The sequence below is a fragment of the Neobacillus niacini NBRC 15566 genome (assembly GCF_001591505.1).
In the GTDB taxonomy this organism is placed as follows: Bacteria; Bacillota; Bacilli; order Bacillales; family Cytobacillaceae; genus Neobacillus; species Neobacillus niacini.
Genome location: NZ_BCVA01000029.1, coordinates 1 through 57,671, shown reverse-complemented (window position 1 = coordinate 57,671; position 57,671 = coordinate 1). Strand labels below are relative to the sequence as shown.

Below are 57,671 nucleotides of genomic sequence, written 5' to 3'. Positions count from 1 at the left end.
TCTTTATCGTTCTTGGCCATTGCTGCAGAAACCGTAGATAGTAATAAAACGAGAACCAATAAACCTGTAAGCCACTTTTTCAAAACTATCCCTCCTCTTTATTTATTCCCTGCCTAGTATCCTAACCCGTGGTCAAAACTGTATAATACACTACCATCATGGTTATAAAGTGTAACTGGAAGTTTTCCAGTTGGATTGTTCTTTCCAAAAATGGTGTTTGCTGCTGCTTCAAAGCTTGCTGGTCTGAAACCATATTGAACCAGGTAGGCGTCTACATTTGTGTAGGACATAATGTCATATGGATTTCTTGCCCCAACAGCGATAACAGGTACTCCAGTCTCTATGAGTTGTCTTGTCATCACCATTTGACTAGCGTTTTGTGCTCTGCCACTAACACTAGAAGTGTAGGTACCTGCAATGATATATTTCGCACCTTGTACTTGTGCTAACTGCGCTTCAGTAAGTTTATCAGAAGCATTGATATAAACGGCGCCAGCATGGTGCTTTTTAACCTCATTTGCAAGCAAATTAATCGAGAATCCAGAACCTCCAACTACGACAATCTTATCTTCAGGAGAAACGGAAAGCGGAAGAACGGAATCATTTTTTACAAGAGTAATGGACTTTTCTGCTGTTTCTTTTTCAACTGCTTTATGTTCAGCTGACCCTACTACTCTAAGTGCATTCGCTACCTTATCGTCGAGGCTCCTTTCCATTTCAGCCTTAACGATTCCTCTATTTAACTTCAGTGTTAAGATTCTCTCAACTGATTGCTCTAATCTATCTTCTGAAATATCGCCTGAAGCAACAGCCTCATAAATGCCATTAGCTACAGCTTCTATTCCAACCGGCATTAAGAGAATGTCTGTACCTGCTTTAACCGCACGAATTGCTGCGTCAACAGGACCAAAATGATCTGCTATTGCACCCATATTCATGGCATCCGTTACAATAACCCCTTTAAAACCCATTTCTTCGCGCATTAGACCTGTTAATATCTTGTGGGAAAGCGTACCTGGAACAGAGACTTCTGTTCCGTCCTTTTTAGAAATAGCTTTTGTATCGTCTATTTTCGGAAATGTCACGTGTGCAGACATAATCGCATCAATTCCCGCATCCATTGCCTGCTGGAAAGGATATAATTCTACCTTCTTCAAACGATCAATATCATGTGGTACTGATGGAAGTCCTACATGGGAATCAACCGCAGTATCTCCATGGCCAGGAAAATGCTTAGCAGTCGCCGCAGTCCCTGTTTCATGTAGTCCTTTAATATACGCATTTCCTAGGTTAGCAACTAGCTCAGGATCCTCACCAAAAGATCGAACGCCTATAACTGGATTATCTGGATTGTTGTTTACATCCAACACCGGTCCAAAATTCATGTTAATACCCAGTGCATGAAGCTCCTTACCAATTGTCCGTCCAACTTTTTCGGCAAGCTCTTCAGATCTAGCCGCACCTAACGCCATATTCCCAGGCATGTCGGTACCAGTTTGCAGACGTGTAACGATTCCACCTTCCTGATCAATCGAAATCAACAGTCCGTACTTTTCAGCAGCTTCTTGATAGGCACTGACTAACTTTGTTGTTTGATCAGCTGACACCGTATTCTCACGGAATAAAATCACACCGCCAAGATGATAATCCTTTACGAGCTTGGCAATTTCCGGATTCATTTCCGTTACATTTTTCCCCTTCCAGGTTCTAAAATCAGGCATTAGCATTTGTCCGACCTTTTCTTCCATGCTCATCTGCTTGATGGCATTACCGATAAGATCGTAGCGTGCGCCTTCTTCTTTTTCTATAATGACCTTTTCTTGGTTTCCTTTGAATTGAATCGATATTCTATCGTTATAGCTGCCATCGCTGACAGATATAAAGGTTTTACCATTGTGACCAGATAATGTTACCTCTCCATTTTTAGAGACAGAGGCAACATTCTTATTGGACGACTTCCATTTTAAATTTTCAGAGGCCAACAGAAATCGGCCATCATCATAAATATGAAGCGCGTTTAAAGCAAGTTTGTTATCCGTCACTTCCCGTGTAACTTGTGGCACATTTAGGTCTATCACTAAATCTTTAATGTCCGAAGCAGCTACTGCACCTGAAATTGGAATTCCTGTTAACAAAAGTGCGATTGCTAGAAACGAGGTGAATACTGTCTTTACTAATTTTCGCATGTTTCTCCTCCTCAATTGGTTCTTTATTTAATAATCTCTTAGTTCCCATTCGTTTTTAGAAAAGGCAAGAGTGTTTCCTGAATCTAGTTTTGGATTCTGAATATACCATCCACGTGAATTTGTAGATCCATCCGTTCGATAGACAAATCGTAATTTTGTTGCATCACTAGGGATTGGCAATTCTTTCTTTTCCCAGCCATTACTTGTGCCTGTTAAGAGAGCAAGTTGCTGCCAACTGCCATCTCTAAAAATCTCTACAGACCCACTATCCCAAACATTCTCAATCCTATGCCATGTCGAAAAGGTGAGTTTGCTATCCTCAGATAAACTAAGATCAGTTTCCATAACTCGATTAAGCTTGTCACCGTACCCGGCAAACCAAGCTTCACCTTTATCAGGAATAGATACAGGAATGGAGTCGGCAACATTCCTAGCAAATAGACGACGGGTTTGATTCATTGATCCCATGTTTCTTGATGGATGGACTCGGTTGGTTAGTAAAATCGCTACTGTTTTATTATTAGGGCTTACTACAATCGATGTCCCGGTATACCCTGTATGTCCAAATGAGTATGTACCTTCTGATAAAGCATCCATATACCAGCCCTGACCGAGTTCCCAACCTAGTCCATGGTCATTACCAGGGAACGCTGCATTCTGATTTTCCAGCAGCAACTGTACGGTTTCTGGTTTTAAGATTCTATTACTTCCATACTCGCCTCCATTTATAAAAATATGGGCAAGTTTAGCAAGATCATTTGCTGTAGAGAACACGCCGGCATGGCCGGCAACCCCATCCAATGACCAAGCATTCTCATCATGAACTTCTCCCCATACAAGACCGCGATTAGGAATTGCCTGGTATTCTGTCGCAGCAATGCGGTGTTTTAAGGAAGCCGGCGGGTTATACATGGTATCCTTCATTCCTAAAGGCTCTGTTATATATTCGTAGATGAATTCATCCTGGCGCTGATTAGACCAGTGCTCTACTAACATCCCTAATGTAATCATGTTTAGATCACTATATTCGTATTTCGTACCGGGTGTATTTTTCAATGGTTGGTTTAAGACGGCTTTCAACCTATCATCTCTAGAATTCCCTTGTGAATATAAAGGAATCCAAGCAGTGAACCCAGAAGTATGAGTTAACAGCTGGCGAATTGTTACGTTTTCTTTTCCGTTTGCTGCAAAGTCAGGAATATGTTTTGCAACTGGATCATCAAGATTGAAGTATCCCTTTTCAAAAAGAATCATGACAGCAGTAGCGGTAAAAATCTTGCTAATGGACGCCAAATCAAAGATTGTGTCAGTTTCCATTGGAATTGGATTTTTCATTTCAGTGAACTTACCATCGGTGTACTTTGCTGAATAGCCGTAAGCGTCAGTCTTAACAATTTTTCCAGCTCTTGCTACAAATGTGACTGCACCCGGCATTAATTTTTGTGAAATAGCTTGGTTCATAATTTGATCAATTTGCTGGAGTGGAGCCTTCATCATTCCTGCCCCTCGTGCAGAGCTTGGATGAAGTACGCTCGAAACAGGGATGATAGTTGAGTTCCATGTAAAGGCTGGGTGCGGGTTCTTAGATGGGATTGTGAGTTTCTCTTCCTTTTCAATCGTGGGTCCATAAGGCAGTTCAGTGTTGGCAAATACAGTTGATGTCCCCAGCAGCATAGTACAAGCAGCAGTTATTATAAGAGTTTTTCTTTTCATATGCCCTCCTTGACTGAATTGTAGGCGGGATTTCCCCGTGTTCACCAAAATACTGGTAACGTTTACAACTTATAGTAAAAGCATATAGGTAATCATATACAGTCGTCTATACCACTTAAGTCACATAACAGCCGCTTTTACAGGCCAAAAGGATTACGTCGTTAGCATTATTTTTTAAAATAACGAGTAAAATTTTAAAATTTCATTTCAAAGAAGATTAGAATAGATACAATCCTTTAAAAAGATACCTGTTTCAACCTGCTAAAGCAAGTTGTCTAAAACTATTGAATGAGCGGATAGATCTCTTCTTGAGATTTGTCTGTGATTTCTATTCTTAAGGACAAAACTTCCGGCTCTTACTTGAGGTTTGTCCTTCAACCTTCTTGTTGGGGACATATCCTCCAATGCCTTCCTGAGATTTGTCCTTCATCCACCCTATTAAGGACATATCCTCTGCTACCCCTTTGAGACTTATCTTTCATCCCCCCTATTAAGGACAAATCCTCTGCTACCCCTTTGAGATTTGTCTTTCATCCACCCTATGAAGGACATATCTTCTGCTGGCTCCTTGAGATTTGTCCTTCATCCATCCTATTAAGGACATATCTTCCGCTGGTTCCTTGAGATTTGTCCTTCATCCACCCTATTAAGGACATATCCTCTGCTACCCCTTTGAGATTTGTCCTTCATCCATCCTATAAAGGACAAATCTTCCGCTGGTTCCTTGAGGTTTGTCCTTCATCCGCCCTATTAAGGACATATCCTCTGCTAGCCCTTTGAGATTTGTCTTTCATCCGCCCTATTAAGGACATATCCTCCAATGCCTTCCTGAGATTTGTCCTTCATCCTTCCCCATAAAATGAAAAAGTGGACAAAAAAAAGACTCCCAACCAAATTTGGTTGAGAGCCTTTGAGTGTTTGAAAATTAACGTTTTGAGAACTGAGGTGCACGACGTGCGCCTTTAAGTCCGTATTTCTTACGTTCTTTCATACGTGGGTCACGAGTTAGTAGACCTGCACGCTTTAATGTTGGACGATATTCAGGGTCAACTGTAAGTAATGCGCGAGCAATACCATGACGGATTGCGCCCGCTTGACCTGTATATCCACCGCCGCTTACGTTTACAAGAACATCGTAGCTACCTGTTGTTTCAGTAGCAACTAATGGTTGGTTTACAACCATACGTAAAGCTGCAAATGGGATATATTCTTCGATGTCACGTCCGTTAATTGTAATTTTACCTGTACCTGGAACTAAGCGCACACGTGCGACAGAGCTCTTACGACGACCAGTACCAATATATTGAACTTGTGCCAAGTTAATTCCCTCCCTCTTTATTAACCGCGAAGTTCGTAAACTTCAGGTTGTTGTGCTTGGTGCGGATGTTCTGCGCCAGCATATACGTGTAATTTTTTGAATGTTTGACGGCCAAGAGAATTCTTTGGAAGCATACCTTTAACAGCAAGCTCGATCATTTTCTCAGCATAGTTTGTACGCATTTCAAGAGCAGTTCTAGTTTTTAAACCACCTGGGTGCATAGTGTGACGATAGTAGATTTTGTCAGTTAATTTTTTACCAGTTAATTCAACTTTAGAAGCGTTGATAATGATAACATGGTCACCAGTGTCAACATGTGGTGTAAAAGTTGGTTTATTTTTACCGCGTAAGATTGCTGCTACTTCAGAAGCAAGACGACCAAGAGTTTTGCCTTCAGCATCAATCACGTACCATTTACGCTCGATATTGTTGGCGTTAGCCATAAACGTTGTACGCATGAATTTCCCTCCTAATTTAAATCCAAAAAGATTATTTTTTCGCACCATCATAAGCCGTTATCGTTCATTCTGTTCCGGGAATAAACGGCAACGCCATTGTGCGTCATTTTTTAAGTTCATATATTTTCAATCACGATGAAGACTTTCCGGGGCTTTATCGTGGGATTAAAAACACAACCATATAATATAATAAATTCTTTATAGCAAAAAGTCAAGAAAATGTTACACCAGGTTGTGTTGTTATTAAAAATTCATTTAATAATGTACCTTCCAAAGATACAAACCTTGTCCCGGAGCGGTTTTTCCAGCATAACGGCGATCCCTTCTTTCAAGTATCTCCGCTATCTCCTCTGGCTGCCGCTTTCCAGAACCAACCTCAATTAATGTTCCTACTAAAATTCGAACCATATTATATAAAAAGCCATTTCCTACAAAACGAAAACAGAGACTTTCATCTTCTTCTAAAATTTCAATCGTCTCAATCGTTCTAACCTTATCTTCCACTTCCGTCCTTGCGGAACAAAAACTAGAAAAGTCATGTGTACCAAGCAAATAGGTGCACGCGTCTCTCATGGCGGCTAAATTTAAATCATAAGGGTAATGAAAAGCATAATTTCTTTGAAATGGATCCCTTTTTGCCGATTGATATAGAAAATAACGGTATTCTTTTCCACTAGCATCAAATCGGGCATGAAAGGATGGATCTACTTTTTCCACAGAAAGAACAGATATATCCTCCGGCAGCATTGAGTTTATGGCTAATTCCCATTTTTCCGCAGGAAGGGACAAAGGCGAATCAAAATGAATCACCTGGCCTTTAGCATGAACTCCAGCGTCCGTTCTTCCGGAAGCAGCAATTCTCACATGGCTGCTTTTATGAATTTTAGCCAAGACGTTTTCTATTTGACTTTGAACGGTTCGTTTATTTGGTTGAACCTGATATCCTGAAAATCCAGAACCATCGTAGGAAATAATGCATTTATAGCGATTCATTATATACTCCATTATGATCGTAATAAGATTAATAATATCGTTAAAACAGCAAGAATTATAAGCTGCAGTGTATCCGCGAATTTCCAGCTCAATAGACGGTATTTTGTCCTTCCTTCACCGCCACGGTACCCTCGTGCTTCCATGGCAATGGCAAGCTCCTCAGCACGCTTAAACGAGCTGACAAAAAGAGGAATCAGTAATGGAATGACTGCTTTAATTCTTTCTTTCACTGGACCGCTGGAAAAATCTACTCCACGGGCGATTTGTGCCTTCATGATCTTGTCGGTTTCTTGCATAAGGGTTGGAATAAACCGTAGTGAAATGGACATCATCAGGGCCATTTCATGTACAGGAAAGCGAACTTTTTTCAATGGGTTTAATAGTGTTTCCAATCCATCTGTTATTTCTATGGGTGTTGTCGTTAATGTAAGCAGACTGGTCATTAAAATTAAGAAAAAGAATCTCATAGAAATAAAAATACCTTGTCTGACCCCTTCTTCATAAATCTTAATGGGGCCAAGCTCATACAGTAAACTTCCTTCTTTTGTGAAGAAAACTTGTAAGAGTAAAGTAAATAACACTAACCAGAGAACTGGCTTTAGTCCTGCATATAAAAATCGAACAGGTATTCGAGATAGTCCTAGCATTAAAAACGTATAAATTCCAATTAAAACATAGGTTAGAAAGTTGTTTGCTAGAAAAATAACACATACGAATAAGAAAATGATAATAAGCTTTGATCGCGGGTCCAATCGATGAACAAGACTCTCCGCGGGAACGTATCTCCCAATAATCATTTTTTCCATCATACCGGTGCACCTCTTAACAATTCTGCAACAGCGGATGATAGCTCCTCAATGGATAGATAAGTTGCTCCTAACTTAATCCCAAGCTTAACTTCCAGACTTCGTTGAAAACGGACAACTTCTGGTACATCTAGTCCCATATCGACCAGCTCTGAAACGGACGAAAAGATTTCTAAAGGTGTTCCTTGTTTTACAACGCGTCCTTGCTGCATAATGACAATTTGGTCTGCATACTTAGCTGCATCTTCCATACTATGTGTTACCAGTATAGTTGACAGGTTTCTCTCTTTATGAAGTGAATAAAACATATCCATGATCTCTTTACGACCACGAGGATCAAGACCTGCTGTCGGTTCATCTAAAACGAGACAATCGGGTTCCATCGCCAAAACACCAGCGATTGCTACACGTCGCATTTGCCCTCCAGACAAATCAAATGGAGACTTCTCTAATATCTCTTCGGTAAGTCCAACTTGTTTTAAAGCGCGCCGTGCCCTCTCTTTTGCTTCTCTCTCTGAGACACCAAAATTCATAGGGCCGAAAATAATATCCTTTTCAACCGTTTCCTCAAATAATTGATGCTCTGGAAATTGAAAAACAATCCCTACCTTTTGTCTAATCTGTTTTAAATTCTTATTCTTCTGCTTCGCTTTGACCTCATGGTTCCCAATCACTACAGTTCCTTCAGTCGGCAGCAGCAAGGCATTTAAATGCTGTAAAACAGTAGACTTTCCTGAACCAGTATGGCCAATTAACGCTACATATGTTCCCGTAGGGATGTCAATAGACACATCTTTAATAGCTAAACGTTCAAAAGGAGTGTTTGCTTGATAACGGTACTCTATATTTTGGAGTGATATGTCCATAGCTCATTCACCAACTCTTCTTCCGATAAATAGTGCTTTGATAGGTTGATTCCTTTTGCACGAAATGCATTACTCATTTTAATAGAGAAAGGAATATCCAGCCCAAGATGAACCAATTCATCATCCATTGAAAATATTTCCTCAGGACTGCCCTCGCGATATACCTCACCTTGATTCATCACAATAATCCGATCAGCTTTAGCAGCTTCTTCTAAATCATGTGTAATGGAAATGACCGTGAGGCCCTTCTCTTCCTTTAAGGCCCTTACAGTTTCTAAAACTTCCCCACGGCCTTTCGGATCGAGCATGGAAGTCGCTTCATCCAGGATAATGATTGACGGTCTCAATGCAAGAACACCAGCTATCGCAACACGCTGCTTTTGCCCGCCAGATAGATGGTGCGGCTCTTGATTAAGAAAATGATCCATTTTGACTTTTTTTAAAGAATCTTCAACCCTAAAGATCATATCATCCCTTGGGATTCCATGGTTTTCTAAACCAAAAGCCACATCATCCTGTACAGTAGTACCTACAAACTGATTATCTGGATTTTGAAAGACCATTCCTAACTTCTTTCTTATCTCCCAAATAGATTCTTCATCCAATTTAATTCCACAAACCATAATTTCACCCTGCTGCGGAAATTGTAATCCATTTAAAAGTTTTGCCGTCGTCGATTTACCAGAACCATTATGACCTACAATAGCTAACCATTCACCCTTATAGATATCAAAGTTAACATTTTGAAGAGCGTACCTATTTTGGTCTTCATATTGAAAAGACACATTCTTTAAGGAAACAACTGATTCCCTCATCAAAACCTTCTCCTCTCATCTCACCTATTCCTACCTATCTATGCATAGCTCGAAGAATACAAAAAAAGCCTGCACCTCCCCCTGGGCAGAAGAACGAGTAAATTCTGCCGCTAAACGGGTTTTCTCTAAAGAAATAGGAGGAGGTGCATGAGCTAGACGAGACGTGAAAAAGATAATTAAAAGGCTTACATTCATCTTTCCAAGGAGAAATACATTCTCCTTCAAGTGCCCTTCTAAAGAAGGGTCACGCTCATCATAACACTCTTTTTGGCTTGGTTCGTGTTTGATATAAAGTTTATCTTACAGAAAAAGGGCTCAAGAACAAGTTTGTAACTAAACTGTCCAGCGCCCTTGTTGTCTGTTAAAGGTATTAAACTAACTCGATAATTACCATTGGTGCACCATCGCCGCGGCGTGGTCCAAGTTTCATAATACGAGTGTATCCACCTTGGCGCTCTTGATAACGAGGAGCGATATCAGTGAAAAGTTTTTGTAATGCATCAGTACCTTTTTCAACATCAGCAACTTCATTACGAACGTAAGAAGCAGCTTGACGGCGAGCATGTAAATCACCACGTTTACCTAAAGTGATCATTTTCTCAACAGTACCGCGAATTTCTTTTGCACGTGTTTCTGTAGTTTCAATGCGCTCATTGATGATTAAGTCTGTAGTTAAATCACGAAGCATAGCTTTACGCTGTGCGCTTGTGCGTCCTAACTTTCTGTATGCCATGAAGGGTTCCCTCCTTTGTTGAAGTCATTAAACGGATTAGTTTTAAACTGAGAAATGACCTAATCAGTCATCCTTACGTAAGCCTAATCCAAGCTCTTCTAGTTTCGCCTTCACTTCTTCGAGTGATTTGCGGCCTAAGTTACGTACTTTCATCATATCTTCTTCAGTTTTATTAGCTAATTCCTGAACAGTGTTGATTCCTGCACGCTTTAAGCAGTTATATGAACGAACGGATAAATCAAGTTCTTCGATCGTCATTTCAAGGACTTTTTCTTTTTGATCCTCTTCTTTTTCGATCATAATCTCAGCATTTTGTGCTTCATCAGTTAATCCAACAAAGATATTTAAATGCTCAGTTAAAATCTTTGACCCAAGAGCAATTGCTTCTTTTGGCCCTGTGCTTCCATCTGTCCAAACATCAAGCGTTAGCTTATCATAGTTTGTCATTTGACCCACACGAGTATTTTCTATCTGATAAGACACACGAGAAACTGGAGTGAAAATAGAATCAATTGGAATCACACCAATCGGCTGATCTTCACGCTTATTTTGCTCAGCTGGTGTATAACCACGGCCTCGCTTAGCTGTTAAACGCATGCGTAGATGTCCGCTTGAAGCCAATGTTGCGATATGAAGATCTGGATTTAAGATTTCTACATCACTATCATGAGTAATGTTTGCTGCCTTAACAGGACCTTCACCTTGAACATCAATTTCAAGAGTTTTCTCTTCATCAGAGTAGATTTTTAAAGCTAATTTTTTAATGTTTAATATGATGGATGTTACATCCTCTACGACGCCTTCAATTGTTGAGAACTCATGAAGTACCCCATCGACCTGAATCGATGTAACAGCGGCACCTGGGAGTGAAGATAATAGGATACGACGTAAGGAGTTACCCAAAGTGGTACCATATCCACGCTCAAGTGGCTCTACGACGAACTTCCCGTACTTGGCATCATCGTTGATCTCAACCGTTTCGATTTTTGGTTTTTCTATTTCGATCATCAAATAACCCTCCTTCAAAACGTCGAAACCTCGACCAGTATTTTTACTAATCGAAATTCCCCCATGTATACGTTCCCGTTTTGTGCACAACAACTGGAATAATTTTTCAGTATAAATTACTAAAAATTAGTATCATATCCATTATAGACGCAGGATACAAATTCTATACAGAAAAATTAAACACGACGGCGTTTTGGTGGACGGCATCCGTTATGAGGAACTGGAGTAACGTCTTTAATAGCTGTTACTTCAAGACCTGCAGCTTGTAATGCACGAATAGCAGCCTCACGACCTGCACCAGGTCCTTTAACTGTAACTTCAAGAGTCTTCATACCGTGTTCAATAGATGTCTTAGCTGCAGTTTCAGCAGCCATTTGAGCAGCGAATGGAGTAGATTTACGAGAACCTCTAAATCCAAGCGCACCAGCACTAGACCAAGAAATTGCATTACCATGTACATCTGTAATTGTTACGATTGTATTGTTAAATGTTGAACGGATATGTGCAATACCTGATTCAATATTCTTTTTAACACGACGTTTACGTGTATTAGTTTTACGTGCCATTTAAATAACCTCCTTTGCCGATTACTTCTTCTTGTTCGCAACAGTCTTACGAGGACCTTTGCGTGTACGAGCGTTGTTTTTCGTGTTTTGTCCACGAACCGGTAAACCACGACGATGACGTAATCCGCGGTAGCAGCCAATCTCCATTAAACGCTTAATGTTAAGAGAAATTTCACGGCGAAGGTCACCTTCAACTTTTAATTTGTCGATGATATCACGGATTTTGTTTAATTCGTCTTCTGTTAAATCACGCACTCGAGTATCTTCAGAAACACCAGCTTCTGCTAATACCTTTTGTGCAGTATTTTTACCAATACCATAAATGTAAGTTAAAGAGATAACTACACGCTTTTCACGTGGAATATCTACACCAGCAATACGTGCCATTAGTTAGCGCACCTCCTTCAAGATTAACCTTGTTTTTGTTTATGTTTAGGGTTTTCACAGATAACCATGACTTTACCGCGTCTACGGATAACTTTGCACTTTTCGCAGATCGGCTTAACAGATGGTCTTACTTTCATTATCCTAACCTCCTTAGTAATACGGAGTGCAAGCAACTATTTAAAGCGGTAAGTAATTCTTCCGCGTGTTAAGTCATATGGAGAAAGCTCAACAGTAACTTTGTCACCCGGAAGGATGCGAATGAAGTGCATTCGGATTTTACCAGAAACATGAGCTAGCACGGTATGACCATTTTCTAATTCTACCTTAAACATTGCATTCGGCAAAGTTTCAAGTACTTTACCTTCAATTTCAATTACATCATCTTTGGCCATTAATTCGTCTCCCTTCTCTATTCAATTATTTCATTCGAAAAACGCTTAGCAAAGACTTTTCTTAGGTACAAAACAATAGCAACCTTTTAATATTAACATAATGTTCGTCTTCTGTCCGCAAGTAAATTCTACATTAGATGGAATATTGAATTCCACATGTAAGTCTTGCCCAACTCTCGGTCCTACATACTCAGCACAATAGAAAAGCCATTTACATCCACATACATCTGAAGCTTATTGAAGAGATGTTCGAGAGTCGATCTACGATAAAACTAATGGCCATTAACGTAAGTCCCTGACCAATTGCTGGATATCAGCAAATACTTTATTAATGTCCTGCTGACCATCAATAGTACGGAGGTAACCTTTTGTTTCATAGAAAGTAAGTAATGGTTCTTGTTGTTTGATATTAACGTCTAAACGATTTTGAACCGTTTCAGCATTATCATCTGCTCGTTGATAGAGCTCACCGCCACATTTGTCGCAAGTTCCCTCTTTTGCAGGAGGATTAAATACTAAATGATATGTTGAGCCGCATTCTTTACAAATACGACGACCTGTCAAACGATCCATTAAAATACTTTTATCTACATTTATATTAATGACATAGTCAATCTTTTTATCTAATTCAGATAATAGACTTTCCAAAGCTTCTGCTTGAGGTACCGTTCTAGGAAAACCATCAAGTAAAAAGCCTTTTTTACAGTCATCTTTACTTAACCGTTCACGAACAATGCCGATTGTTACTTCATCAGGAACAAGTTCGCCTTTGTCCATGAAAGACTTAGCTTCTAACCCTAATTCTGTTCCTTCTTTCATCGCTGCACGGAACATATCTCCAGTAGAGATATGAGGGATGCCGTATTGTTCGACGATTTGTTCGGCTTGAGTACCTTTACCAGCACCCGGAAGCCCCATTAATACTAAATTCACACGTGTTCCCCCTCGTGCTATTTATTGGTTTAGGGAACGTAAGTCCCCGAAACCATTTATTTAATAAAACCTTTATAATGACGTTTAACTAGCTGCGCTTCAAGCTGTTTCATCGTGTCAAGTGCAACACCGACTACGATTAGCAAGCTTGTTCCCCCAATTTGGGCTGATTGCGGTAAATTCGCCACATTGATAAAAATGATCGGAAGAATCGCAATTACCGTTAAGAAAATAGCACCCACAAATGTTAAACGATATAGTACCCGTGTTAAATATTCCTGTGTACTCCTGCCAGGTCTAATACCTGGTATATAACCGCTTTGTTTTTGTAAATTTTCTGCTGCTTGTTCAGGATTAACCTGAATAAAGGCATAGAAATACGTAAAAGCGATAATCAGTGCAGCATATAAAGTCATTCCAATTGGGTGGGAATAATCAAATACTCTTGTAATCCAAAGGGTTACATCATTCGTTGGAAAGAATGAAGCAACGGTTCTAGGAGTTACAATAAAGGAAACTGCAAAGATTACAGGGATTACACCAGCAGCATTCACTTTTAACGGCATATGAGTGGATTGTTGTGCCCCTGCATTACGTCCATTAATCGCTCTTTGTTTCGCATACTGGATAGGAATTTTTCTTGTTGCCTGTTGAATGAAAATAGTACCTACAACAATCGCAATTACCGCTAAGAGAATTAAAAGAACCGTAATAATACGGAGGAATAATTGCTCACCAGCATTTTCAAACTGCTGTACATAAATCTGATTGACTGTATTAGGAATACTTGCAACGATACCAGCAAAGATGATAATGGAAATACCATTTCCAACACCCTTTTCAGTAATTTGCTCTCCTAACCACATCAGAAATGCAGTACCAGCCGTTAAAACAACTGCTATTAATAAATAAGTACCAATTCCAGGGTTTTTAATCAATTGTCCACTTGCCATATTATTAAAGCCGTAAGACATACCTAAAGCTTGAATAAAGCCAAGCACAATTGTGAAATACCGTGTAAACTGAGCTAACTTCCGACGACCAGCATCCCCTTGCTTTGACCATTCCGTAAATTTCGGAACTACATCCATTTGTAAAAGCTGAATAATAATGGAAGCAGTGATATAAGGCATAATACCCATAGCAAGGATGGAGAAGTTTTGCAACGCTCCACCACCAAAGGTATTCAAGATCCCAAAAACACTTAGTTTATCTTGTGCTGCCAGAATTTCAGCATTTACATTCGGAACAGGAATAAAACTGCCTAGTCGAAATACGATTAACATTAAAAGAGTAAAAATAATTTTTCTTCTAATTTCAGCCACGCGCATAAAATTGGAGATTGTCTGGAACATTAGATCACCTCAGTAGTTCCACCTACAGCTTCAATTGCTTCTTTGGCGGTAGAGGAGAATTTATGAGCTTTAACAGTAAGTTTTTTCTCTACGTTCCCTTTTGCAAGAATCTTGATTCCTGCCTTTTCGTTCTTAACTAAACCAGTTTCAATTAGAAGTTCTGGAGTAACTTCTGTACCCTCTTCAAACTGATTAAGAACATCAAGGTTAACAATCGCAAATTCTTTACGGCTGATGTTAGTAAAACCACGTTTTGGTAAACGACGGAATAAAGGTGTTTGACCACCCTCGAATCCAAGACGGACACCGCCGCCGGAACGAGCATTTTGACCTTTATGACCTTTACCAGCAGTCTTACCTTGACCAGAACCGATACCGCGTCCTAAACGTTTACGTTCTTTACGAGAACCCTCAGCAGGTTTTAGTTCATGAAGTTTCATATTGGCACCTCCTTATGAAAGAAAAACAATCAATTATTGTTCTTTAACTGTTACAAGGTGAGCAACTTTTGTAATCATACCGCGGATGGCAGCATTATCCTGGTGCTCAACTGTTTGATTTAATTTACGTAAACCTAGAGCAGTAACTGTCGCGCGTTGGTCTTCAGGACGACCAATTACGCTGCGGTTGAGGGTAATTAATAGTTTGTTTGCCATTTGATTTCCCTCCTTATCCTAGCAGTTCTTCTACTGATTTACCACGTAGCTTAGCTACGTCTTCAGCACGTTTTAATTGTTTTAGACCATCAATCGTTGCACGTACCATATTAATTGGAGTGTTAGTTCCTAGTGATTTAGAAAGGATATCTCCTACCCCGCCTAATTCAAGAACAGCACGGACTGGACCGCCGGCGATAACTCCTGTACCTTCAGATGCAGGCTTCAATAGAATTTCACCAGCACCAAAACGTCCAATAACTTGGTGAGGAACAGTAGTTCCAACCATTGGTACTTCGATTAAGTTCTTCTTAGCATCTTCGATTGCTTTACGAATCGCATCTGGTACTTCTTGAGCTTTACCAGTACCGAAACCAACATGACCGTTTTTATCTCCAACTACTACTAGAGCAGTAAAGCGAAAACGACGACCACCCTTAACAACTTTCGCTACACGGTTAACCGTTACAACGCGTTCTTCTAGTTCGAGTTTGTTTGGATCAATACGACGTATCATTTATGTGTCCCTCCTTTGTCTATTAAAATTGTAAGCCGTTTTCACGGGCTGCATCAGCTAGTGCTTGGATGCGTCCATGATAAAGGTATCCTCCACGGTCAAATACAACAGCAGTGATACCTTTTTCTACCGCACGTTTAGCGACTAATTCTCCGACCAACTTAGCTGCTTCAACATTGCTTGTAGATTCAAGGTTAAGATCTTTTTCAATAGTAGAAGCACTTGCTAAAGTAACTCCACTCATGTCATCGATTAATTGAGCATATAAATGCTTGTTTGAACGAAACACATTTAGACGTGGACGAGCTGCAGTACCGCTAAGTTTCGCACGAACACGAGCATGTCTCTTCTTGCGACTAGCATTTTTGTCAAGCTTCGTAATCATTTACGTCACTCCTTTCGTTTACCTATGCGGCATTACTTACCAGTTTTACCTTCTTTACGACGAACAAATTCGCCTTCGTAACGAATTCCTTTGCCTTTATAAGGCTCTGGAGGACGAACTTGACGGATATTGGCTGCTAAGGCGCCAACACGTTCTTTGTCAGTACCTTTAATCGTAATCTTTGTATTAGCAGGTACTTCGACTTCAAGACCGCTTTCAGGTTCAATCTCAACTGGGTGAGAATATCCAACGTTTAATACAAGCTTGTTACCTTGCTTTTGAGCACGGTATCCAACCCCGATTAATTCTAATTTTCTTTCGAAGCCCTTGGAAACACCTTCAACCATGTTCGCGATTAACGCACGAGTTGTTCCGTGCAATGCGCGATGTTCTTTCACATCAGTTGGACGAGTGATCGTAACAAGGTTTTCTTCGATTTTAATTTCGATATCTGGATTAAAAGAGCGAGTAAGTTCGCCTTTTGGTCCTTTTACAGTAACAGTACTATTGTTTAAAGTAACAGTTACTCCTGCAGGGATTTCAATAGGTTTTTTTCCTACGCGAGACATTCAGTGCACCTCCATTCATTCAGAAACTATATTACCAAACGTAAGCTAATACTTCTCCGCCCACTTGTTTTGCACGAGCTTCTTTATCAGTAATAACACCATTTGAAGTTGATACTAGTGCGATACCAAGACCGTTAAGGACACGTGGCACCTCAGTAGATTTTGCGTAAACTCTAAGTCCAGGCTTGCTTATGCGCTTAAGACCTGTGATAACACGTTCGTTATTTGAACCGTACTTTAAGAAAATACGGATGATACCTTGTTTATTGTCTTCAATAAATTCGACGTCACGAACGAAACCTTCGCGCTTTAAGATTTCAGCGATTTCTTTTTTAATATTAGAAGCAGGTACTTCTAACTTTTCGTGACGCACCATGTTCGCATTACGAATGCGAGTAAGCATATCAGCAATTGGATCTGTCATGACCATTATTTTTACCTCCTTCCCAGACTTGGGTTTTACCAGCTGGCTTTTTTAACACCAGGAATTTGTCCTTTGTACGCTAATTCGCGGAAACAAATACGACAAAGCTTAAATTTACGGTATACAGAGTGTGGACGGCCACAACGTTCGCAGCGTGTATACTCTTGTACTGCATATTTAGGCGTGCGCTTTTGTTTCGCAATCATTGACTTTTTAGCCACGTTTTCGCCTCCATTATTTAACGATTACTTTTGGAACGGCATTCCAAATTGAGTTAACAGTTCACGTGCTTCTTCATCAGTGTTAGCAGTGGTTACGATAACGATATCCATACCACGAACCTTGCTTACCTTATCGTAATCAATTTCTGGGAAGATTAATTGTTCTTTAACACCCAAAGTGTAGTTACCACGACCATCGAATGATTTCTTAGAAACACCACGGAAGTCACGAACACGAGGTAAAGAAACAGAAACTAATTTATCCAAGAATTGATACATGCGCTCACCGCGAAGTGTAACTTTAGCACCGATCGGCATACCTTCACGAAGACGGAAGCCAGCGATTGATTTCTTAGCACGAGTTACTACAGGCTTTTGTCCTGTAATTGTTGCTAGTTCTTCAACAGCATTATCTAAAGCTTTAGCATTTGCTACTGCGTCACCAACACCCATGTTAATAACAATTTTATCAAGTTGAGGAACTTGCATTACTGATTTATAGTTGAACTTGCTCATAAGAGCAGGAGTAACTTCTTTTACAAACTTTTCTTTTAGGCGGTTCACTTATTGTACCTCCCTTCTAAATTTTAGACTATTTATCTAATACTTCACCGGATTTTGCTACGCGTACTTTTTTGCCATCAACCGTTGTGAAACCAACACGAGTTGGGTTACCAGACTTAGGGTCGATAGGCATAACGTTTGATACATGAATTGGTGCCTCAAAGCTCATAATTCCGCCTTGTGGATTCACTTGAGAAGGTTTAGTGTGTTTTTTCACGATGTTTACACCTTCTACTAGTACACGGCTATCTTTAGGATAGGCTGCTAGGATTACTCCTGTTTTGCCTTTATCCTTACCGGAGATAACTCTTACTTTGTCACCCTTTTTAACATGCATTCGTAAGCACCTCCTTAAAGGCAATATTTATATTATAGTACTTCTGGAGCCAAGGATACGATTTTCATAAAGTTGTTATCGCGAAGTTCACGAGCAACTGGTCCGAAGATACGAGTTCCACGTGGGCTCTTATCATCCTTGATAATTACACATGCGTTTTCATCGAAACGAATGTATGATCCATCAGGTCGACGAGCACCGCTTTTCGTACGAACGATAACAGCCTTAACAACGTCACCTTTTTTAACAACGCCACCAGGTGTTGCTTGTTTCACTGTACAAACGATAACATCACCAATACCCGCTGTTTTACGGCCTGAACCACCAAGAACTTTAATGGTAAGTACCTCACGAGCACCAGAGTTATCAGCAACTTTTAAACGTGATTCTTGTTGAATCATGTGTGTAACCTCCCTTCGGAATAGAGCATTTATCCGAACAATTAAATAATAACTGCTTTTTCTGTAACTTCAACTAAACGGAAACGTTTAGTAGCTGAAAGCGGACGAGTTTCCATGATACGTACGATATCGCCGATTTTTGCTTCATTTTGCTCATCATGAGCTTTAAACTTTTTAGAGTATTTAACGCGTTTACCGTAAAGAGGATGCTTTTTGTAAGTTTCGACTAAAACAGTAATGGTTTTATCCATTTTGTCAGAAACCACGCGTCCAGTGTAAACTTTGCGCTGATTACGTTCACTCATTTTGTGAACCTCCTCTCATTTATTACTTGTTAACGCTGATTTCTCTCTCACGAATCACAGTTTTCATACGAGCAATCGCTTTGCGTACTTCACGAATGCGAGCTGTATTTTCAAGTTGACCAGTCGCTAATTGGAAGCGAAGGTTGAAAAGCTCTTCTTTTAAAGATTTAACTTTTTGTTCAATTTCGGCAGTGGTAAGGTCTTTAATTTCATTAGCTCTCATTTGATTCACCACCAATTTCTTCACGTTTTACAAACTTACATTTAACTGGAAGTTTGTGCATAGCAAGACGTAGTGCTTCACGTGCTACTTCTTCAGAAACACCAGCAATTTCAAACATTACTTTTCCAGGTTTAACAACAGCTACCCAGCCTTCAGGTGCCCCTTTACCGGAACCCATCCGAACTTCTAGAGGTTTAGCAGTATATGGCTTGTGAGGGAAAATTTTAATCCAAACTTTACCGCCACGTTTCATGTAACGAGTCATTGCAATACGAGCAGCTTCGATTTGGCGGTTAGTGATCCAAGAAGCTTCAGTAGCTTGTAGGCCGAATTCACCGAATGTTACTTCAGTGCCACCTTTAGCGTTACCACGCATTTTCCCACGGTGTTGACGGCGATATTTAACGCGTTTTGGCAATAACATATTATTTGCCTCCTTCCGCAGATTTCTTCTTAGTAGGAAGGACTTCTCCCTTATAGATCCATACTTTTACGCCAAGCTTACCATAAGTAGTATCAGCTTCAGCATGAGCATAGTCGATATCAGCACGAAGAGTATGAAGTGGAACAGTTCCTTCGCTATATTGTTCTGAACGAGCAATATCTGCGCCGCCTAGACGACCTGATACCATTGTTTTGATACCTTTAGCTCCTGCACGCATAGCACGTTGAATAACTTGCTTTTGTGCACGACGGAAAGATACACGATTTTCTAATTGACGAGCAATATTTTCAGCAACTAATTTCGCATCAAGGTCAGCTCTTTTAATTTCAAGAATGTTGATGTGAACACGTTTGCCAGTTAATTGATTTAAAGCTTTACGAAGTGCTTCAACTTCAGTACCGCCTTTACCGATAACCATACCAGGCTTAGCAGTATGAACTGTTACATTCACACGGTTAGCCGCACGTTCGATTTCTACTTTAGAAACAGAAGCATCTTTCAAACGCTTCGTGATATACTCACGAATTTTAAGGTCTTCGTGTAAAAGATCAGCGAAGTCTTTACCAGCGTACCATTTAGATTCCCAATCTTTAATGATTCCGATACGCAAACCGACTGGATTTACTTTTTGACCCACAGGTTATCCCTCCTTCTTTTCTGATAGAACGATTGTGATGTGGCTAGTGCGTTTGTTAATCTGACTTGCACGGCCCATTGCGCGAGGACGGAAACGTTTCAACGTTGGTCCTTCATCTACAAAAGCTTGAGTTACAACCAAGCTATTAACGTCCATTTCATAATTATGCTCGGCATTTGCCATAGCAGATTTCAATACTTTTTCCACGATTGGAGAAGCAAACTTTGGAGTGTGATTTAAAATCGACACCGCTTCACCAACTTGCTTTCCTCGAATTAAATCTACGACTAAACGTGCTTTACGAGGAGCAATACGAACTGTTCTTGCAACAGCTTTAGCTTGCATTTGGATGCCCTCCTCTCTTAACGTCTGGTTTTCTTATCATCATTACCATGGCCTTTGTAAGCACGAGTTGGAGCAAATTCTCCAAGCTTGTGTCCTACCATGTCTTCAGTAACATATACAGGCACATGTTTGCGACCATCATAAACTGCGATAGTGTGGCCGATAAATTGTGGGAAGATCGTAGAACGACGTGACCAAGTTTTAACAACTTGCTTACCTTCAGTTTCATTTAACTTTTCGATCTTAACCATTAAATGATCATCAACAAATGGTCCTTTTTTAAGGCTGCGACCCATGGATGAACCTCCCTTCGTGATTGTTCTACGGCTCGTTCTTTGAACCGTAGTTCAACCCCGTTATTTTTTACGACGACGTACAATAAACTTGTCGGATTTATTTTTCTTCTTACGAGTTTTGAATCCAAGAGTTGGTTTACCCCATGGAGACATTGGTGATTTACGTCCGATTGGTGAACGTCCTTCACCACCACCGTGTGGGTGATCGTTAGGGTTCATAACAGATCCACGTACTGTTGGGCGTTTGCCTAACCAGCGTGAACGTCCTGCTTTACCAATGTTGATAAGTTCGTGCTGCTCATTTCCTACTTGACCGATTGTTGCACGGCACTCAGCAAGAATCATACGAACCTCACCAGAATTTAAACGTACAAGTACGTATTTACCTTCTTTACCAAGAACCTGTGCTGAAGTACCAGCAGAACGAACTAATTGTCCACCCTTACCAGGTTTTAATTCGATGTTGTGTACTACTGTACCAACAGGAATGTTTGCTAATGGTAATGCATTACCTACTTTAATATCAGCCTCTGGGCCAGACATTACTTCCATACCTACTACTAGGTTTTTTGGAGCTAGGATATAACGCTTTTCACCATCTACATAATTGATTAGTGCAATATTTGCGGAACGGTTTGGATCGTACTCGATAGTGGCAACGCGTCCAGGAATGCCATCTTTGTTACGTTTAAAGTCAATGATACGGTATGAACGCTTATGGCCGCCACCTTGATGACGAACAGTTAACTTACCTTGGTTATTACGGCCGCCTTTTCTCTTTAAAGGTGCTAATAGAGATTTTTCTGGTGTGCTAGTAGTGATTTCTGCGAAATCAGATACTGTCATACCGCGACGACCATTAGAGGTAGGTTTGTACTTTTTAATCGCCATTTTATTCCCTCCTCTTCTTGTTAGTTTTTATTAAGCTTCAAAGAATTCAATTTCTTTGCTATCAGCAGTTAATTTTACAATTGCTTTACGACGTTTGTTTGTGTAACCACCGAATTTACCCATGCGCTTGAATTTACCTTTATAGTTCATGATGTTAACTTTTTCTACTTCAACGCCAAAGATCTCAACGATCGCATCTTTAACTTGAGTTTTGTTAGCTCTCACATCAACTTCAAACGTATATTTCTTTTCAGCCATTAGGTCAGTAGAACGTTCAGTGATAACGGGGCGCTTAATGATATCGCGTGCATCCATTATGCAAGCACCTCCTCTACTTTTTCAACTGCAGCTTTCGTCATGATTAATTGATCATGATTTACAACATCAAGAACATTGATTCCGTCAGCAGTTACAACTGTTACACCAGGGATGTTACGAGCAGACAATGCTACGTTCTCATCTAGGTCAGCAGTTACGATAAGAGCTTTCTTCTCAACAGAAAGGCCACCTAATACTGTTTTGAATTCTTTTGTTTTTGGTGCGTCGAAAGCTAGGCTTTCTAATACTAAAATGTTTTCTTCTAATACTTTAGAAGATAATGCTGATTTAATCGCTAAGCGACGTACCTTCTTAGGTAATTTGTAGCTATAGCTGCGTGGTGTTGGACCAAATACAGTACCACCTCCGCGCCATTGTGGAGAACGGATTGACCCTTGACGAGCACGACCAGTTCCTTTTTGACGCCATGGTTTACGTCCACCGCCGCGTACTTCAGAACGAACTTTTACTTTATGAGTTCCTTGACGTAAAGAAGCTCTTTGCATAACAATCGCTTCAAACAATACGTGTTGGTTAGGTTCGATACCAAATACTGATTCATTAAGTTCGATTTCACCAACTTGAGATCCGTTTTGGTTAAATAATGAAACTTTAGGCATTCTTTTGTTCCTCCTTTCTTATGAAGATATTACGCTTTTACCGCACTTTTAATCTTTAATAATGCTTTTTTAGGTCCAGGAACGTTACCCTTGATTAATAACAAGTTACGCTCAACATCTACCTTTACGATTTCAAGGTTTTGTACAGTAACTTGTTCTCCACCCATACGTCCAGGTAATAATTTACCTTTAAATACACGGTTTGGAGCTACAGGTCCCATTGAACCAGGACGACGGTGATAACGTGAACCGTGAGCCATTGGGCCGCGTGATTGTCCGTGACGTTTGATAACGCCTTGGAAACCTTTACCCTTTGAGATTCCTGTTACATCTACAACATCGCCAGCAGCGAAAATATCAACTTTGACTTCTTGACCAACTTCATATCCTGTTACGTCTAATCCGCGGAATTCGCGAACGAAGCGCTTAGGAGTAGTGTTTGCTTTAGCAACATGTCCTTTTTCTGGTTTGTTGGAAAGCTTTTCGCGTTTGTCTTCAAAACCAACTTGAATAGCTTCATAACCGTCGCTATCAACTGATTTCTTTTGAAGAACTACGTTCTGAGCAGCTTCAACTACAGTTACTGGAATTAAGTTGCCGTTTTCTGCAAATACTTGAGTCATACCAATCTTTCTTCCTAAGATTCCTTTGGTCATTTAAGTCACACCTCCTATAATATTTGGTTATTTATTTTTACTAAAGTTTAATTTCAATATCAACACCAGATGGTAAGTCTAAACGCATTAACGCATCAACTGTTTGTGGAGTTGGGTTAACGATGTCGATTAGACGCTTATGAGTTCTCATTTCGAACTGCTCACGAGAATCTTTGTACTTATGCACCGCACGAAGGATCGTGTAGATTGATTTCTCAGTCGGTAGTGGAATCGGACCAGAAACGGCTGCACCTGAACGCTTTGCTGTTTCAACGATTTTTTCTGCAGACTGATCAAGAATTCTGTGATCATAAGCTTTTAAACGGATACGAATCTTTTGTTTTGCCATTATTTTCCCTCCTTTATTCGCCTATTTTAAAAATAGACATTCTCAGTGAAAATTTCCCACACACTCGCCATGGCAAAGCGGCCGGGTGTGTCAGCAACCTTTCACATCATCGCAGTCAAAGACCAACATTGTCTATTATACATAATAGATTAGGCAAACGCAACATTTTTTTATAAAATCTTTTTTGTTACGTTTAGCACACTTTTATTATTATAGCGACCTGTTTATGTAATTTCAATAGATAATATCATTCTCCAGAAATAACCTTTAATATCGCTTTATTTTTTGAAAGTTCTCTCTATATTAATAGAAGAAACTCGATTAATCTATAGGCTGTTTATTTGATCTCCAGAACCTATCGAAAGTTAAATAAAAAATGGTTAACCAGAAATATCTAGCTCACCTTATATTACGAAGCGGAGACTTTCCGGTTAAATTCAGAATGGAGCTGAATTCTGGGCAAATAAAGGGAGGTTTTCCGGTTATCCAAAGAAATATTATCCAAATACACACTTTTCAGGTCAATAGGCGGAATCTCTCCGTTTATTTAAGCTATTTTTTATAATAATTACAAATTAAGCGGATTTACTCCGTCTAATTTGATTTCTTATAAATTGCCAACAACCTTTAAATAGCTAAATATAAAAAGCAGCTGGATCGTCACCCAGCTGCTTCCCTTATAACTGATAATTAAATTATTCAGTGATAGTTGTGATTGAACCAGAACCTACTGTACGGCCACCTTCACGAATTGAGAACTTAGTTCCTTCTTCGATTGCAACTGGAGCGATAAGCTCAACAGTCATTTCAATGTGGTCACCAGGCATAACCATTTCTACGCCTTCTGGAAGATTACAAATACCAGTAATATCAGAAGTACGGAAATAGAATTGTGGACGGTAGTTAGTGAAGAATGGAGTGTGACGTCCACCTTCTTCTTTTGATAAAACGTAAACTTGTGCTTTAAACTTTGTGTGTGGAGTGATTGATTTTGGCTTAGCCAAAACTTGTCCACGCTCGATTTCTTCACGTGCTACACCACGAAGAAGAGCACCGATGTTATCTCCAGCTTCAGCAAAGTCAAGAAGCTTACGGAACATTTCTACACCAGTTACAGTAGTAGATTTTGGCTCTTCAGTGAAACCTACGATTTCAACTACGTCACCAACTTTAACTACACCACGCTCAACACGTCCTGTAGCAACAGTTCCACGACCAGTGATTGAGAATACATCCTCAACTGGCATCATGAAAGGCTTATCTGTGTCACGAGTTGGTTGTGGAATCCACTCATCAACTGCGTTCATTAGTTCAAAGATTTTTTCTTCCCATGCTGCGTCGCCTTCTAGAGCTTTAAGAGCAGAACCTTTGATAACTGGAGTGTCATCGCCAGGGAAATCGTATTCAGATAATAGGTCACGAATTTCCATTTCTACTAATTCAAGAAGTTCTTCGTCATCAACCATATCACACTTGTTCATGAATACAACAAGGTAAGGTACGCCTACCTGACGAGAAAGAAGGATGTGCTCACGAGTTTGTGGCATTGGACCATCAGTTGCAGATACAACTAGGATACCGCCGTCCATTTGAGCAGCACCAGTGATCATGTTTTTAACATAGTCAGCGTGTCCTGGGCAGTCTACGTGTGCATAGTGACGGTTGTCAGTTTCATACTCAACGTGCGCAGTAGAGATTGTGATTCCACGCTCTTTTTCTTCTGGAGCACCATCGATTTGATCATATGCACGAGCTTCTGCTTTACCAGATTTAGCAAGAACAGAAGTGATTGCAGCTGTTAAAGTTGTTTTACCATGGTCAACGTGACCAATTGTACCAATGTTAACGTGTGGCTTAGAGCGGTCGAATTTAGCTTTACCCATTAGGAAAATCCTCCTTTAATTTAAAAAAGTTAAGTATATTAGATGGAAACTGTAAATAGGTTATTCCAATTTCACAGCTTCCATTGTTACATAAGTAGTTATACTTTATTAAAAGGCGAAAATCAATTATTCGCCTTTATTTTTTTTGATAATTTCTTCAGAAACTGATTTTGGTACTTCTTCATAGTGATCAAAGTGCATAGAGAATACTCCACGACCTTGTGTACTTGAACGAAGTGCAGTTGCATAACCAAACATTTCTGAAAGTGGAACTTGAGCACGAACTACTTGTGCATTACCACGAGCTTCCATACCCTCAACACGTCCACGACGTGCAGTGATTTGACCCATAATGTCACCTAGATACTCTTCAGGGATTACAACTTCAACCCTCATCATAGGTTCTAGGATTACAGGCTTACACTTTGAAGCAGCGTTTTTAAGTGCCATTGAAGCAGCGATTTTAAACGCCATTTCAGAGGAGTCAACATCATGGTAAGATCCATCAAACAATCTTGCTTTAATATCAACTAGTGGATATCCAGCTAGAACACCACGTTGCAGGGCGTCTTCTAGTCCAGCTTGAACCGGAGCGATGTATTCACGTGGAACAACACCACCAACGATACCATTTTCGAACTCGAATCCTTTACCTTCTTCATTAGGTGAGAATTCGATCCAAACGTGTCCATATTGTCCACGACCACCAGATTGACGAGCAAACTTACCTTCAACCTGTGCAGAAGCACGGAAAGTCTCACGGTAAGCTACCTGTGGAGCACCTACGTTAGCTTCAACCTTAAATTCACGACGCATACGGTCAACAATGATATCAAGGTGAAGTTCTCCCATACCTGCAATGATTACTTGTCCAGTTTCCTGGTCAGTATGCGCACGGAATGTTGGATCTTCTTCTTGAAGTTTTTGAAGTGCAGTCGTCATTTTATCTTGGTCAGCTTTTGATTTAGGTTCAACAGAAAGTTGGATTACTGGCTCAGGGAATTGCATAGACTCTAGGATAACAGGGTTTTTGTCATCACAAAGTGTATCCCCAGTAGTTGTATCCTTCAAACCTACAGCTGCAGCAATGTCACCTGCGAAAACCTTAGAGATTTCTTGGCGGCTGTTTGCATGCATTTGCAGGATACGTCCGATACGCTCACGCTTTCCTTTTGTAGAGTTTTGGACATATGATCCAGACTCTAAAGTACCAGAGTAAACACGGAAGAATGTTAATTTACCAACATAAGGGTCTGTCATAACTTTGAACGCTAGAGCTGAGAAAGGCTCTTCGTCACTTGAATGACGTTCTACTAATTCCTCTTCATCATCCACTGCATGCCCTTTAATCGCAGGAACATCTAATGGAGATGGAAGGTAATCAATAACTGCGTCTAACATTAATTGAACACCTTTGTTTTTGAAAGCAGATCCACAAATAACAGGATAGAATTCTACATTAACAGTACCTTTACGAATACCAGCTTTAAGTTCTTCGATGGTGATTTCTTCACCGCCAAGGTATTTTTCCATTAACTCTTCATCTAATTCTGCTACAGCTTCAACTAACTTTTCACGCCATTCTTCAGCTAATTCACGGTAGTCTTCAGGAATTTCTCCTACTTCGATATCAGTTCCTAAGTCATTACTGTAGAAAACAGCTTTCATTTCTACAAGGTCGATGATTGCAGAGAACTGATCTTCCGCACCGATTGGTAACTGAATTGGGTGGGCATTCGCTTGCAAACGTTCGTGTAATGTTTTTACAGAATACAAGAAGTCTGCACCGATTTTGTCCATTTTGTTTACAAATACTACACGTGGTACGCCGTAAGTTGTTGCTTGACGCCAAACAGTTTCAGTTTGAGGTTCAACACCAGATTGCGCATCAAGTACAGCTACCGCACCATCAAGAACACGAAGGGAACGTTCAACTTCAACTGTGAAGTCTACGTGTCCTGGAGTATCAATGATGTTTACGCGATGGCCTTTCCACGATGCAGTTGTTGCTGCGGATGTGATTGTGATTCCGCGTTCTTGCTCTTGCTCCATCCAGTCCATCTGAGAAGCACCTTCATGTGTTTCACCGATTTTATGAATTTTACCAGTGTAATAAAGGACACGCTCAGTGGTCGTCGTTTTACCGGCATCGATGTGTGCCATGATGCCGATATTACGAGTATTTACTAAGGAGAACTCTCTTGCCATGGGTCTTTCTCCTTCCTAGTATAGAAGTTTTTATATTAAAGGTAATCCTACCAACGATAGTGAGCAAACGCTTTGTTTGCTTCTGCCATTTTGTGAGTATCTTCACGCTTCTTAACAGATGCACCAGTGTTGTTAGCTGCATCCATGATTTCGTTTGCTAAACGCTCTTCCATTGTCTTTTCACCGCGAAGACGCGCATAGTTTACTAACCAGCGAAGACCAAGAGTTGTACGACGATCAGGACGTACCTCAACTGGTACTTGGTAGTTTGCTCCACCTACTCGGCGTGCTCTTACCTCAAGTACTGGCATGATATTCTTCATTGCTGCTTCGAAAATTTCCATTGGCTCTTTGCCAGAGCGTTCACGGATTGTTTCAAATGCAGAGTAAAGAATTTCTTGTGATTTACCTCTTTTACCGTCAACCATCATTTTATTGATTAGACGAGTAACTAATTTAGAATTGTAAAGTGGATCTGGTAACACGTCTCTTTTTGCTACAGGACCTTTACGTGGCATTTAATTTCCTCCTTTCAAACAAGCTTTCTATTTAAACTGTTTTATTTCTTAGCTGCTTTTGGTCTCTTAGTACCATATTTAGAACGACCTTGCATACGGTTGTTAACTCCAGCCGTATCAAGAGCACCACGTACGATGTGATAACGTACCCCCGGTAAGTCTTTTACACGTCCTCCACGAATAAGAACAACACTGTGCTCTTGAAGGTTGTGGCCAATACCAGGAATGTATGCAGTCACCTCAATACCGTTTGTCAAACGTACACGTGCATATTTACGTAACGCTGAGTTCGGTTTCTTTGGAGTCATTGTACCAACACGAGTACATACTCCGCGTTTTTGTGGTGAAGTTACATTTGTTTGTGATTTTTTGAAGCTGTTGTAACCTTTGTTAAGCGCAGGTGATTTTGACTTTTCCTCTTTAGATTGACGAGGCTTGCGCACTAATTGGTTAATAGTAGGCATGTTACTTTTCCTCCCTTCATTATTTGTAGACCCACACATCCAGGTGGTTCATTTTTGTGCAAAAAACAAAGTCCTTGCAGATCTTCTATCTACAAAAACAGTTTTTAACGGATAATTACGACAGTTGAAGCACCAACTTCTATTCCACATGCTTTCCCGAGTTTTTTCATCGAGTCAACATAGATGATTGGGATGTTCAATTCTTGAGCTAGTTTCACTACTGCTGCTGTAACTTTTGTTTCAGCGTCACTTGCAATGATCAACTCACTTGCGGTTCCATCCTTTAGTACTTTAACTGTTTGTTTAGTTCCTATAACAATCTTAGTTGCCTGTAATACTTTTTCATAAGACATTTATCATATCCTCCAAAGTATCAGGTGAATAGGAGCACCTTTGATATAATACCATCTTAAAAAATAGATGTCAACAAAACTTTCAACTTTTTATGAATAGACTATCTTTAAAATGCGGTACTCGCATTTTAAGCGGGCACCGCACATTTTAACTTTTAATCAATTGCAACTGTTTCTTCGGAGGTTGTATCCCTTAAAACAGGTTCTGCTTTGCGATAACGCTGCATACCTGTTCCTGCAGGAACTAGCTTACCGATGATAACATTTTCTTTTAAGCCGAGTAATTCATCACGTTTACCTTTAATTGCAGCATCTGTAAGAACTCTTGTAGTTTCTTGGAATGATGCAGCGGACAGGAATGAGTCAGTTTCAAGTGACGCTTTCGTAATTCCCAGTAATACAGGACGTCCAGTAGCTGGTAACTTACCTGCTAACAATGCTTTTTCGTTTGCATCTGTGAATTGGTGAATATCTAATAGTGTACCAGGAAGTACATCTGTTTCACCCGCATCACTTACGCGAACCTTACGCATCATCTGACGAACCATTACTTCTACGTGCTTATCGCCAATTTCAACACCCTGCATACGGTATACCTTTTGAACTTCGCGGAGTAAGTATTCTTGAACAGCAGTAACATCTTTTACTTTAATTAACTCTTTAGGGTCAATTGAACCTTCTGTTAATTCCTGACCACGAGCAATTTGATCATTAACTGCAACTTTTAGACGTGCTGTATATGGAGCATTATACGTACGTGATTCAATATCACCTTGAACAATAATCTCATGCTGACGATCACGTCCTTCATTAATACCAACAACCACACCGTCAATTTCAGAAATAACCGCTTGACCTTTAGGATTACGAGCTTCAAAAATTTCTTGAATACGCGGTAAACCTTGGGTAATATCGTCTCCTGCTACACCACCTGTATGGAATGTACGCATGGTTAACTGTGTACCAGGTTCACCAATTGATTGGGCTGCAATAATACCAACTGCTTCCCCAACTTCAACTTCTTGACCTGTTGCCAAGTTACGTCCATAACACTTCTTACATACACCATGACGGGTATTACATGTAAACGCAGAGCGAATCTTCACCTCTTCGATTCCAGCACCAACGATTGTTTCAGCTAGATCCTCCGTGATTAGCCCATTTTCTGGTACTAATACTTCTTTTGTTTCAGGATGTCTAATTGGGTTACGAGCATAACGGCCAATTAAACGTTCATCTAATCCTTCGATTACCTCTGTACCATCTTTTAAGGAACGAATTAACAAACCACGATCAGTACCACAATCATCTTCACGGACAATGACATCTTGTGCAACGTCAACTAGACGACGTGTTAAGTAACCAGAGTCAGCAGTTTTTAATGCTGTATCGGCAAGACCTTTACGCGCACCGTGTGTAGAGATGAAGTACTCTAATACTGTCAGACCTTCACGGAAACTTGATTTAATTGGTAATTCGATGATACGTCCAGCCGGGTTGGCCATCAAACCACGCATACCAGCAAGCTGTGTAAAGTTAGATGCGTTACCACGGGCACCGGAATCACTCATCATGAAAATTGGATTCGTTTTATTTAACGATTTCATCAGTTTTCCTTGAATGTTATCCTTAGCCGCACTCCATATAGCAATAACACGATCATAACGTTCGTCTTCCGTAATTAATCCACGACGGAACTGCTTCATAACGTTATCAACCTTGCTTTGTGCCTCATGAAGAATTTCTTGCTTTTCCGGTAATACTACGATATCAGCGACACCGACAGTAATACCTGCTTTTGTAGAATATTTAAATCCTAAGTCCTTCATACGGTCTAGCATTTTAGACGTTTCAGTGATTTTGAATCGTTTAAATACTTCTGCAATGATATTTCCAAGGATTTTCTTTTTGAACGGGTCTACTATAGGCATTTCTTTAATTCTAGCTGGAACATCTTCACCTTTTTCAACAAAGTACTTGGCAGGTGTTTCCACCTCTAAGTTTTGTCTCGTTGGTTCATTGATATAAGGGAATGACTTTGGAAGAATTTCATTAAAAATAAGTTTACCCACAGTCGTAATAAGCAGCTTATTGTTTTGTTCTTCTGTTAAGGTTTCATTTCCTAGTGAACCAGCATGGACTGCAACACGAGTGTGCAGATGAACATAGCCATTTTGATAAGCAACTAATGCCTCGTTCGTATCTTTAAAGATCATACCCTCTCCGACAGCGTCTTCTCTTTCAAGAGTTAAGTAATAGTTACCTAGTACCATATCCTGAGAAGGTGTTACAACTGGCTTACCATCTTTAGGGTTCAAGATATTTTGAGCTGCAAGCATTAATAGTCTAGCTTCTGCTTGTGCTTCAGATGAAAGTGGAACGTGAACAGCCATTTGGTCACCGTCAAAGTCCGCATTGTACGCTGTACATACAAGAGGGTGAAGGCGAATCGCTCTTCCTTCAACAAGTGTAGGTTCAAATGCCTGAATTCCAAGTCTATGAAGTGTTGGGGCACGGTTTAATAAAACTGGGTGCTCACGAATAACATCTTCAAGTACATCCCATACTTCAGGAGATACTCTTTCAATCTTACGTTTTGCAGATTTAATATTATGGGCTAACCCTTTTTCTACAAGTTCCTTCATAACAAATGGCTTAAATAATTCAAGAGCCATTTCTTTCGGAAGACCACATTGGTACATCTTTAAGTTAGGACCAACAACGATAACGGAACGACCAGAATAGTCAACACGTTTACCAAGTAAGTTTTGACGGAAACGCCCTTGTTTCCCTTTTAACATATGGGAAAGTGACTTTAATGGACGGTTACCTGGACCCGTTACCGGACGACCACGGCGGCCATTATCAATTAATGCGTCTACTGCTTCTTGAAGCATACGCTTTTCGTTTTGAACGATAATACTTGGAGCACCAAGATCCAACAAACGTTTTAGACGATTATTACGGTTAATTACTCGACGGTATAAATCGTTTAAATCGGATGTCGCGAATCTTCCTCCATCCAACTGTACCATTGGACGAAGCTCCGGAGGAATAACAGGAAGAACATCAAGAATCATCCATGATGGCTCATTTCCAGAGTTACGGAATGCTTCCAACACTTCAAGGCGTTTGATCGCACGAGTACGACGCTGGCCTTGAGCTGATTTTAACTCTTCTTTTAATGCGTCAACCTCTTTATTTAAGTCGATATCAGAAAGAAGTTTTTTAATCGCTTCCGCACCCATGGCTGCTTGGAATTTATTGCCGTACTTTTCACGGTATGCACGATATTCCTTTTCTGATAAAAGTTGTTTCTTATCAAGAGCAGTATCGCCTGATTCTGTTACAACATAAGAAGCAAAGTAAATAATTTCTTCTAATGCCCTAGGAGACATATCTAATACTAGTCCCATACGGCTAGGGATGCCTTTAAAATACCAAATATGAGAAACAGGAGCAGCTAGCTCAATATGCCCCATACGTTCACGACGAACTTTAGCACGTGTTACTTCAACACCACATCGATCACATACAACACCTTTGTAACGGACACGCTTATATTTACCGCAGTGACATTCCCAGTCCTTTGTAGGACCAAAAATTCTCTCACAGAATAAACCATCCTTTTCAGGTTTCAATGTACGATAGTTAATCGTTTCTGGCTTCTTTACTTCTCCAAAAGACCAAGAACGGATTTTATCCGGTGATGCCAGACCAATCTTCATATACTCAAAATTATTAACATCCAGCAAGGGGCCTACCTCCCTTTCTATCTAGACAATCATTAGCTGAAGCACACTTAGGTGCTTCAGCTAAGTCTTATTCCTTGGAACCAACCTTTTCAGATTCAAATGCTGCTGTTTCTGGAACAATGTTTAGTGTATCGACTTGTTGTAAGTCATCTTCATCTTCCATATCACGCATTTCAATTTCTTTTTCATCTCCAGATAGGATTTTTACATCCATACCAAGACTCTGAAGTTCTTTAATTAATACTTTGAATGATTCAGGAACACCTGGTTCCGGCACATTTTCACCTTTTACAATGGCTTCATATGTTTTCACACGACCCACAACGTCATCTGATTTTACTGTCAGAATTTCTTGTAGAGTATACGCGGCACCGTATGCTTCAAGTGCCCAAACCTCCATCTCACCGAAGCGCTGACCACCAAATTGCGCTTTACCGCCAAGTGGCTGCTGCGTAACAAGTGAGTATGGTCCAGTTGAACGAGCATGAAGCTTATCATCAACCATGTGCGCAAGTTTAATCATATACATGACACCGACAGACACACGATTATCAAAAGGCTCACCTGTACGTCCATCATATAGAACCGTTTTAGCATCATTCGCCATTCCAGCCTCTTCAATCGTTCCCCAAACATCTTCTTCACGGGCACCGTCGAATACTGGTGAAGCAACATGAATTCCAAGGGCTCTAGCAGCCATACCTAAATGAAGCTCAAGCACCTGACCGATATTCATACGAGAAGGAACCCCTAACGGATTCAACATAATATCAACTGGAGTACCATCTGGTAAATATGGCATATCTTCCTCTGGTAATATACGAGAGATAACCCCTTTATTACCATGACGTCCTGCCATTTTATCTCCTTCGTGAATCTTACGCTTCTGAACAATATAAACACGTACAAGTTGATTTACACCTGGTGGCAGTTCATCGCCGTCTTCGCGATTAAAGACTTTAACATCAAGGACAATACCGCCGCCGCCATGTGGAACTCTTAGAGAAGTATCGCGCACTTCACGTGCTTTTTCTCCGAAGATTGCATGTAAAAGCCGTTCTTCTGCAGTAAGTTCTGTAACACCTTTAGGAGTTACTTTACCAACCAGTAAGTCACCATCTTTTACTTCCGCACCAGTACGGATAATTCCACGCTCATCTAAATTACGAAGGGCATCTTCCCCTACATTCGGAATGTCACGTGTAATTTCTTCTGGTCCAAGCTTTGTATCACGAGATTCTGACTCATATTCTTCAATATGAATAGAAGTATAAACATCATCTTTTACAAGACGTTCGCTCATAATGATCGCATCTTCATAGTTGTAGCCATCCCAGTTTACGAATGCAACTAAAACGTTACGGCCTAGAGCTAATTCTCCAAGTTCCATAGAAGGACCGTCCGCTAAAATCTCACCTTTTGTGACGTGGTCACCCACAGCAACAATTGGTCGTTGATTATAACAAGTTCCCTGATTAGAACGGATGAATTTCAACATTTTATATTTATCAAGGTCACCTTTAACTTCTTGACCATCGACTGTATTAATACGGCGCACCCAAACCTCACGGGCCTCCACATGCTCAACGATTCCTTCATGCTTACAGATAACGGCTGCTCCGGAGTCTTTCCCAGAAACATATTCCATACCTGTTCCAACTCTTGGTGCTTCCGGCTGTAATAACGGCACGGCTTGACGCTGCATGTTCGCTCCCATCAAGGCACGGTTCGAGTCATCATTTTCTAAGAACGGAATACAAGCTGTCGCTGCTGAAACTACCTGTTTAGGAGATACATCCATATAATCAATACGGTCACGTTTTACAACTGTGTTTTCTCCACGGAAACGGGCAACAACGTCCTCATCAATGAAAGTACCGTCATCGCTAAGACGAGAGTTCGCCTGTGCTACAACATAGTTATCCTCTTCATCTGCCGTTAAGTAATCGATTCGGCCTGTAACTTTTCCAGTATCAGGATCAATTCGACGATATGGAGTTTCAATGAAACCAAAACGATTAACCTTTGCAAATGATGATAGTGAGTTGATCAAACCAATGTTTGGTCCCTCTGGCGTTTCAATCGGACACATACGGCCATAGTGGGAATAGTGAACGTCACGCACTTCAAATCCTGCGCGTTCACGTGTTAAACCACCAGGTCCTAATGCAGATAAACGACGCTTATGTGTTAATTCTGCAAGCGGGTTCGTTTGATCCATGAACTGCGATAACTGTGAGCTTCCGAAGAACTCTTTTATTGACGCAATAACTGGACGAATGTTAATTAACTGCTGTGGCGTGATGGTAGCAGTATCTTGAATAGACATTCTTTCACGAACAACACGTTCCATACGAGACAAACCAATACGGAATTGATTTTGCAGCAATTCTCCAACAGAACGAAGACGTCTGTTTCCTAAATGGTCAATATCGTCAGTATCGCCTACACCATGCAATAAGTTAAAGAAATAACTGATTGACGCAATGATATCAGCTGGTGTTATATTTTTAATAGGTTCAGCAACGTAAGCATTGCCCAACACATTGATTACTTTTTCACCATCGTCATTTGGTGCATAGATTTTAATGCCTTGAAGAATAATTTCTTCCTCTACTACACCGCCAACAGGATTAAAGCCCTTGAAGTTAATATCCTTTTCGAGAGCAGGAATAATCCGATCAAGGTTTCTACGGTCTAGAACTGTACCTTTTTCTGCAATAATTTCACCTGTCTCAGGATCAACAAGGGATTCAGCCAAGCGCTGGTTAAATAAACGATTTTTAATATGAAGCTTTTTGTTAATTTTATAACGGCCTACATTGGCTAAATCATATCTCTTTGGATCAAAGAATCTTGATACCAATAAGCTCTTTGCGTTATCTACAGTTGGAGGTTCACCTGGACGCAGGCGCTCATAAATTTCTAAAAGCGCTTTTTCTACTCCCTCAGTGTTGTCCTTTTCAAGAGTATTTCGAATGTACTCATTATCTCCAATCAATTCAATAATTTCTTGATCAGAGCCGAAGCCAAGTGCACGCAAAAGAACCGTAACGGGCAGTTTCCGAGTACGATCTATCCTCACATATACGACATCTTTGGCGTCAGTTTCATATTCCAGCCAAGCGCCGCGGTTCGGAATTACAGTAGCCGTAAATCCTTTTTTCCCATTTTTATCAAGTTTTCCACTAAAGTATACGCTCGGAGAACGTACTAACTGGGAAACGATAACACGTTCTGCCCCATTGATGACAAACGTACCCGTTTCAGTCATAAGTGGGAAATCACCCATAAAAACATCCTGATCTTTTACTTCGCCTGTTTCTTTGTTTACAAGACGTACTTTCACACGCAATGGTGCAGAATATGTAACGTCCCGCTCTTTCGATTCCGCAACAGAATACTTAGGTTCGCCAAGGCTGTAATCAATAAATTCAAGTGATAGGTTACCAGTAAAGTCTTCAATCGGTGAAATATCCTGGAACATTTCACGCAATCCCTCATCAAGAAACCATTGATATGAAGAGGTTTGGATTTCAATAAGATTTGGTAATTCTAAAACTTCACTGATTCGTGCGTAACTTCTTCGTTGGCGGTGTCGTCCATACTGAACTAGTTGACCTGTCAACTGATTCACCCCTCAAATCAAGCGTTTTTATAATGCATATATTTTGGTCTTATGTAAGGATAAGAAATCCCCCATCAGACAAAAAAGAAAAAGGGTTTTTATTTCTTAAAAACCACATTTTCACATTTTGACTATTATTTTGTCATCATTTCCGTCTTAATTCATTTTTATACCATAAAAATAAGTATTTACAGGAATAAATCGGAAATTATTATGATGGCATTTTATAATGCTACCATACGTGACATTTTGAAGTCAACTATTTTACCGCTTTAATGATAAAATAACCTTTAGACTTGTCAACAGTCTCTACTGTGGTAAATAATTGATTTAATTTTTCAATCGCCGAAGGTGCTCCTTGCTTCTTTTGAATAACAACCCAAAGCTCGCCGCGGGTGACTAAATGTTCATGACTTTGTTCGAAGATATCATGTACCGTCTTTTTTCCCGCCCTGATTGGAGGATTTGTTAAGATAGCTGCAAATTCGTATCCCTTTACATTGATTAAAGTATCACTTTCGTAAATATCAACATTGTGTACCGAATTTTGCCCAGCATTAGCCTTAGCCAGTTCAATTGCCCGTTCGTTCACATCAATCATATGTACTGTGCGATCCGGAAAATTTTTTGCAATCGAAAGACCAATGGGACCATAACCGCAGCCTACATCTAGAACAGGTCCTTCTACACTTGGTAATTCAAATGCTTCTATTAATAAACGAGAACCAAAATCTACTTCCTTCTTTGAAAATACTCCATTATCCGTTTTAAAGCGAAATAACTGATTCCTTAAGGTAAAGTCCCAAAACTTCGGATCACTTTCGACTTTTTGGGTGCGAGAATAGTAATGTTCAGACAATAAGCTCACCTCCTGAGGAGTGTTGATTAATGAGGTTACCCGAGGAAAAAATTTAATATCTAGCTGCAGCGCCAGAGCACTTCCGCTTTTACGATATCGAAAAAAAGCCCGCTTATACAGCGAGCTTTTCTATAAGGTTATTACTTAACTTCAACGTTAGCTCCAACTTCAGCAAGCTTAGCTTTAAGTTCTTCAGCTTCTTCTTTAGATACGCCTTCTTTAACAGGCTTTGGAGTGTTGTCAACAAGATCTTTTGCTTCTTTAAGACCAAGACCTGTGATTTCACGTACAACTTTGATAACCTTGATTTTTTGATCTCCAGCGCTAGCAAGGATTACATCAAATTCAGTTTGCTCTTCAACAGCAGCAGCACCAGCTCCGCCAACCATTGCTACAGGAGCAGCAGCAGTTACGCCGAATTCTTCTTCGATTGCTTTTACTAGATCGTTAAGTTCTAAAACAGTCATAGATTTAACTGCTTCAATGATTTGTTCTTTAGTCATTTTAATTTTCCTCCTTAGTTTTCATTCCGTTATTTGTTAAGCGATAAGTTTTAACTTACGCGCCTTGTTCTTCTTTTTGTTCTGCAACTGCTTTTGTAGCAAGAGCAAGGTTGCGGATTGGAGCTTGTAGTACGCTGAGTAGCATAGAAAGCAAGCCTTCGCGTGAAGGTAGTTCTGCAAGTGCTTTAACCTCTTCAACTGTTGCTACGTTGCCTTCGATTACACCAGCTTTAATTTCAAGTGCATCATGCTTTTTAGCAAAGTCATTAAGAATTTTTGCAGGTGCTACTACATCTTCTGTACTGAACGCAATAGCGTTCGGACCAGTCAATGCTGCGTTTAACTCTGAAAGTTCAGCTGCATCAGCCGCACGACGAGTCATAGAGTTTTTGTAAACTTTGAAGTCGACACCAGCTTCACGAAGTTGCTTACGAAGTTCAGTAACTTCAGCAACAGTTAGCCCGCGGTAGTCAACTACGATTGTTGAAACACTAGCTTTTAACTTAGCTGTAATTTCATCAACGATTTGAACTTTTTGTTGGATTGCGCTGCTCATCTTTACACCTCCTGTAGATTCTCTACATTTATACCAGGCAAAGTAAAACCTCCATATCAAGAGTCAGACATGGAGGTGCATACAATAGCCGAAGATTTCAGCCAATTCTATCGCATTACCTCGGCAGGAAATTAAGCTCTAAAGAGCACCTGCTGTCTTCAGTACAAATGTTTTATTTAAACAACAAAATAGATTATATAAAATGTATCTATATTTGTCAATTGGTAATAAATTACTTAGCTGAAGCAGTTGAAGGATCAACCTTCACACCAGGTCCCATTGTTGAAGTAACAGTTACATTCTTCATATATGTTCCCTTTGCAGCTGCAGGCTTAACTTTTAACATTGTTTCGAATACTGTATTGAAGTTCTCAACAAGTTTTTCGTTTTCGAAAGATGATTTTCCGATTGGCACGTGGATATTTCCAGCTTTGTCAACACGGTACTCAACTTTACCTGCTTTGATTTCATTGATTGCACGAGTTACATCAAATGTAACAGTTCCAGTTTTAGGGTTTGGCATTAAACCTTTTGGTCCTAATGTACGTCCAAGTTTACCAACTTCACCCATCATGTCAGGAGTTGCTACGATTACGTCAAAATCAAACCAACCTTGTTGGATTTTGTTGATGTATTCTGCATCGCCAACATAATCTGCACCAGCAGCTTCTGCTTCTTTCACTTTTTCACCCTTAGCGAATACTAATACGCGTTGAGTCTTACCAGTTCCATTCGGAAGCACTACTGCACCACGAATTTGTTGGTCAGCTTTCTTAGGGTCTACGCCTAAACGGAATGCAACTTCTAATGTCGCATCAAATTTAGCGAAGTTTGTTTTCTTTGCAAGTTCAATTGCTTCAGTAACTGGGTAAGCTTTTGTGTTATCAACAAGCTTAGCAGCTTCTAAATACTTCTTACCTTTTTTAGCCATTTTTATTTCCTCCTAGATTGTGGTTTTAACGGAATAACCTTTTGCAGGAATTACCTCCCACGAATAAAGGTTGCGTAAGTAACGCAACCCCCTTCATTACAAAAAACAGTTTACATGGATTAGTCTTCGATCGTGATACCCATGCTGCGTGCAGTACCTTCAACCATGCGCATTGCTGCTTCAACGCTTGCTGCGTTTAGGTCAGGCATTTTCTGTTCCGCAATCTCGCGTACTGTATTACGCTTAACTGTTGCTACCTTATTACGGTTAGGCTGGCCAGAACCAGACTGAATTCCAGCTGCTACTTTCAAAAGAACTGCAGCAGGAGGAGTTTTCGTAATAAATGTAAATGAACGGTCTTCAAATACCGTAATTTCAACAGGAATGATTAATCCAGCTTGATCTGCTGTACGAGCGTTAAATTCTTTACAGAATCCCATGATGTTAACACCGGCTTGACCTAGTGCAGGTCCAACTGGTGGTGCAGGATTCGCTTTCCCAGCAGGGATTTGTAATTTAACAACTTTAATTACTTTTTTAGCCACGAGACACACCTCCTTAAAGTCCGTGATGTGGTAATAGGGTTTACACCCTCCCACTCAGGTATCTGTCTTTATATAAAGATAAAGATCTTAGCAAAAGTCTTTGTCTCATTAAGAGACATACTGACCTATGAAATATTACCACTTTTTAAAAATGATTTCAAGTTTTTTTGAAATTACTATTAATATTTCTTAAAATTAAAGCTTCTCAATCTGCGTAAATTCTAGTTCTACCGGGGTGTCACGACCAAACATGTTAACAAGAACTTTAAGCTTCGATTTGTCTTTATCCATTTCTTCAACTGTTCCTGTGAAGTTCGTAAATGGACCCTCTTTAACTCGAACAGTTTCACCAATTTCATAGTTAACATCGATTCGTTTCTCATCCACACCCATGCGTTTTAGAATTCCGACAACTTCATCAGGCAGAAGCGGTGTTGGTTTCGATCCTGCTCCTGATGAACCAACAAATCCAGTTACACCTGGTGTATTACGCACTACATACCATGAGTCGTCTGTCATGACGATTTCAACAAGCACATAGCCAGGGAATACTTTCTTTTTAACTACTTTCTTTTTACCATTTTTAATCTCTGTTTCTTCTTCTTCTGGTACAACTACACGGAATATTTTATCCGTCATACCCATTGATTCAACACGTTTTTCTAAGTTTGCTTTTACTTTATTCTCATAACCTGAGTAAGTATGTAATACATACCAATTCTTTTCCATTCAAGAGGACTAAACGTCCATCCCTCCCCGTACACTATTATTAAGAATAGACATTTTTTTGTTTTTAAGACAAATGAAAAAACCCGTTAAACGGGCTTTAGATAAAATTTCCTGTATTATTTACCATTATACCATGAAATGCGTTTTATTATTCAATAATAAAACGAATCAATTTTGAAATACCTAAATCTAGGACAGCAAAAAACGCTGCGAAGAAAGCAACTGTTGAGAAAACTGTAATGGTATAGCGTGTTAGTTCTTTGCGTTTTGGCCAACTAACTTTTCTCATTTCACGGAAAATGTCACTGAAGAATTTCTTTAAGCGTTGCATATCTATAACCCTCCAACTGTCGGAATAACATTGCTAGTATAGATTAATATTATTTTGTTTCTTTGTGGATTGTATGGGAGGCGCATGTTTTGCAATACTTTTTTAATTCCAATCGTTCTGATTGCAACTGATTTGCATGGGTCGAATAATTACGCGAACCACATTCAACACATGCCAGAATAATCTTTTTACTCATCATTAAACACCTTCAACATCCATCTAATATATCTTTAAAAATGTAACATGACCCCTAATTATTGTCAACAACATGTGTTAGTGGATTCATACAATTGTCATCGATTCCAAGATTAAAGACTAAATTCCCTTATTTCTAAATAGCGCTCTAATTTCCTTTTCACTCGCTGAAGGGCATTATCGATGGATTTTACATGACGGTTAAGCTCTTCTGATATTTCTTGGTACGATTGTCCATCTAGATACAGTGCCAAAACCTTTCGTTCTAGGTCGCTTAATAATTCAGTCATTTTTACTTCGATATGATCAAATTCTTCTTGGTTAATAATCAATTCTTCTGGATCAAGAACCTTTGCACCAGAAAGAACGTCCATAAGGGTCCGGTCCGATTCTTCATCGTAAATAGGCTTGTCCAATGATACATAGGAATTTAGCGGTATATGCTTTTGCCTTGTTGCAGTTTTAATAGCGGTAATAATTTGTCTAGTGATACACAGCTCTGCAAACGCTTTAAATGATGTGAGCTTGTCCTCGCGAAAATCGCGAATTGCCTTATATAGCCCAATCATTCCCTCTTGTACTATATCTTCCTTATCTGCACCGATTAGGAAGTAGGATCTTGCCTTTGCACGTACAAAATTACGATATTTGTGGATCAAATAATCAAGTGCCTCACTATTCCCTTGGTGCACTAGATCAACAATTTCCTCGTCTTCCATTGAAAAAAATAGCTCGTTGCTTTTTTCCCCGAAGTCTGTACCCAATTTAAGATCCCCCTCCACCGAACAAGCATAGATAGTATTATTATACTGCCCGTAACTTTTGAACGTCAACGCTTACTTTTGTCCTCTGCGCCACTTTTCAAAAATTTCTGCCACTTCGCTGCTAATCGGTATTTTTGAGACTGGTCTTTTTTCTTGAATTTTTTTTACCTTTTTTTCGATTCCTTTTTCAACCGAGGACATCTCGATAAGCAATTCCCGTGCAGATTTTCTTAGAGCGCCTTGTCCAAAAATTGCCCATTGCTCTGTATAATCGGAAGTAGCCACATGTATTTGAGTCCTTCGGTTGTTTAAAGAAATCGCCAGCTTTTCAATTCGCTCATCCGCTGTTTCGTTTTCTTTTGTAAAAATAACCTCTACCTTATGATTCTTATATTTCTTCTCAGTCCCCTGGACATAGTAGGCATCAAAGACAACAATTACGCGATAGCCAGAGAAAGCTTGGTATTCTGCCATCCTTTCTACCAAACGGTCCCTAGCCGCAGGCAAATCATGATCCCTTAACGCCCTTAACTCCGGCCAAGCCCCGATTATGTTATATCCATCGACAAGCAAAATATCCATAACTATCCCTCTAGAGGATGCCGCCTGCGGTATACCTCATACATTAATAACGCGGCAGCTACAGACGCATTTAATGATGTTACCTTTCCAGCCATCGGCAGGTTGATAAGGAAGTCACATTTATCTCTAACCAGACGCCCCATCCCTTTTCCTTCACTTCCAATCACAAGACCGATTGGCATTGTTCCATCAAATTGGCGATAATCTTGCTTTCCACTCGCGTCCGTACCAGCTATCCAAATACCGCGCTCCTTTAATTCATCTATCGTGCGCGCCATATTGGTAACACGTACAACCGGGATATGTTCAATTGCACCTGTTGAGGCCTTTGCAACGGTTGCTGTTAATCCAACCGCTCTTCTTTTTGGAATAATAATTCCATGGGCTCCCACTGCGTCAGCGGTTCTCATGATAGAACCTAAATTATGAGGGTCCTCAATTTCATCTAGTAACAAGAAGAAGGGGGCTTCATTTTTCTTTTCTGCAGCTGCAAATAAATCGTCCATTTCTGCATATTGATAAGCAGCTACATAGGCAAGAACTCCTTGATGGTTTTCATCGGATATCTGATCGATTTTTTTCTTTGGGACAAATTGAACAATTACATTAGCCTCTTTTGCTAGTTGAATTAATTGCTGCATTTGACCACGCTGTGAGGACTCTGCAATCAAGATCTTATTGATATCCCTTTCTGATCTCAGAGCCTCCATTACAGGATTTTTTCCAATGATGTAATCCTTATTTTCGTTCATTCGCTAGTTCCTCCTTTCTTTCTTCAACAAACTCAAAGGACTTTACGATAAGTTCTTCTAATCGTTCCGTTTTCTCTGTTAAATATAAAAAACCAATTAATGCTTCAAATGCGGTGCTATAATGGTAGGTTTGGACATCTGTGTTTTTAGGTACAGTGCCCGATTTAGCATTTCTCCCGCGCTTGACCACCGCCAGCTCCTCCTCTGACAGGAGACTTTCATCCATCATCCGAAATAGTACCTGGCATTGAGCCTTTGCGGAAACGTATGTCGTTCCCTCTCGGTGTAGATGATTTGGCTTAACCTTGCCGCTTTGCAGGAGGTGACGTCTGACATATGTCTCATATACAGCGTCACCCATATAAGCTAAGGCAAGACTATTCAATTGATTGGCATTTACTTTTTCTTGATAATCAAGCATGGATTAGCCTCTTTTCCATCTCGTACCTTGCGGCGTATCTTCTAAAATAATATTCATTTCCTTTAATTGATCTCTTATTTGATCAGAAAGCTGAAAATTACGGTCTTTTCGTGCCTGAATTCTTTTTTCAATTAACGCGTCAATTTCTTCATCTAGCAATTCTGTTGTTTCAAGCGTCAAACCTAAAACATTAAATAACTCATTAAATTGTGCGGTGAATTTATCAATTACTTCTACCGCTGTGTTTTTTTCTAATAAGTAGTAATTAGCCAGCTTTGATAGATCAAATAAAACGGAAATTGCTTTTGCTGTGTTGAAATCATCGTCCATCGCTTTTATAAACTCATTCTCTATTACATCTATCTTCTCGAGCCATTCTTGATTATTGTTTGTTAAATTTGTACTGGATTCCTTGCGATGTTGTAAATTTTGGTAAGAAGTTGTTAAGCGTTCAAAGGCTGCCTTTGTGCTATCTAACAACTCTTCACTGTAATTAATTGGGTTTCGGTAATGAACAGAAAGCATAAAAAATCTTAAAACTTGCGGATTATGCTTTTTGATAATGTCATGTACTAGAACAAAATTTCCGAGTGATTTAGACATTTTTTCATTATCGATATTAATATATCCATTATGCATCCAATACCGGGCAAAAGTTTTTCCGGAAAGTGCCTCTGATTGGGCTATTTCATTTTCATGATGAGGGAACGTTAAATCTTGTCCGCCTGCATGAATATCGATTGTTTCCCCTAGGTATTTTTTTGCCATTGCCGAGCACTCAATATGCCAGCCTGGGCGTCCAATACCCCAAGGACTTTCCCAAAAGATTTCCCCTTCTTTTGCCGCTTTCCATAAGGCAAAGTCCATATCATCTTGTTTCTTTTCACCAACTTCAATTCGGGCTCCAACCTGCAAGTCATCAATTGATTGATGGGAAAGCTTGCCATAATCATCAAATTTTCTTGTCCGGAAATATACATCCCCTTCTGATTCATAAGCGAAACCTTTTTTAATAAGCTGGTCAATAAATTCAATGATAATATCCATATTTTCCATTACGCGTGGATGAATATCCGCCTTTTTGCAGCCTAATGCCGTTACATCTTCAAAATAAGCTTGAATGAAACGGTCTGCGATGGATGGAACATCCTCTCCAAGCTGATTCGCAGCACGTATTAATTTATCGTCTACGTCTGTAAAGTTGGATACATATTGGATGTCATAGCCCCGGTATTCAAAATAACGGCGGACGGTATCAAAAACAATCGCCGGACGAGCATTGCCGATATGAATATAATTATAGACAGTCGGACCACAAACATACATTTTTACCTTTCCTTCTTCGAGCGGGATAAAGGTTTCTTTCTTACGGGTTAGAGTATTATACAGTTGTATGGTCATTCACTTTATTCCTTTCTTTCTTTAATTCAATTAATTCTTGCTGCAATTCAGTTAGTTCGACTTGCAAATCTTTGATTCGGTCCGCAATAGGGTCGGGAAGGTTACAATGGTCTAAATCCTTGCCAATTCGTTTGCCATCTTGAATCACTACCCTTCCTGGGACCCCAACAACTGTGGAATTCGGCGGTACTTCTTTTAATACAACCGATCCTGCACCAATTTTAGAATTTTCACCAATGGTGATAGATCCCAGCACCTTTGCACCTGTTGCAATTAAAGCATTATCCTTAATGGTTGGATGACGTTTCCCTTTCTCTTTCCCAGTTCCCCCAAGTGTTACGCCTTGAAATACAGTTACATTATCACCAATTTCACAGGTCTCTCCAATCACAACTCCCATACCGTGATCAATAAATAATCTCCTGCCTATTTTTGCACCTGGATGAATTTCAATACCTGTGAAAAAGCGACTAATTTGAGAAATGACCCGTGCAAGGAAATAAAACCTTCTTTTGAAAAATGCATGTGCAATTCGGTGTGCCCAAATTGCATGTAAGCCTGAATACGTTAAGATTACTTCTAAATAACTTCTTGCTGCAGGATCTTGTTCAAAAATAACCTCAATATCCTCCTTCATCCTTTTGAACATTTTCTCATTTCCCCCTTAAATGTAATGAAGCTTCTGTCTAAAATAATCCCCATGCTCTTCAAATAAATAAAAAAACGCGTCTCTGTCTTAACGACAGAGACGCGTTTGGCGTGGTTCCACTCTGATTAGACCGGTAAGCTTATAGATGTACAGCTTACATTGGTCTCACTCTACCTGTTAACGGAAAGGTTCCGCCCATATTTACACAGATTTTCATCTTTTCAAAATGGGACTCAGAGGTGCATTTTCAAACATGAGAGGCTTAGACCACTTTCAGCCGGTGATGGTCTTCTCTTTAAAGCATCATACCTTACTTTTCCTCATCTACACTTTTTCATATAGAAAGATTATTTCTTTTACTATATTACATTTTGTCGCTAATGTTAACCAATAATTTTTTGAATTCTATTTAAAACTTTTCCTTTTCCTAAAAGTTCAATCGTTTGAGGTAAATCTGGACCATGAGTTTGACCGGAAACAGCGGCACGGATTGGCATAAACAGATTTTTACCCTTTTGGCCGGTGGATTTTTGAACGGCCTTCATCGCAGCCTTAATTTCGTCTGCTTTAAAGTTATCCATCTTGTCAAGCTCCACAGAAAATGCCTTAAGTACTTCTGGAACTGTCTCGCCTGATAATACTTCCTTGGCGTCTTCTTCGTATTCAGCTTCATCTTTAAAGAACATATCGGAAAGTTCAACAATCTCTGCACCGTAGCTCATTTTTTCCTGTAAAAGTGCAACTAAACCTTTTACCCATTGTTGTTCCTCTCTAGTCAAGTTCTCACCTAAACGTCCAGCTTTCACTAAATGCGGCATAGATACTTCTAGAACTCGATCAACATCTATCTTCTTCATATATTGGTTGTTCATCCATGTTAGCTTATTCGTATCAAATAAAGCCGGTGACTTCGATAGGCGATTTGCATCGAAGATTTCAATAAATTGCTCTTTAGAGTATAGTTCCTCTTCACCCGCTGGGGACCAACCTAGTAACGTAATAAAGTTAAACAAAGCCTCCGGCAAATAGCCTAATTCTTCATATTGTTCGATAAACTGAATAATGGATTCATCTCGTTTACTTAATTTCTTTCTACTCTCATTCACAATTAGTGTCATGTGACCAAAAATCGGCGGTTCCCAGCCTAATGCTTCATAAACCATAAGCTGCTTAGGAGTGTTAGATATATGGTCGTCACCTCGTAGTACATGCGAAATTTTCATTAGATAATCATCAACGGTTACTGCAAAATTATAAGTTGGTGTTCCGTCCTTTTTAATGATAACCCAATCGCCCATTCCTTCAGATTCAAAGGATACAGTTCCTTTTACCATGTCATCAAAGGTGTAAGTTTTTCCTTCCGGTACCATTATTCTAATGCTTGGCTCGCGTCCTTCACTTTCTAATTTTGCGCGTTCCTCAGCTGTTAAATGGCGGCACTTTCCTGAATAATGAGGAGTTTCTCCTCTCTCCATCTGCTCTTCCCGCTCTGCTTCAATTTCTGCCTCTGTACAGTAGCATTTATAGGCATGGCCATTTTCTAATAATTGATTATAATAGGTTTGATAAATATCATTTCTTTCAGACTGCCGGTAAGGTCCATATTCGCCGCCGACATCGACACTTTCGTCCCAATCCATCCCTAACCATTTAAGATATTTTAATTGGCTTTCTTCCCCGCCGGCAATATTCCGCTTTTTATCTGTATCCTCAATACGGATAATAAATTTGCCGCCTTGACTGCGTGCAAACAAATAATTAAATAATGCAGTACGGGCATTTCCAATATGTAAATGTCCAGTCGGACTTGGAGCATACCTTACACGAACTTCATTTGACATTATTATGCCTCCATATAACATTGATTTCTTATATCTGATTTATTTTACCATTGTAGATTTCAGCAATAAAGACTATATGTTAACCTTTTTTAACAAAACGACTGCTTGTGAAGCAATTCCTTCACCGCGGCCTGTAAAGCCTAACTTCTCTGTTGTTGTTGCCTTTACATTAATTTGTTCGGGAGAAGCGTTTAATAATTCAGCTATTCTCTCTTTCATTGGCTGTATATAAGGTGCCATTTTGGGTTTTTGTGCAATAATTGTACAGTCTGCATTAACAAGTTCATAGCCTCTATCTTTTACGAGCTGCCATACTTGCTCCATAAGCTTAGCCGAATCTGCATCCTTAAAGTTTGGATCTGTATCCGGAAAATGCTTGCCAATGTCCCCTTCACCAATCGCCCCAAGACAAGCATCCGAGATGGTATGTAATAATACATCTGCATCAGAATGACCAAGCAATCCTTTTTCATAGGGAATGGTAATTCCGCCTATAATCAACGGCCGACCCTCGGTTAATTGGTGCACATCAAAACCTTGTCCAATACGAAACATTTTAAAAACTCCCTTGTCTTTTCTCTAGTATTGCTTTTGCAAAAAATAAATCCTCGATGGTGGTAAGCTTGATATTATCATAATCTCCTTCCACCATTGTGACTGGATGAGAAATTCGTTCTACCAAACTAGAATCATCCGTACCAATAAAGTGATCCTTCTCTGCCTGTTCATAGGCTTTAAAAAGAACAGAAAAACGAAAAGCTTGTGGGGTTTGAACAGCCCACAAGCTGGATCTTTCAACAGTTGCCCTGACCACATGATTCCCTACTGTTTTCATGGTATCCTTTGCTGGTACTCCAATAATTGCTGCACCTGTTTCTTGTGCTGTATCTAGTAATCGGTGAATATGCTCCTTAAGAATAAAAGGCCGAGCGGCATCATGAACAAGAATAATTCCATCATTCTTCACAGTTTTCAATGCATTATAAATGCTATCCTGACGTTCTTTTCCACCGGGAACTAAATCCAGCACCTTCTTCACCTTATACTTATTTAACAGATTTTTAAACTCCTCGGTATCGAGCGGGTTAACAGCTAAAATTATTCCGTCACATAACTCATCTTCATCAAAGACCTTTAAAGTATGAATTAATACAGGTATATTATTTAGTTCTAATAAAAGCTTGTTTTTCCCTGCCCCCATCCTCTTCCCCTGACCAGCGGCCGGAATAATGACTTGATAAGCCATAATAAATCTCCATTCTATTCTTTCTGTCTATTGATCCGTAAATTATAATGCCTTTTCCAATAATTTTGGCTTTGCAAAAATCATTCTACCTGCAGAGGTTTGAAGCACACTCGTTACAAGAACATCGATTCTTTTTCCGATATATTCTCGTCCCTCTTCCACCACAATCATTGTGCCGTCATCAAGATATGCTACACCTTGGTGATATTCTTTACCATCTTTGATTACCTGTACTGATAACTCTTCCCCAGGCAGCACTACTGGTTTTACGGCATTGGCTAAATCATTAATATTTAATACAGAAACGTTCTGTAATTCACATACCTTATTAAGATTAAAATCGTTCGTAACAAGCATTCCATTTGTAATCTTCGCTAGTTTTACAAGCTTGCTGTCCACTTCTTGAATTTCATCAAAATCACCTTCATAAATCTCAACTTTTATCGCTAGTTCCTTTTGAATGCGATTTAGAATATCCAAGCCCCGTCTTCCACGGTTTCGCTTTAACACGTCTGATGAATCAGCAATATGCTGTAATTCCTCAAGTACAAAGCGAGGAATTACTATTGTTCCTTCTAGGAATCCGGTTTGACAAATATCCGCAACACGGCCGTCAATAATGACACTCGTATCTAAGATTTTCAATGATTGTCCCTCTGACTTTTCAGTGTCGTCTTCCCCTGATTTCTTCTTTCCACGGCTGCCAAAGAGATTTAACAGCTCATCCCTTTTCTTAAATCCAACCTGAAAGCCAAGGTATCCAAATAATAATGTCAGCAAAATAGGAGCGACAGCATTAAGAATAGGTACTTGAACTGCATTTAGAGCAAAACCGATTAAAAAGGCTACCAATAAGCCAAAAATTAATCCTAAACTGCCAAAAATCACGTCTGTTACCGGGATTTTCACCAGTGAGTCTTCAGCCCATTTAATAAACTCTAGTACATAATCTACTGCCCAAAAAGTTATAAGATAAAAAATAATTGCACCTATAATAGCCGCGGCATACGAGTTACTGATTATTGGAATGTCATCAAAATTAATTACTTTTAACAATTGTGGGATCAACAATATTCCAAGCGTACCACCAGTTATAAGAAAGCATGCTTGAACAATACGTTTTAACATTCCTTCACCTCCTCTACTCATTATAAACATATTCCCAAAAATGAAACCTTCGTTTAATGATTATTTTGGTCAAAGTGTGAATTTTAAATCATGAAAGTTACTTTTCTATAGTAAAAAATATTTTTCAATTCATAGGGTAGCACTGGAAAAATGCCCTGTCAAACAAACGTAAATTGTACACTTTACTCGTAAGGTAAGCTACAAATGCCGCTCTGTATATAATCTCTCTTTAATTAATCGTAAGCCTTCCTTGATTTTTTTTGCACGGATTTCACCAATTCCTTCTACATCATCTAATTCTTCAACCGAGGCTGATATAATATTTGAAAACTCACCGAAGCTAGATATAATGTTTTCAATTATTACAACGGGAAGACGGGGAATTTTATTTAGAATCCGATATCCACGAGGAGGCTTGCTTTCATCAAGAGGAGTATATCCTTGATACCCCATTAGTTTTAGTATTGCCATATCATCTAATGTCCCATTACTAGTTAACACTTGCATTCGTTTAAGAACATCTCTCGACTTGATTTCTCTATCAAGGGCATAGTCCTTAATAATCAGGGCTGTCTCTTCTTCCAAATCTGTCAATATTTCATTCATTTGCAAGCGAATGAGCCTGCCTTCTGTTCCCAATTCATTCAAGTAAGTAATGAGTTCATTTTTAATTCTTAGTACCATCTCAAACCGATGGAGAACGAGTAAGAAATCGTTATATGTAACCGATTCTTCGAACTCTAAAATACTTAGACCGGCAATGCTCCGCTCAAGGACTGCTTTATACTTTTCCAGCATTTGAATCGCCTGATTTGCCTTGGTCAATATGACAGAAATATCTTTAAGGGCGTAACGGAAGTTTCCTTGATATAAGGTTATGACATTTCTTCTTTGAGATATAGCAATAACAAGTGCCTTTGTTTGCCTGGCTACTCGTTCAGCGGTGCGGTGGCGCATACCGGTCTCCGAAGCAGGTATTTCGGAATCAGGAACAAGCTGGGCATTGGCAATAAGAATAGTATTCCCTAATTCATTTAAGATAATTGCACCATCCATTTTGGCTAGCTCATAAAGATAACTTGGTGAAAAAGGACAATTAATTTGAAAACCGCCATCTACGATACCTTTAACTTTATCATTGTAACCAACAACAATAAGTCCTCCAGTATTTGCTCTTAATACATTATCAATACCTTCACGAATAGGTGTACCTGGGGCAATAAACTGTAAAACTTCACTAACAGTTTGTTCACCCAGCTTTTTATTCTCCATGTTCTACACCCCTAACACTGCTTTTAAAGCTTCTGCTACAGTCGAAACCCCGATTAGTTCCACACCTTTCGGACCCTGCCAGCCGCTCAAATTATTGGCAGGCAGAATAACCCGTTCGAACCCTAACTTTGCAGCTTCCTGAACACGCTGTTCAATTCTCGAGACTCTTCGCACCTCTCCTGTTAACCCAACCTCTCCTATAATACAGTCCGTTGCCCTCGTAGGTTTATCACGAAAGCTTGAGGCGATACTTACAACGATCGCTAAATCGATGGCTGGTTCATCTAGCTTCACGCCTCCTGCGACCTTTAGATAGGCATCTTGATTCTGAAGAAGCATTCCCATCCGCTTCTCTAAAACTGCCATTAATAATGGAACACGATTATGGTCAATCCCTGTTGCCATTCTTCTTGGGTTTCCAAAGCTTGTCGGAGATATTAAAGCCTGAATTTCGACAAGTACAGGACGTGTCCCTTCCATTGAAGCAACGACAGTGGAGCCTGCTGCGCCTTGCGACCTCTCTTCAAGGAATATTTCCGATGGATTTGCAACCTCATCCAGTCCAAATTCCTTCATTTCAAAAATACCCATTTCATTGGTTGATCCAAAACGGTTTTTTACAGCACGTAAAATACGATATGTATGGTGCCTTTCCCCTTCAAAGTAGAGAACAGTATCTACCATATGCTCGAGCAGCCTTGGTCCAGCTATGGACCCTTCTTTTGTTACATGACCAACAATAAAGATAGCAATGCCCTTTGTTTTCCCAATCCTCATTAATTCTGATGTACATTCACGAACTTGTGAGACGCTCCCTGGTGCCGACGTTACTTCCGGATGGAAAACCGTTTGAATGGAATCAATAATCACAAAACTTGGATTTGTATTTTCAATCGTTCGACTAATTTCATCTAGATTGGTCTCAGCATACACGAGAAGATTTTCAGATTTAATTCCCAGTCTTTCAGCTCGAAGCTTTGTTTGCCTCAGCGATTCCTCGCCTGATATGTATAAGACCTGATTGCCTTTATTCGCAAGTTGAGAGGATACCTGTAAAAGGAGAGTTGATTTACCGATGCCAGGGTCACCACCGATTAGAACTAGTGATCCTTTAACCACTCCACCGCCTAAGACTCGATTAAGTTCATTTAAATCGGTAAGAATTCTCGGTTCTGACAAGGATTCAATGGCAGTAATAGGCGTTGGTTTAGCTGCCAATGTTGAGACCCCTTGAGAATGAGCGAAGGCGCCCCTTCTATTTCCGCCAGTTACCTCAACTTCCTCCACCATTTTGTTCCATTCTCCGCAGCCTGGGCATTTTCCTAACCATTTAGGAGATTCATACCCACACTCCTGACACATGAACTTCGTTTTTCGTTTGACCATATCTATCTACTCCTGACTCTAAATAGAAAAAGAGGTACACGGTCGAGACTTATAACGTGTACCCCTTTTAGTTGCTCCAAATAGTATCGAATCTGGTTATTTAGTTAGAGTCGTTTTTTCTGCCGTTCTAACTAAGAATTCACCATTATCAACATCAATTATAACATGCTGCCCTGTTAATACTGTACCTTTTAACAGTTCTTCAGAGAGGCGGTCTTCAATATGTTTTTGAATAGCTCTGCGTAATGGGCGGGCACCGTATTCAGGATCATAACCCTCGATAGATATTTTGTCTTTTGCTGCATCGGTTAACTCTAAAGAAATATGCTGCTCTTTTAATCGTTTTACAAGCTGGTCAGATAAAAGGGTAACAATTTCTCCAAGATGCTTTTTCTCTAAAGCATGGAAGACAATGATTTCATCAATACGGTTTATGAATTCTGGACGGAAGGCCTTTTTCAATTCTTCCATTACTTTACCCTTCATGTCCTTATAATCCTGGTCTCCATCTTGAATATTAAAGCCCACATATTTGTTGCGTTTTAGTGCTTCTGCACCAACGTTGGAAGTCATAATCAGAACCGTATTACGGAAGTCAACCGTTCTTCCTTTAGAATCCGTTAAGCGGCCATCTTCAAGAACTTGCAGTAAGATATTGAACACGTCTGGGTGTGCCTTTTCAATTTCATCAAGCAAGATAACTGAGTATGGCTTTCTACGAACCTTTTCCGTTAATTGACCGCCTTCTTCATAACCCACATATCCCGGAGGTGAGCCCACCAAGCGAGAAGTAGAATGCTTCTCCATGTATTCTGACATATCAATCCGAATCATGGCATCTTCATCACCAAACATTGCCTCAGCAAGTGCTCGTGCCAACTCGGTTTTACCTACACCAGTAGGGCCAAGGAAAACAAAAGAACCGATAGGGCGTTTTGGATCCTTTAAGCCTGCCCTAGCCCGACGAACTGCTTTAGAAACGGCCTTAACAGCTTCCTCCTGACCAATCACACGGGAATGCAGGAGTTCCTCTAAATTAAGTAATTTAGCCGTTTCTGTTTCAGCTAGCTTGGAGACAGGTATTCCCGTCCAGCTTGAAACAACACTTGCAATATCCTCAACAGTGACCTCACTGTTTTCTTTACCTTGCTTTTCTTTCCATGTTTTCTTCGTTTCTTCAAGCTGCTCACGCAGACGTTGTTCTGTATCTCGTAAGGATGCTGCTTTTTCAAACTCTTGGCTTTGAACAGCAGAATCTTTCTCCTTACGCACTTCATCAAGCTTTACTTCTAATTCTTTCAAATTTGGCGGTGTTGTGTAAGAACGTAATCGAACCTTAGATCCTGCTTCATCAATTAAGTCAATTGCTTTATCTGGCAGGAATCGATCAGAAATGTAGCGGTCAGATAGCTTTACTGCAGCTTCAATTGCCTCATCTGTAATCGATACACGGTGATGGGCTTCATAACGATCACGAAGACCCTCTAGTATACGAATGGACTCTTCAGCCGTTGGTTCATCAACACGAATTGGCTGGAAGCGGCGTTCTAATGCTGCATCCTTTTCAATATATTTTCGGTATTCATCCAGTGTCGTTGCACCTATACATTGGAGTTCTCCACGTGCCAGAGATGGTTTTAGGATGTTAGAAGCATCAATCGCTCCTTCTGCTCCACCAGCTCCAATTAATGTGTGTAATTCATCAATAAAGAGAATAATGTTGCCTGCTTGGCGTATTTCATCCATTACTTTTTTCAAACGGTCCTCAAATTCACCGCGATACTTGGTACCAGCTACTACGGTACCCATATCCAGGGTCATAACCCGCTTGTCACGAAGAATTTCAGGTACTTCATTATTTACAATTTGCTGTGCAAGTCCCTCAGCGATAGCGGTTTTACCTACTCCTGGTTCACCGATTAACACGGGGTTATTTTTTGTACGGCGGCTCAATACTTCAATTACCCGCTGGATCTCCTTGCTTCTTCCGATTACAGGATCCAAACTTCCTTCTCTCGCAATGGCTGTTAAATCTCTAGCAAGGCTGTCAAGGGTCGGGGTATTGGCACTTACTGATGCTCCTCCCTGATGACCGCCTGATTCATTACTGCCTAGTAATTGTAATACCTGTTGACGTGCTTTATTTAGGCTAACTCCAAGATTATTAAGAACTCTTGCAGCAACTCCCTCACCTTCTCTGATTAAACCGAGTAAGATATGCTCTGTTCCAACATAAGAATGTCCTAGTTTTCTAGCTTCATCCATCGATAATTCAATTACCTTTTTCGCCCGTGGTGTGTAGTGGATCGTTTGGGATGCTTCCTGGCCTTTCCCGATTAACGATTCCACTTCTTTTTGAATTTTTTCTGAACCTAATCCAAGCCCATAAAGCGCCTTAGCGGCAATGCCTTCTCCCTCACGGACTAAACCTAATAAAATATGCTCAGTTCCAATATTGTTGTGACCCAGTCTAATTGCTTCCTCTTGCGCTAAAGCTAAAACCTTTTGAGCTCTCTCAGTAAAACGGCCGAACATCATATTCCATTCCTCCTCACCTTTTATCTTGCTCCATTTTTAATCGTTCTCGAATTAATGCTGCTCGTCGGATATCTCTATCATTTGCCCTTAAATGCCCGCCTGCATACTGCTGCAGGAAACCAGGCTGGGTTAGAATCATTAATTCATTTAATATATTCTTAGGAAGATGATTAATGTATCCCATATCAATTCCTAGGCGGACATCAGAAAGGCATTTTGCAGCCTCTTTTGTTTCAATAATTCTACAATTGGATAACACACCATAAGAACGAAACACTCTATCTTCTAATTGTATGTTTGAAGTTTTCCGTAATGCTTCACGAGCGGACCTTTCTTGTGAAATTAACTGACTTACAACACCCTTAAGGTCGCGGCAAATATCTTCCTCAGATTTTCCTAGAGTAATTTGGTTGGAAATTTGAAATATATTTCCAAGCGCCTCACTCCCTTCGCCATAAATCCCCCTTACTACTAATCCCAGTTGATTTATTGCAGGAATAATTCGATTGATTTGCTGTGTTAACATCAATCCTGGTAAGTGCATCATGACTGAAGCGCGAAGGCCTGTTCCCACGTTTGTAGGGCAGCTGGTAAGATAGCCATGCTTCTCGTCAAATCCAAAGTGAATGTGACTTTCCAGCCAATCATCTACTTCATTTGCTGCCTCCAATGCCTCGGTTAGTTGCAGCCCAGGAAACAAACATTGAATGCGAATGTGATCCTCTTCATTTATCATAATACTAACTTCTTCATTTTCGGTTAATAGAACAGCGCCATATGGTGAGTCTTCTGCTAAATTAGGACTAATCAGGTGCTTTTCTACTAAAACCCTTTTTTGAAGAGGCTGGATGTCATCAATTTTTAGTAATTCCATTTTCCCAAACTTTGTAAAGTTAGACTCACTCAGGATTTCTTCCATTTTCAAAATAATCGATTGTGCTTCTTCATGGGAAAATAGTGTTGGAAATTTAAAGTTCTCAAAGTTTCGGGCTAAACGGATTCGGGAACTAAGGACAATATCTGAATCAGGTCCCTCCTCGCTCATCCACGAGCTGACTGCTTGATTAATAAAACGTTCAAGCGACACGTTATTCCCCTCCCTTACTACTGCCAGGTAATTCTTTTTCGAGTGAGCGAATTTCATCTCGAATCTTAGCTGCTTCTTCAAATTCCTCTTGTTTAATCAGCTCTTTTAGTTCATTTTTAAGACTTTCAACTTGCTTTTTAAGGTGTATTCCTCCACCAATTCTCTTTGGAATTTTACCGCTGTGTGTCCCATTTCCACTGTGAAGTCTCCTTAAGACCGGTGGAAGCTGTTCCTTAAATGTTTCATAGCAATGGGCACATCCGAAACGACCCACTTTAATGAATTGTGGAAATGTCATTGAACATCTATTACACTGAAGTACTTCTTCTTGATGAAACGTATTTTGATTTTGTTTTTGAACAGTAGGATCAATATTTAATAGACCCGCTAATAGGTTATTAAAAGTAAAGCCTGATCCCCCAGTAAACATAAACATCTCGCCCTTTTCCTGGGCACATTTTTCACAAAGGTTTACCTCGGTTTTTTCCCCGTTGATGATTTTTGTAAAATGCAGTGCAGCAGGCCGTTGATTACATTCCTGGCAAATCATTTTATTTCACCTCTCTAGCTGATATAGATTATTTATATTTCAATGATGTTAACATCGCTTTCAACATTCGTGCACGTAATTCGTCTCGGAATGGAAGATCAATATAAAGGACTGAACGGTCAATAACACTTAACATTATTTTTGCCTCTCGTTTTGTAATTATCTCCTCATGGACTAGTCTGTAAATTACATCTTCCGCAGTCGTTTGTGCGATTCGCTTATCAATGAGTGACAGCAAATGATCAATTAAGTCGACTAAATCATGGGATTGAACCTTCATGATTCGGATATATCCGCCTCCCCCACGTTTACTTTCTACGATATACCCTCGTTCAATGGTAAAGCGCGTATTAATAACATAATTGATTTGTGATGGTACACATTGAAATTTATCCGCTATCTCGCTGCGTTTAATTTCTACATGTTCCTGTTCACTCATTTCTAATACTTGTTTTAGATACTTTTCAATAATATCGGAGATGTTTCTCATCTTCCCACCTCCTTCTTCTGACTTTGACTATATTTGACATTAATTATACTGAAAATTTTATGTAGTTGCAAACAAACTGCTACTAATGATTTTCTCCATATTTCGCAGATGTGAAACCTGTACGGTTTGATTAATTTGTTTTTAGGTAATTGGTATTGGTTTAGGTTGTTGCGATGAAATTAGTTTGAGGTAATTAGAGTCTTTTTGGAGTAAGTGGTAGGTTTAATTTTTTCGTTACCGTTTTTTATAAAAAGTAGGATTATGGACATGAATAAGGGCTATTCGTTACCATTTTTGTAAATAGTTGTGCTGCACGGTAACGATTGCTCTCTATTCGTTACCAGTTTCTATAAAAGTAGACCAGTGCGGGCAAGATTTCCTACTCTTCTTCTTAACACAGCCGAACAATACAAAAAAG

At 39.9% G+C, this 57,671-nt stretch carries 69 protein-coding genes and 2 other annotated features (1 of these 71 running past the window's edge); all 69 genes read right to left on the bottom strand.

What is annotated here, in order from left to right; translation table 11 throughout:
- Positions 1–83 carry the 5' end (the start) of an exo-beta-N-acetylmuramidase NamZ family protein gene (locus BANA01_RS19170; RefSeq protein ID WP_034676163.1) on the bottom strand. 1,168 nt of this gene lie to the left of the window's left edge, so only the first 83 of its 1,251 coding nucleotides appear in the window; the start codon lies at positions 81–83; the stop codon falls past the left edge of the window.
- 30 nt (positions 84–113) lie between these two features.
- Positions 114–2,186, bottom strand: coding sequence for a glycoside hydrolase family 3 protein (locus BANA01_RS19165; protein ID WP_034676161.1), 2,073 nt, complete (start codon positions 2,184–2,186; stop codon positions 114–116).
- A gap of 27 nt (positions 2,187–2,213) precedes the next feature.
- Positions 2,214–3,899 (bottom strand): serine hydrolase domain-containing protein, encoded by a 1,686-nt coding sequence (locus BANA01_RS19160; RefSeq protein WP_034676159.1) that lies wholly within the window; start codon positions 3,897–3,899, stop codon positions 2,214–2,216.
- A 925-nt stretch (positions 3,900–4,824) separates the two neighbouring features.
- Entirely contained in the window at positions 4,825–5,217 is a 393-nt protein-coding gene (gene rpsI, locus BANA01_RS19155) for a 30S ribosomal protein S9 (RefSeq protein ID WP_034676157.1), read from the bottom strand.
- A gap of 20 nt (positions 5,218–5,237) precedes the next feature.
- Positions 5,238–5,675 carry a 50S ribosomal protein L13 gene (rplM, locus tag BANA01_RS19150; RefSeq protein WP_034676154.1) on the bottom strand — a complete coding sequence of 146 codons (438 nt, stop codon included), beginning with the start codon at positions 5,673–5,675 and terminating at the stop codon, positions 5,238–5,240.
- A 255-nt stretch (positions 5,676–5,930) separates the two neighbouring features.
- A complete protein-coding gene (gene truA, locus BANA01_RS19145; RefSeq protein WP_034676152.1) occupies positions 5,931–6,668 on the bottom strand; it encodes a tRNA pseudouridine(38-40) synthase TruA in 738 nt (245 codons plus the stop codon).
- Between the two features lie 11 nt (positions 6,669–6,679).
- A complete protein-coding gene (locus tag BANA01_RS19140; protein WP_034676150.1) occupies positions 6,680–7,477 on the bottom strand; it encodes an energy-coupling factor transporter transmembrane component T family protein in 798 nt (265 codons plus the stop codon).
- The gene (locus BANA01_RS19135; protein ID WP_034676148.1) at positions 7,474–8,340 is read right to left on the bottom strand and encodes an energy-coupling factor ABC transporter ATP-binding protein; all 867 of its coding nucleotides are present in this window, start codon (positions 8,338–8,340) and stop codon (positions 7,474–7,476) included. The genes BANA01_RS19140 and BANA01_RS19135 overlap by 4 nt, the downstream gene beginning before the upstream one ends.
- Positions 8,316–9,155, bottom strand: coding sequence for an energy-coupling factor ABC transporter ATP-binding protein (locus tag BANA01_RS19130; protein ID WP_034676146.1), 840 nt, complete (start codon positions 9,153–9,155; stop codon positions 8,316–8,318). The genes BANA01_RS19135 and BANA01_RS19130 overlap by 25 nt, the downstream gene beginning before the upstream one ends.
- A gap of 370 nt (positions 9,156–9,525) precedes the next feature.
- The gene (gene rplQ / locus BANA01_RS19120) at positions 9,526–9,888 is read right to left on the bottom strand and encodes a 50S ribosomal protein L17 (RefSeq protein ID WP_034676140.1); all 363 of its coding nucleotides are present in this window, start codon (positions 9,886–9,888) and stop codon (positions 9,526–9,528) included.
- 63 nt (positions 9,889–9,951) lie between these two features.
- Complete coding sequence (locus tag BANA01_RS19115) at positions 9,952–10,896, bottom strand: DNA-directed RNA polymerase subunit alpha (RefSeq protein ID WP_034676137.1); 945 nt, start codon at positions 10,894–10,896, stop codon at positions 9,952–9,954.
- 176 nt (positions 10,897–11,072) lie between these two features.
- Entirely contained in the window at positions 11,073–11,462 is a 390-nt protein-coding gene (gene rpsK / locus BANA01_RS19110) for a 30S ribosomal protein S11 (RefSeq protein ID WP_024027886.1), read from the bottom strand.
- Positions 11,463–11,483: 21 nt separating this feature from the next.
- Positions 11,484–11,849, bottom strand: a complete 366-nt coding sequence (rpsM, locus tag BANA01_RS19105; RefSeq protein ID WP_026565543.1) for a 30S ribosomal protein S13 — start codon at positions 11,847–11,849, stop codon at positions 11,484–11,486.
- A 23-nt stretch (positions 11,850–11,872) separates the two neighbouring features.
- Positions 11,873–11,986, bottom strand: a complete 114-nt coding sequence (gene rpmJ, locus BANA01_RS19100; RefSeq protein ID WP_000868344.1) for a 50S ribosomal protein L36 — start codon at positions 11,984–11,986, stop codon at positions 11,873–11,875.
- A 36-nt stretch (positions 11,987–12,022) separates the two neighbouring features.
- Positions 12,023–12,241 (bottom strand): translation initiation factor IF-1, encoded by a 219-nt coding sequence (infA, locus tag BANA01_RS19095; RefSeq protein ID WP_034676129.1) that lies wholly within the window; start codon positions 12,239–12,241, stop codon positions 12,023–12,025.
- 282 nt (positions 12,242–12,523) lie between these two features.
- Positions 12,524–13,174, bottom strand: coding sequence for an adenylate kinase (locus BANA01_RS19090; RefSeq protein WP_034676127.1), 651 nt, complete (start codon positions 13,172–13,174; stop codon positions 12,524–12,526).
- Positions 13,175–13,230: 56 nt separating this feature from the next.
- The gene (gene secY / locus BANA01_RS19085) at positions 13,231–14,529 is read right to left on the bottom strand and encodes a preprotein translocase subunit SecY (RefSeq protein ID WP_034676125.1); all 1,299 of its coding nucleotides are present in this window, start codon (positions 14,527–14,529) and stop codon (positions 13,231–13,233) included.
- On the bottom strand, positions 14,529–14,969 hold the full coding sequence (gene rplO / locus BANA01_RS19080) for a 50S ribosomal protein L15 (RefSeq protein ID WP_034676123.1): 441 nt from the start codon (positions 14,967–14,969) through the stop codon (positions 14,529–14,531). Before rplO ends, secY begins: the two co-directional genes overlap by 1 nt.
- A gap of 33 nt (positions 14,970–15,002) precedes the next feature.
- Positions 15,003–15,185, bottom strand: coding sequence for a 50S ribosomal protein L30 (rpmD, locus tag BANA01_RS19075; protein WP_034676120.1), 183 nt, complete (start codon positions 15,183–15,185; stop codon positions 15,003–15,005).
- A 13-nt stretch (positions 15,186–15,198) separates the two neighbouring features.
- The gene (rpsE, locus tag BANA01_RS19070; protein WP_082799596.1) at positions 15,199–15,699 is read right to left on the bottom strand and encodes a 30S ribosomal protein S5; all 501 of its coding nucleotides are present in this window, start codon (positions 15,697–15,699) and stop codon (positions 15,199–15,201) included.
- Positions 15,700–15,724: 25 nt separating this feature from the next.
- A complete protein-coding gene (rplR, locus tag BANA01_RS19065) occupies positions 15,725–16,087 on the bottom strand; it encodes a 50S ribosomal protein L18 (protein WP_034676115.1) in 363 nt (120 codons plus the stop codon).
- Between the two features lie 32 nt (positions 16,088–16,119).
- Positions 16,120–16,656 (bottom strand): 50S ribosomal protein L6, encoded by a 537-nt coding sequence (rplF, locus tag BANA01_RS19060; RefSeq protein WP_034676111.1) that lies wholly within the window; start codon positions 16,654–16,656, stop codon positions 16,120–16,122.
- A 31-nt stretch (positions 16,657–16,687) separates the two neighbouring features.
- Positions 16,688–17,086, bottom strand: coding sequence for a 30S ribosomal protein S8 (gene rpsH, locus BANA01_RS19055; RefSeq protein ID WP_034676109.1), 399 nt, complete (start codon positions 17,084–17,086; stop codon positions 16,688–16,690).
- Positions 17,087–17,115: 29 nt separating this feature from the next.
- Entirely contained in the window at positions 17,116–17,301 is a 186-nt protein-coding gene (locus BANA01_RS19050; protein WP_034676107.1) for a type Z 30S ribosomal protein S14, read from the bottom strand.
- Positions 17,302–17,325: 24 nt separating this feature from the next.
- The gene (gene rplE, locus BANA01_RS19045) at positions 17,326–17,865 is read right to left on the bottom strand and encodes a 50S ribosomal protein L5 (protein WP_034676105.1); all 540 of its coding nucleotides are present in this window, start codon (positions 17,863–17,865) and stop codon (positions 17,326–17,328) included.
- 28 nt (positions 17,866–17,893) lie between these two features.
- Positions 17,894–18,202 (bottom strand): 50S ribosomal protein L24, encoded by a 309-nt coding sequence (gene rplX, locus BANA01_RS19040; RefSeq protein ID WP_034676103.1) that lies wholly within the window; start codon positions 18,200–18,202, stop codon positions 17,894–17,896.
- Positions 18,203–18,234: 32 nt separating this feature from the next.
- Complete coding sequence (gene rplN, locus BANA01_RS19035) at positions 18,235–18,603, bottom strand: 50S ribosomal protein L14 (RefSeq protein WP_034676100.1); 369 nt, start codon at positions 18,601–18,603, stop codon at positions 18,235–18,237.
- A gap of 41 nt (positions 18,604–18,644) precedes the next feature.
- Positions 18,645–18,908, bottom strand: coding sequence for a 30S ribosomal protein S17 (rpsQ, locus tag BANA01_RS19030; RefSeq protein ID WP_034676097.1), 264 nt, complete (start codon positions 18,906–18,908; stop codon positions 18,645–18,647).
- A 22-nt stretch (positions 18,909–18,930) separates the two neighbouring features.
- Complete coding sequence (gene rpmC, locus BANA01_RS19025) at positions 18,931–19,131, bottom strand: 50S ribosomal protein L29 (RefSeq protein ID WP_034676094.1); 201 nt, start codon at positions 19,129–19,131, stop codon at positions 18,931–18,933.
- Positions 19,121–19,555, bottom strand: a complete 435-nt coding sequence (gene rplP, locus BANA01_RS19020) for a 50S ribosomal protein L16 (protein WP_034676090.1) — start codon at positions 19,553–19,555, stop codon at positions 19,121–19,123. The genes rpmC and rplP overlap by 11 nt, the downstream gene beginning before the upstream one ends.
- 1 nt (position 19,556) lies before the next feature.
- On the bottom strand, positions 19,557–20,213 hold the full coding sequence (gene rpsC, locus BANA01_RS19015; protein ID WP_034676088.1) for a 30S ribosomal protein S3: 657 nt from the start codon (positions 20,211–20,213) through the stop codon (positions 19,557–19,559).
- Positions 20,214–20,216: 3 nt separating this feature from the next.
- A complete protein-coding gene (gene rplV / locus BANA01_RS19010) occupies positions 20,217–20,558 on the bottom strand; it encodes a 50S ribosomal protein L22 (protein ID WP_034676086.1) in 342 nt (113 codons plus the stop codon).
- A gap of 17 nt (positions 20,559–20,575) precedes the next feature.
- Entirely contained in the window at positions 20,576–20,854 is a 279-nt protein-coding gene (rpsS, locus tag BANA01_RS19005; RefSeq protein ID WP_026574091.1) for a 30S ribosomal protein S19, read from the bottom strand.
- A gap of 60 nt (positions 20,855–20,914) precedes the next feature.
- On the bottom strand, positions 20,915–21,745 hold the full coding sequence (gene rplB, locus BANA01_RS19000; RefSeq protein ID WP_034676082.1) for a 50S ribosomal protein L2: 831 nt from the start codon (positions 21,743–21,745) through the stop codon (positions 20,915–20,917).
- 30 nt (positions 21,746–21,775) lie between these two features.
- On the bottom strand, positions 21,776–22,060 hold the full coding sequence (gene rplW / locus BANA01_RS18995; protein WP_034676080.1) for a 50S ribosomal protein L23: 285 nt from the start codon (positions 22,058–22,060) through the stop codon (positions 21,776–21,778).
- Positions 22,060–22,683: a 50S ribosomal protein L4 gene (rplD, locus tag BANA01_RS18990; RefSeq protein ID WP_034676078.1), complete on the bottom strand. Its 624-nt coding sequence runs from the start codon at positions 22,681–22,683 to the stop codon at positions 22,060–22,062. Before rplD ends, rplW begins: the two co-directional genes overlap by 1 nt.
- Before the next feature lie 29 nt (positions 22,684–22,712).
- Entirely contained in the window at positions 22,713–23,339 is a 627-nt protein-coding gene (rplC, locus tag BANA01_RS18985) for a 50S ribosomal protein L3 (RefSeq protein ID WP_034676075.1), read from the bottom strand.
- 40 nt (positions 23,340–23,379) lie between these two features.
- The gene (rpsJ, locus tag BANA01_RS18980; protein WP_034676072.1) at positions 23,380–23,688 is read right to left on the bottom strand and encodes a 30S ribosomal protein S10; all 309 of its coding nucleotides are present in this window, start codon (positions 23,686–23,688) and stop codon (positions 23,380–23,382) included.
- Positions 23,689–24,383: 695 nt separating this feature from the next.
- A complete protein-coding gene (gene tuf, locus BANA01_RS18975; RefSeq protein ID WP_034676069.1) occupies positions 24,384–25,571 on the bottom strand; it encodes an elongation factor Tu in 1,188 nt (395 codons plus the stop codon).
- Positions 25,572–25,697: 126 nt separating this feature from the next.
- Entirely contained in the window at positions 25,698–27,779 is a 2,082-nt protein-coding gene (gene fusA / locus BANA01_RS18970) for an elongation factor G (RefSeq protein WP_034676066.1), read from the bottom strand.
- Between the two features lie 47 nt (positions 27,780–27,826).
- Entirely contained in the window at positions 27,827–28,297 is a 471-nt protein-coding gene (gene rpsG, locus BANA01_RS18965) for a 30S ribosomal protein S7 (RefSeq protein WP_034676063.1), read from the bottom strand.
- Positions 28,298–28,338: 41 nt separating this feature from the next.
- Positions 28,339–28,761: a 30S ribosomal protein S12 gene (rpsL, locus tag BANA01_RS18960; RefSeq protein ID WP_034676061.1), complete on the bottom strand. Its 423-nt coding sequence runs from the start codon at positions 28,759–28,761 to the stop codon at positions 28,339–28,341.
- A 104-nt stretch (positions 28,762–28,865) separates the two neighbouring features.
- A complete protein-coding gene (locus BANA01_RS18955) occupies positions 28,866–29,114 on the bottom strand; it encodes a 50S ribosomal protein L7ae-like protein (protein ID WP_034676058.1) in 249 nt (82 codons plus the stop codon).
- A gap of 155 nt (positions 29,115–29,269) precedes the next feature.
- The gene (rpoC, locus tag BANA01_RS18950; protein WP_034676056.1) at positions 29,270–32,869 is read right to left on the bottom strand and encodes a DNA-directed RNA polymerase subunit beta'; all 3,600 of its coding nucleotides are present in this window, start codon (positions 32,867–32,869) and stop codon (positions 29,270–29,272) included.
- A 67-nt stretch (positions 32,870–32,936) separates the two neighbouring features.
- Positions 32,937–36,497 carry a DNA-directed RNA polymerase subunit beta gene (gene rpoB, locus BANA01_RS18945; protein WP_034676054.1) on the bottom strand — a complete coding sequence of 1,187 codons (3,561 nt, stop codon included), beginning with the start codon at positions 36,495–36,497 and terminating at the stop codon, positions 32,937–32,939.
- A 259-nt stretch (positions 36,498–36,756) separates the two neighbouring features.
- Positions 36,757–37,356: a class I SAM-dependent methyltransferase gene (locus BANA01_RS18940; protein ID WP_034676052.1), complete on the bottom strand. Its 600-nt coding sequence runs from the start codon at positions 37,354–37,356 to the stop codon at positions 36,757–36,759.
- Between the two features lie 140 nt (positions 37,357–37,496).
- Positions 37,497–37,859 carry a 50S ribosomal protein L7/L12 gene (rplL, locus tag BANA01_RS18935; RefSeq protein ID WP_034676050.1) on the bottom strand — a complete coding sequence of 121 codons (363 nt, stop codon included), beginning with the start codon at positions 37,857–37,859 and terminating at the stop codon, positions 37,497–37,499.
- 55 nt (positions 37,860–37,914) lie between these two features.
- A complete protein-coding gene (gene rplJ, locus BANA01_RS18930) occupies positions 37,915–38,415 on the bottom strand; it encodes a 50S ribosomal protein L10 (RefSeq protein ID WP_034676047.1) in 501 nt (166 codons plus the stop codon).
- A 33-nt stretch (positions 38,416–38,448) separates the two neighbouring features.
- Positions 38,449–38,595 (bottom strand) — a sequence feature (ribosomal protein L10 leader region).
- Positions 38,596–38,647: 52 nt separating this feature from the next.
- The gene (rplA, locus tag BANA01_RS18925; protein WP_034676044.1) at positions 38,648–39,346 is read right to left on the bottom strand and encodes a 50S ribosomal protein L1; all 699 of its coding nucleotides are present in this window, start codon (positions 39,344–39,346) and stop codon (positions 38,648–38,650) included.
- Between the two features lie 119 nt (positions 39,347–39,465).
- Entirely contained in the window at positions 39,466–39,891 is a 426-nt protein-coding gene (rplK, locus tag BANA01_RS18920; protein WP_034676041.1) for a 50S ribosomal protein L11, read from the bottom strand.
- A gap of 195 nt (positions 39,892–40,086) precedes the next feature.
- Positions 40,087–40,620 (bottom strand): transcription termination/antitermination protein NusG, encoded by a 534-nt coding sequence (gene nusG / locus BANA01_RS18915; RefSeq protein ID WP_034676037.1) that lies wholly within the window; start codon positions 40,618–40,620, stop codon positions 40,087–40,089.
- 148 nt (positions 40,621–40,768) lie between these two features.
- Positions 40,769–40,951, bottom strand: a complete 183-nt coding sequence (gene secE / locus BANA01_RS18910; RefSeq protein WP_034676034.1) for a preprotein translocase subunit SecE — start codon at positions 40,949–40,951, stop codon at positions 40,769–40,771.
- A 49-nt stretch (positions 40,952–41,000) separates the two neighbouring features.
- Positions 41,001–41,147, bottom strand: a complete 147-nt coding sequence (rpmG, locus tag BANA01_RS29205) for a 50S ribosomal protein L33 (RefSeq protein ID WP_082799595.1) — start codon at positions 41,145–41,147, stop codon at positions 41,001–41,003.
- A 112-nt stretch (positions 41,148–41,259) separates the two neighbouring features.
- The gene (gene sigH, locus BANA01_RS18905) at positions 41,260–41,910 is read right to left on the bottom strand and encodes an RNA polymerase sporulation sigma factor SigH (RefSeq protein ID WP_034676031.1); all 651 of its coding nucleotides are present in this window, start codon (positions 41,908–41,910) and stop codon (positions 41,260–41,262) included.
- A gap of 72 nt (positions 41,911–41,982) precedes the next feature.
- Positions 41,983–42,492 (bottom strand): NYN domain-containing protein, encoded by a 510-nt coding sequence (locus BANA01_RS18900; protein ID WP_034676028.1) that lies wholly within the window; start codon positions 42,490–42,492, stop codon positions 41,983–41,985.
- Between the two features lie 2 nt (positions 42,493–42,494).
- Positions 42,495–43,244: a 23S rRNA (guanosine(2251)-2'-O)-methyltransferase RlmB gene (gene rlmB / locus BANA01_RS18895; RefSeq protein ID WP_034676025.1), complete on the bottom strand. Its 750-nt coding sequence runs from the start codon at positions 43,242–43,244 to the stop codon at positions 42,495–42,497.
- Positions 43,231–43,665: a Mini-ribonuclease 3 gene (locus tag BANA01_RS18890; protein WP_034676022.1), complete on the bottom strand. Its 435-nt coding sequence runs from the start codon at positions 43,663–43,665 to the stop codon at positions 43,231–43,233. Before BANA01_RS18890 ends, rlmB begins: the two co-directional genes overlap by 14 nt.
- A gap of 3 nt (positions 43,666–43,668) precedes the next feature.
- Positions 43,669–45,066 carry a cysteine--tRNA ligase gene (gene cysS / locus BANA01_RS18885; protein WP_034676021.1) on the bottom strand — a complete coding sequence of 466 codons (1,398 nt, stop codon included), beginning with the start codon at positions 45,064–45,066 and terminating at the stop codon, positions 43,669–43,671.
- Positions 45,047–45,715 (bottom strand): serine O-acetyltransferase, encoded by a 669-nt coding sequence (gene cysE / locus BANA01_RS18880; RefSeq protein ID WP_034676018.1) that lies wholly within the window; start codon positions 45,713–45,715, stop codon positions 45,047–45,049. Before cysE ends, cysS begins: the two co-directional genes overlap by 20 nt.
- A gap of 92 nt (positions 45,716–45,807) precedes the next feature.
- Positions 45,808–46,051 (bottom strand) — a binding site (T-box leader).
- 47 nt (positions 46,052–46,098) lie between these two features.
- Positions 46,099–47,556 (bottom strand): glutamate--tRNA ligase, encoded by a 1,458-nt coding sequence (gltX, locus tag BANA01_RS18875; protein WP_034676016.1) that lies wholly within the window; start codon positions 47,554–47,556, stop codon positions 46,099–46,101.
- A 72-nt stretch (positions 47,557–47,628) separates the two neighbouring features.
- Positions 47,629–48,111, bottom strand: a complete 483-nt coding sequence (gene ispF, locus BANA01_RS18870) for a 2-C-methyl-D-erythritol 2,4-cyclodiphosphate synthase (RefSeq protein ID WP_034676014.1) — start codon at positions 48,109–48,111, stop codon at positions 47,629–47,631.
- Between the two features lies 1 nt (position 48,112).
- Complete coding sequence (gene ispD, locus BANA01_RS18865; RefSeq protein ID WP_052106394.1) at positions 48,113–48,802, bottom strand: 2-C-methyl-D-erythritol 4-phosphate cytidylyltransferase; 690 nt, start codon at positions 48,800–48,802, stop codon at positions 48,113–48,115.
- A 42-nt stretch (positions 48,803–48,844) separates the two neighbouring features.
- On the bottom strand, positions 48,845–49,930 hold the full coding sequence (locus BANA01_RS18860; protein ID WP_034676010.1) for a PIN/TRAM domain-containing protein: 1,086 nt from the start codon (positions 49,928–49,930) through the stop codon (positions 48,845–48,847).
- A 198-nt stretch (positions 49,931–50,128) separates the two neighbouring features.
- Positions 50,129–51,202 carry a DNA integrity scanning diadenylate cyclase DisA gene (gene disA, locus BANA01_RS18855; protein WP_034676008.1) on the bottom strand — a complete coding sequence of 358 codons (1,074 nt, stop codon included), beginning with the start codon at positions 51,200–51,202 and terminating at the stop codon, positions 50,129–50,131.
- A 3-nt stretch (positions 51,203–51,205) separates the two neighbouring features.
- Positions 51,206–52,588, bottom strand: a complete 1,383-nt coding sequence (gene radA, locus BANA01_RS18850; RefSeq protein WP_034676005.1) for a DNA repair protein RadA — start codon at positions 52,586–52,588, stop codon at positions 51,206–51,208.
- Positions 52,589–52,684: 96 nt separating this feature from the next.
- Positions 52,685–55,126 carry an ATP-dependent protease ATP-binding subunit ClpC gene (gene clpC / locus BANA01_RS18845; protein WP_034676002.1) on the bottom strand — a complete coding sequence of 814 codons (2,442 nt, stop codon included), beginning with the start codon at positions 55,124–55,126 and terminating at the stop codon, positions 52,685–52,687.
- Between the two features lie 13 nt (positions 55,127–55,139).
- Positions 55,140–56,213 (bottom strand): protein-arginine kinase McsB, encoded by a 1,074-nt coding sequence (locus tag BANA01_RS18840; protein ID WP_034675999.1) that lies wholly within the window; start codon positions 56,211–56,213, stop codon positions 55,140–55,142.
- 1 nt (position 56,214) lies between these two features.
- Complete coding sequence (locus BANA01_RS18835; RefSeq protein ID WP_034675995.1) at positions 56,215–56,763, bottom strand: protein-arginine kinase activator protein McsA; 549 nt, start codon at positions 56,761–56,763, stop codon at positions 56,215–56,217.
- Positions 56,764–56,791: 28 nt separating this feature from the next.
- A complete protein-coding gene (locus BANA01_RS18830) occupies positions 56,792–57,253 on the bottom strand; it encodes a CtsR family transcriptional regulator (protein WP_034675992.1) in 462 nt (153 codons plus the stop codon).
- Between the last annotated feature and the right edge of the window lie 418 nt (positions 57,254–57,671).

Bases quoted from the DNA above. Each gene is read 5' to 3' on its own strand.
- BANA01_RS18890 (WP_034676022.1), bottom strand. From the start codon at position 43,665: ATGCTTGATTATCAAGAAAAAGTAAATGCCAATCAATTGAATAGTCTT.
- rplD (WP_034676078.1), bottom strand. From the start codon at position 22,683: ATGCCTAAAGTTTCATTATTTAACCAAAACGGATCTCAAGTTGGTGAA.
- rplC (WP_034676075.1), bottom strand. From the start codon at position 23,339: ATGACCAAAGGAATCTTAGGAAGAAAGATTGGTATGACTCAAGTATTT.
- fusA (WP_034676066.1), bottom strand. From the start codon at position 27,779: ATGGCAAGAGAGTTCTCCTTAGTAAATACTCGTAATATCGGCATCATG.
- cysE (WP_034676018.1), bottom strand. From the start codon at position 45,715: ATGTTCAAAAGGATGAAGGAGGATATTGAGGTTATTTTTGAACAAGAT.
- rpmG (WP_082799595.1), bottom strand. From the start codon at position 41,147: ATGAGTAAAAAGATTATTCTGGCATGTGTTGAATGTGGTTCGCGTAAT.
- secY (WP_034676125.1), bottom strand. From the start codon at position 14,529: ATGTTCCAGACAATCTCCAATTTTATGCGCGTGGCTGAAATTAGAAGA.
- cysS (WP_034676021.1), bottom strand. From the start codon at position 45,066: ATGACCATACAACTGTATAATACTCTAACCCGTAAGAAAGAAACCTTT.
- rplP (WP_034676090.1), bottom strand. From the start codon at position 19,555: ATGTTATTGCCAAAACGCGTTAAATATCGCCGTCAACACCGTGGGAAA.
- infA (WP_034676129.1), bottom strand. From the start codon at position 12,241: ATGGCCAAAGATGATGTAATTGAAATTGAAGGTAAAGTACTTGAAACT.
- truA (WP_034676152.1), bottom strand. From the start codon at position 6,668: ATGAATCGCTATAAATGCATTATTTCCTACGATGGTTCTGGATTTTCA.
- rpsH (WP_034676109.1), bottom strand. From the start codon at position 17,086: ATGGTCATGACAGATCCAATTGCTGATATGCTTACTCGCATTCGTAAT.
- rplB (WP_034676082.1), bottom strand. From the start codon at position 21,745: ATGGCGATTAAAAAGTACAAACCTACCTCTAATGGTCGTCGCGGTATG.
- rplQ (WP_034676140.1), bottom strand. From the start codon at position 9,888: ATGGCATACAGAAAGTTAGGACGCACAAGCGCACAGCGTAAAGCTATG.
- rplF (WP_034676111.1), bottom strand. From the start codon at position 16,656: ATGTCTCGCGTAGGAAAAAAACCTATTGAAATCCCTGCAGGAGTAACT.
- rpsG (WP_034676063.1), bottom strand. From the start codon at position 28,297: ATGCCACGTAAAGGTCCTGTAGCAAAAAGAGACGTGTTACCAGATCCA.
- BANA01_RS18830 (WP_034675992.1), bottom strand. From the start codon at position 57,253: ATGAGAAACATCTCCGATATTATTGAAAAGTATCTAAAACAAGTATTA.
- rplR (WP_034676115.1), bottom strand. From the start codon at position 16,087: ATGATTACGAAGCTTGACAAAAATGCTAGTCGCAAGAAGAGACATGCT.
- BANA01_RS18900 (WP_034676028.1), bottom strand. From the start codon at position 42,492: ATGGATATTTTGCTTGTCGATGGATATAACATAATCGGGGCTTGGCCG.
- BANA01_RS18835 (WP_034675995.1), bottom strand. From the start codon at position 56,763: ATGATTTGCCAGGAATGTAATCAACGGCCTGCTGCACTGCATTTTACA.
- disA (WP_034676008.1), bottom strand. From the start codon at position 51,202: ATGGAGAATAAAAAGCTGGGTGAACAAACTGTTAGTGAAGTTTTACAG.
- rplX (WP_034676103.1), bottom strand. From the start codon at position 18,202: ATGCATGTTAAAAAGGGTGACAAAGTAAGAGTTATCTCCGGTAAGGAT.
- BANA01_RS19135 (WP_034676148.1), bottom strand. From the start codon at position 8,340: ATGGACATATCACTCCAAAATATAGAGTACCGTTATCAAGCAAACACT.
- nusG (WP_034676037.1), bottom strand. From the start codon at position 40,620: ATGGAAAAGAATTGGTATGTATTACATACTTACTCAGGTTATGAGAAT.
- BANA01_RS19115 (WP_034676137.1), bottom strand. From the start codon at position 10,896: ATGATCGAAATAGAAAAACCAAAAATCGAAACGGTTGAGATCAACGAT.
- BANA01_RS19130 (WP_034676146.1), bottom strand. From the start codon at position 9,155: ATGAGGGAATCAGTTGTTTCCTTAAAGAATGTGTCTTTTCAATATGAA.
- rpmJ (WP_000868344.1), bottom strand. From the start codon at position 11,986: ATGAAAGTAAGACCATCTGTTAAGCCGATCTGCGAAAAGTGCAAAGTT.
- rplN (WP_034676100.1), bottom strand. From the start codon at position 18,603: ATGATTCAACAAGAATCACGTTTAAAAGTTGCTGATAACTCTGGTGCT.
- tuf (WP_034676069.1), bottom strand. From the start codon at position 25,571: ATGGGTAAAGCTAAATTCGACCGCTCTAAGCCACACGTTAACATTGGT.
- rplL (WP_034676050.1), bottom strand. From the start codon at position 37,859: ATGACTAAAGAACAAATCATTGAAGCAGTTAAATCTATGACTGTTTTA.
- rplO (WP_034676123.1), bottom strand. From the start codon at position 14,969: ATGAAACTTCATGAACTAAAACCTGCTGAGGGTTCTCGTAAAGAACGT.
- ispD (WP_052106394.1), bottom strand. From the start codon at position 48,802: ATGGCTTATCAAGTCATTATTCCGGCCGCTGGTCAGGGGAAGAGGATG.
- BANA01_RS19165 (WP_034676161.1), bottom strand. From the start codon at position 2,186: ATGCGAAAATTAGTAAAGACAGTATTCACCTCGTTTCTAGCAATCGCA.
- rpsQ (WP_034676097.1), bottom strand. From the start codon at position 18,908: ATGAGTGAACGTAATCAGCGCAAAGTTTACACTGGACGCGTGGTTTCT.
- rpsM (WP_026565543.1), bottom strand. From the start codon at position 11,849: ATGGCACGTATTGCTGGTGTAGATATTCCACGTGAAAAGCGTGTAGTT.
- secE (WP_034676034.1), bottom strand. From the start codon at position 40,951: ATGCAACGCTTAAAGAAATTCTTCAGTGACATTTTCCGTGAAATGAGA.
- gltX (WP_034676016.1), bottom strand. From the start codon at position 47,556: ATGTCAAATGAAGTTCGTGTAAGGTATGCTCCAAGTCCGACTGGACAT.
- clpC (WP_034676002.1), bottom strand. From the start codon at position 55,126: ATGATGTTCGGCCGTTTTACTGAGAGAGCTCAAAAGGTTTTAGCTTTA.
- rlmB (WP_034676025.1), bottom strand. From the start codon at position 43,244: ATGAACGAAAATAAGGATTACATCATTGGAAAAAATCCTGTAATGGAG.
- BANA01_RS18860 (WP_034676010.1), bottom strand. From the start codon at position 49,930: ATGTTAAAACGTATTGTTCAAGCATGCTTTCTTATAACTGGTGGTACG.
- rpsS (WP_026574091.1), bottom strand. From the start codon at position 20,854: ATGGGTCGCAGCCTTAAAAAAGGACCATTTGTTGATGATCATTTAATG.
- rplM (WP_034676154.1), bottom strand. From the start codon at position 5,675: ATGCGTACAACGTTTATGGCTAACGCCAACAATATCGAGCGTAAATGG.
- rpsJ (WP_034676072.1), bottom strand. From the start codon at position 23,688: ATGGCAAAACAAAAGATTCGTATCCGTTTAAAAGCTTATGATCACAGA.
- rpmD (WP_034676120.1), bottom strand. From the start codon at position 15,185: ATGGCAAACAAACTATTAATTACCCTCAACCGCAGCGTAATTGGTCGT.
- rplJ (WP_034676047.1), bottom strand. From the start codon at position 38,415: ATGAGCAGCGCAATCCAACAAAAAGTTCAAATCGTTGATGAAATTACA.
- rplA (WP_034676044.1), bottom strand. From the start codon at position 39,346: ATGGCTAAAAAAGGTAAGAAGTATTTAGAAGCTGCTAAGCTTGTTGAT.
- BANA01_RS18955 (WP_034676058.1), bottom strand. From the start codon at position 29,114: ATGTCTTATGAAAAAGTATTACAGGCAACTAAGATTGTTATAGGAACT.
- radA (WP_034676005.1), bottom strand. From the start codon at position 52,588: ATGGTCAAACGAAAAACGAAGTTCATGTGTCAGGAGTGTGGGTATGAA.
- rpmC (WP_034676094.1), bottom strand. From the start codon at position 19,131: ATGAGAGCTAATGAAATTAAAGACCTTACCACTGCCGAAATTGAACAA.
- BANA01_RS19140 (WP_034676150.1), bottom strand. From the start codon at position 7,477: ATGATGGAAAAAATGATTATTGGGAGATACGTTCCCGCGGAGAGTCTT.
- rplV (WP_034676086.1), bottom strand. From the start codon at position 20,558: ATGCAAGCTAAAGCTGTTGCAAGAACAGTTCGTATTGCTCCTCGTAAA.
- BANA01_RS19160 (WP_034676159.1), bottom strand. From the start codon at position 3,899: ATGAAAAGAAAAACTCTTATAATAACTGCTGCTTGTACTATGCTGCTG.
- rplW (WP_034676080.1), bottom strand. From the start codon at position 22,060: ATGGATGCACGCGATATCATTAAGCGCCCCGTTATCACTGAACGTTCT.
- rpsK (WP_024027886.1), bottom strand. From the start codon at position 11,462: ATGGCACGTAAAACTAATACACGTAAACGTCGTGTTAAAAAGAATATT.
- ispF (WP_034676014.1), bottom strand. From the start codon at position 48,111: ATGTTTCGTATTGGACAAGGTTTTGATGTGCACCAATTAACCGAGGGT.
- rpsL (WP_034676061.1), bottom strand. From the start codon at position 28,761: ATGCCTACTATTAACCAATTAGTGCGCAAGCCTCGTCAATCTAAAGAG.